At 67.3% G+C, this 55464-nt stretch carries 55 protein-coding genes, 1 tRNA gene and 1 pseudogene (1 of these 57 only partly in view); 41 read left to right on the top strand and 16 right to left on the bottom strand.

The features are described 5' to 3' along the window. Positions 1-76: the end of an aconitate hydratase AcnA gene (gene acnA / locus O7R11_RS10875; protein WP_337997543.1), read on the top strand. It extends 2618 nt beyond the left edge of the window; the window shows 76 of its 2694 coding nt (coding positions 2619-2694); its start codon lies off the left edge, out of view; the stop codon is at positions 74-76. A gap of 30 nt (positions 77-106) precedes the next feature. Here the strand turns inward: acnA and pdxA are convergent, their stop codons facing one another. The 4 genes from pdxA to O7R11_RS10855 form a co-directional block, all read right to left on the bottom strand. Continuing rightward, positions 107-1117, bottom strand: a complete 1011-nt coding sequence (gene pdxA / locus O7R11_RS10870; RefSeq protein ID WP_337997542.1) for a 4-hydroxythreonine-4-phosphate dehydrogenase PdxA — start codon at positions 1115-1117, stop codon at positions 107-109. Further along, positions 1114-2430: a four-carbon acid sugar kinase family protein gene (locus tag O7R11_RS10865; RefSeq protein WP_337997541.1), complete on the bottom strand. Its 1317-nt coding sequence runs from the start codon at positions 2428-2430 to the stop codon at positions 1114-1116. The genes pdxA and O7R11_RS10865 overlap by 4 nt, the downstream gene beginning before the upstream one ends. A 100-nt stretch (positions 2431-2530) precedes the next feature. After that, positions 2531-3502, bottom strand: a complete 972-nt coding sequence (locus tag O7R11_RS10860) for a 2-keto-3-deoxygluconate permease (protein WP_337997540.1) — start codon at positions 3500-3502, stop codon at positions 2531-2533. Positions 3503-3646: 144 nt separating this feature from the next. After that, the gene (locus O7R11_RS10855; protein ID WP_337997539.1) at positions 3647-5395 is read right to left on the bottom strand and encodes a PrpR N-terminal domain-containing protein; all 1749 of its coding nucleotides are present in this window, start codon (positions 5393-5395) and stop codon (positions 3647-3649) included. 162 nt (positions 5396-5557) lie between these two features. On the opposite strand from O7R11_RS10855, the gene O7R11_RS10850 reads away from it, so the two are divergent. The 3 genes from O7R11_RS10850 (at position 5558) to O7R11_RS10840 (ending at position 9482) form a co-directional block, all read left to right on the top strand. Next, positions 5558-6790: an MFS transporter gene (locus O7R11_RS10850; protein WP_337997538.1), complete on the top strand. Its 1233-nt coding sequence runs from the start codon at positions 5558-5560 to the stop codon at positions 6788-6790. An 80-nt stretch (positions 6791-6870) separates the two neighbouring features. Beyond that, entirely contained in the window at positions 6871-9267 is a 2397-nt protein-coding gene (locus O7R11_RS10845) for a transketolase (RefSeq protein WP_337997537.1), read from the top strand. A gap of 14 nt (positions 9268-9281) precedes the next feature. After that, entirely contained in the window at positions 9282-9482 is a 201-nt protein-coding gene (locus O7R11_RS10840; protein WP_337997536.1) for a hypothetical protein, read from the top strand. Between the two features lie 162 nt (positions 9483-9644). On the opposite strand, the gene O7R11_RS10835 is transcribed toward O7R11_RS10840, so the two are convergent. Continuing rightward, a complete protein-coding gene (locus O7R11_RS10835) occupies positions 9645-10895 on the bottom strand; it encodes a Zn-dependent hydrolase (protein ID WP_337997535.1) in 1251 nt (416 codons plus the stop codon). 159 nt (positions 10896-11054) lie between these two features. On the opposite strand from O7R11_RS10835, the gene O7R11_RS10830 reads away from it, so the two are divergent. The 15 genes from O7R11_RS10830 (at position 11055) to O7R11_RS10760 (ending at position 24314) form a co-directional block, all read left to right on the top strand. After that, positions 11055-12278, top strand: a complete 1224-nt coding sequence (locus tag O7R11_RS10830; RefSeq protein ID WP_337997534.1) for a diaminopropionate ammonia-lyase — start codon at positions 11055-11057, stop codon at positions 12276-12278. A gap of 26 nt (positions 12279-12304) precedes the next feature. Next, on the top strand, positions 12305-13348 hold the full coding sequence (locus tag O7R11_RS10825) for an Ldh family oxidoreductase (RefSeq protein WP_337997533.1): 1044 nt from the start codon (positions 12305-12307) through the stop codon (positions 13346-13348). 402 nt (positions 13349-13750) lie between these two features. Then, positions 13751-14734: a triphosphoribosyl-dephospho-CoA synthase MdcB gene (mdcB, locus tag O7R11_RS10820; RefSeq protein ID WP_337997532.1), complete on the top strand. Its 984-nt coding sequence runs from the start codon at positions 13751-13753 to the stop codon at positions 14732-14734. 1 nt (position 14735) lies between these two features. Then, the gene (locus tag O7R11_RS10815) at positions 14736-14861 is read left to right on the top strand and encodes a hypothetical protein (protein WP_337997531.1); all 126 of its coding nucleotides are present in this window, start codon (positions 14736-14738) and stop codon (positions 14859-14861) included. A gap of 15 nt (positions 14862-14876) precedes the next feature. Then, positions 14877-16085 (top strand): Na+-transporting malonate decarboxylase, carboxybiotin decarboxylase subunit, encoded by a 1209-nt coding sequence (gene madB, locus O7R11_RS10810; protein WP_337997530.1) that lies wholly within the window; start codon positions 14877-14879, stop codon positions 16083-16085. Positions 16086-16228: 143 nt separating this feature from the next. Then, positions 16229-17893, top strand: coding sequence for a malonate decarboxylase subunit alpha (gene mdcA / locus O7R11_RS10805; RefSeq protein ID WP_337997529.1), 1665 nt, complete (start codon positions 16229-16231; stop codon positions 17891-17893). Between the two features lie 16 nt (positions 17894-17909). Continuing rightward, entirely contained in the window at positions 17910-18224 is a 315-nt protein-coding gene (gene mdcC, locus O7R11_RS10800) for a malonate decarboxylase acyl carrier protein (RefSeq protein WP_337997528.1), read from the top strand. An 18-nt stretch (positions 18225-18242) separates the two neighbouring features. Next, a complete protein-coding gene (locus O7R11_RS10795) occupies positions 18243-19199 on the top strand; it encodes a biotin-independent malonate decarboxylase subunit beta (RefSeq protein WP_337997527.1) in 957 nt (318 codons plus the stop codon). A 28-nt stretch (positions 19200-19227) separates the two neighbouring features. Then, the gene (mdcE, locus tag O7R11_RS10790) at positions 19228-20133 is read left to right on the top strand and encodes a biotin-independent malonate decarboxylase subunit gamma (protein WP_337997526.1); all 906 of its coding nucleotides are present in this window, start codon (positions 19228-19230) and stop codon (positions 20131-20133) included. A gap of 17 nt (positions 20134-20150) precedes the next feature. Continuing rightward, complete coding sequence (locus O7R11_RS10785) at positions 20151-21254, top strand: acyl carrier protein (protein WP_337997525.1); 1104 nt, start codon at positions 20151-20153, stop codon at positions 21252-21254. A gap of 5 nt (positions 21255-21259) precedes the next feature. After that, on the top strand, positions 21260-21940 hold the full coding sequence (gene mdcG, locus O7R11_RS10780) for a malonate decarboxylase holo-[acyl-carrier-protein] synthase (protein ID WP_337997524.1): 681 nt from the start codon (positions 21260-21262) through the stop codon (positions 21938-21940). An 81-nt stretch (positions 21941-22021) separates the two neighbouring features. Beyond that, complete coding sequence (locus O7R11_RS10775; RefSeq protein ID WP_337997523.1) at positions 22022-22231, top strand: biotin/lipoyl-containing protein; 210 nt, start codon at positions 22022-22024, stop codon at positions 22229-22231. A 76-nt stretch (positions 22232-22307) separates the two neighbouring features. Beyond that, on the top strand, positions 22308-22700 hold the full coding sequence (gene madL, locus O7R11_RS10770; protein WP_337997522.1) for a malonate transporter subunit MadL: 393 nt from the start codon (positions 22308-22310) through the stop codon (positions 22698-22700). Between the two features lie 26 nt (positions 22701-22726). Then, the gene (gene madM, locus O7R11_RS10765) at positions 22727-23500 is read left to right on the top strand and encodes a malonate transporter subunit MadM (protein WP_337997521.1); all 774 of its coding nucleotides are present in this window, start codon (positions 22727-22729) and stop codon (positions 23498-23500) included. Between the two features lie 400 nt (positions 23501-23900). After that, positions 23901-24314, top strand: coding sequence for a HutP family protein (locus O7R11_RS10760; protein WP_337997520.1), 414 nt, complete (start codon positions 23901-23903; stop codon positions 24312-24314). A 9-nt stretch (positions 24315-24323) separates the two neighbouring features. On the opposite strand, the gene O7R11_RS10755 is transcribed toward O7R11_RS10760, so the two are convergent. After that, positions 24324-25250 (bottom strand): LysR family transcriptional regulator, encoded by a 927-nt coding sequence (locus tag O7R11_RS10755; protein ID WP_337997519.1) that lies wholly within the window; start codon positions 25248-25250, stop codon positions 24324-24326. Between the two features lie 214 nt (positions 25251-25464). Between O7R11_RS10755 and O7R11_RS10750 the strand changes: the two genes are divergently transcribed. From O7R11_RS10750 to O7R11_RS10715, 8 genes are all read left to right on the top strand, one after another. Then, positions 25465-26988: an ABC transporter substrate-binding protein gene (locus tag O7R11_RS10750; RefSeq protein WP_337997518.1), complete on the top strand. Its 1524-nt coding sequence runs from the start codon at positions 25465-25467 to the stop codon at positions 26986-26988. Positions 26989-27050: 62 nt separating this feature from the next. After that, positions 27051-27968, top strand: coding sequence for an ABC transporter permease (locus tag O7R11_RS10745; protein WP_337997517.1), 918 nt, complete (start codon positions 27051-27053; stop codon positions 27966-27968). 10 nt (positions 27969-27978) lie between these two features. Further along, positions 27979-28890 carry an ABC transporter permease gene (locus O7R11_RS10740; protein ID WP_337997516.1) on the top strand — a complete coding sequence of 304 codons (912 nt, stop codon included), beginning with the start codon at positions 27979-27981 and terminating at the stop codon, positions 28888-28890. Further along, positions 28887-29867 carry an ABC transporter ATP-binding protein gene (locus O7R11_RS10735; RefSeq protein ID WP_337997515.1) on the top strand — a complete coding sequence of 327 codons (981 nt, stop codon included), beginning with the start codon at positions 28887-28889 and terminating at the stop codon, positions 29865-29867. The genes O7R11_RS10740 and O7R11_RS10735 overlap by 4 nt, the downstream gene beginning before the upstream one ends. Continuing rightward, the gene (locus tag O7R11_RS10730; RefSeq protein ID WP_337997514.1) at positions 29864-30835 is read left to right on the top strand and encodes an ABC transporter ATP-binding protein; all 972 of its coding nucleotides are present in this window, start codon (positions 29864-29866) and stop codon (positions 30833-30835) included. The genes O7R11_RS10735 and O7R11_RS10730 overlap by 4 nt, the downstream gene beginning before the upstream one ends. Continuing rightward, positions 30835-32238, top strand: coding sequence for a M20 family metallopeptidase (locus O7R11_RS10725; RefSeq protein WP_337997513.1), 1404 nt, complete (start codon positions 30835-30837; stop codon positions 32236-32238). Before O7R11_RS10730 ends, O7R11_RS10725 begins: the two co-directional genes overlap by 1 nt. Before the next feature lie 2 nt (positions 32239-32240). Beyond that, positions 32241-33380 (top strand): M20 family metallopeptidase, encoded by a 1140-nt coding sequence (locus tag O7R11_RS10720; protein ID WP_337997512.1) that lies wholly within the window; start codon positions 32241-32243, stop codon positions 33378-33380. 158 nt (positions 33381-33538) lie between these two features. Further along, positions 33539-34051, top strand: coding sequence for an invasion associated locus B family protein (locus O7R11_RS10715; protein WP_337997511.1), 513 nt, complete (start codon positions 33539-33541; stop codon positions 34049-34051). Between the two features lie 38 nt (positions 34052-34089). Here O7R11_RS10715 and O7R11_RS10710 read toward each other — a convergent pair whose 3' ends face one another. Continuing rightward, complete coding sequence (locus tag O7R11_RS10710; protein WP_337997510.1) at positions 34090-34788, bottom strand: pirin family protein; 699 nt, start codon at positions 34786-34788, stop codon at positions 34090-34092. Between the two features lie 104 nt (positions 34789-34892). Between O7R11_RS10710 and O7R11_RS10705 the strand changes: the two genes are divergently transcribed. Continuing rightward, entirely contained in the window at positions 34893-35807 is a 915-nt protein-coding gene (locus O7R11_RS10705; RefSeq protein WP_337997509.1) for a LysR family transcriptional regulator, read from the top strand. Positions 35808-35945: 138 nt separating this feature from the next. On the opposite strand, the gene O7R11_RS10700 is transcribed toward O7R11_RS10705, so the two are convergent. Continuing rightward, entirely contained in the window at positions 35946-36938 is a 993-nt protein-coding gene (locus tag O7R11_RS10700) for a LysR family transcriptional regulator (protein ID WP_337997508.1), read from the bottom strand. A 153-nt stretch (positions 36939-37091) separates the two neighbouring features. On the opposite strand from O7R11_RS10700, the gene O7R11_RS10695 reads away from it, so the two are divergent. The 4 genes from O7R11_RS10695 to O7R11_RS10680 all read left to right on the top strand — a co-directional run bounded on the left by O7R11_RS10695 (position 37092) and on the right by O7R11_RS10680 (position 41137). After that, positions 37092-37766, top strand: a complete 675-nt coding sequence (locus O7R11_RS10695) for an RraA family protein (RefSeq protein ID WP_337997507.1) — start codon at positions 37092-37094, stop codon at positions 37764-37766. 213 nt (positions 37767-37979) lie between these two features. Continuing rightward, positions 37980-39170 (top strand): sodium/glutamate symporter, encoded by a 1191-nt coding sequence (gene gltS / locus O7R11_RS10690; RefSeq protein WP_337997506.1) that lies wholly within the window; start codon positions 37980-37982, stop codon positions 39168-39170. 341 nt (positions 39171-39511) lie between these two features. Continuing rightward, on the top strand, positions 39512-40111 hold the full coding sequence (gene wrbA / locus O7R11_RS10685; protein ID WP_337997628.1) for an NAD(P)H:quinone oxidoreductase: 600 nt from the start codon (positions 39512-39514) through the stop codon (positions 40109-40111). 84 nt (positions 40112-40195) lie between these two features. After that, positions 40196-41137, top strand: coding sequence for a dihydrodipicolinate synthase family protein (locus tag O7R11_RS10680; protein ID WP_337997505.1), 942 nt, complete (start codon positions 40196-40198; stop codon positions 41135-41137). A gap of 71 nt (positions 41138-41208) precedes the next feature. Here the strand turns inward: O7R11_RS10680 and O7R11_RS10675 are convergent, their stop codons facing one another. From O7R11_RS10675 to O7R11_RS10665, 3 genes are read right to left on the bottom strand one after another with little or no spacing between them, the layout of a single operon-like run. Continuing rightward, positions 41209-42021: a response regulator gene (locus tag O7R11_RS10675; protein WP_337997504.1), complete on the bottom strand. Its 813-nt coding sequence runs from the start codon at positions 42019-42021 to the stop codon at positions 41209-41211. 34 nt (positions 42022-42055) lie between these two features. Next, the gene (locus O7R11_RS10670; RefSeq protein WP_337997503.1) at positions 42056-43279 is read right to left on the bottom strand and encodes an EAL domain-containing response regulator; all 1224 of its coding nucleotides are present in this window, start codon (positions 43277-43279) and stop codon (positions 42056-42058) included. Between the two features lie 32 nt (positions 43280-43311). Then, on the bottom strand, positions 43312-45993 hold the full coding sequence (locus O7R11_RS10665) for an ATP-binding protein (RefSeq protein WP_337997502.1): 2682 nt from the start codon (positions 45991-45993) through the stop codon (positions 43312-43314). Positions 45994-46356: 363 nt separating this feature from the next. Between O7R11_RS10665 and O7R11_RS10660 the strand changes: the two are divergent. Both O7R11_RS10660 and O7R11_RS10655 read left to right on the top strand, forming a co-directional pair. Then, positions 46357-46551 (top strand): annotated as a pseudogene (locus O7R11_RS10660) (transposase); the annotation flags it as partial. 98 nt (positions 46552-46649) lie between these two features. Then, the gene (locus O7R11_RS10655) at positions 46650-46781 is read left to right on the top strand and encodes a hypothetical protein (protein ID WP_337997501.1); all 132 of its coding nucleotides are present in this window, start codon (positions 46650-46652) and stop codon (positions 46779-46781) included. 3 nt (positions 46782-46784) lie between these two features. Here the strand turns inward: O7R11_RS10655 and O7R11_RS10650 are convergent, their stop codons facing one another. Continuing rightward, positions 46785-47246 carry a hypothetical protein gene (locus O7R11_RS10650; RefSeq protein WP_337997500.1) on the bottom strand — a complete coding sequence of 154 codons (462 nt, stop codon included), beginning with the start codon at positions 47244-47246 and terminating at the stop codon, positions 46785-46787. Positions 47247-47266: 20 nt separating this feature from the next. Then, positions 47267-47351 (bottom strand) — tRNA-Leu (locus O7R11_RS10645). 280 nt (positions 47352-47631) lie between these two features. Here O7R11_RS10645 and O7R11_RS10640 point away from each other — a divergent pair. The 4 genes from O7R11_RS10640 to O7R11_RS10625 all read left to right on the top strand — a co-directional run bounded on the left by O7R11_RS10640 (position 47632) and on the right by O7R11_RS10625 (position 50235). Further along, positions 47632-48276 carry a carboxymuconolactone decarboxylase family protein gene (locus O7R11_RS10640; RefSeq protein WP_337997499.1) on the top strand — a complete coding sequence of 215 codons (645 nt, stop codon included), beginning with the start codon at positions 47632-47634 and terminating at the stop codon, positions 48274-48276. Positions 48277-48391: 115 nt separating this feature from the next. Continuing rightward, the gene (locus tag O7R11_RS10635) at positions 48392-49084 is read left to right on the top strand and encodes an energy-coupling factor ABC transporter ATP-binding protein (protein ID WP_337997498.1); all 693 of its coding nucleotides are present in this window, start codon (positions 48392-48394) and stop codon (positions 49082-49084) included. Further along, the gene (locus tag O7R11_RS10630; protein WP_337997497.1) at positions 49077-49676 is read left to right on the top strand and encodes an energy-coupling factor transporter transmembrane component T family protein; all 600 of its coding nucleotides are present in this window, start codon (positions 49077-49079) and stop codon (positions 49674-49676) included. The genes O7R11_RS10635 and O7R11_RS10630 overlap by 8 nt, the downstream gene beginning before the upstream one ends. Before the next feature lie 16 nt (positions 49677-49692). Next, positions 49693-50235, top strand: a complete 543-nt coding sequence (locus tag O7R11_RS10625; protein WP_337997496.1) for a biotin transporter BioY — start codon at positions 49693-49695, stop codon at positions 50233-50235. Between the two features lie 217 nt (positions 50236-50452). Here O7R11_RS10625 and fmt read toward each other — a convergent pair whose 3' ends face one another. Both fmt and def read right to left on the bottom strand, forming a co-directional pair. Further along, positions 50453-51379, bottom strand: coding sequence for a methionyl-tRNA formyltransferase (gene fmt / locus O7R11_RS10620; RefSeq protein WP_337997495.1), 927 nt, complete (start codon positions 51377-51379; stop codon positions 50453-50455). Between the two features lie 23 nt (positions 51380-51402). Further along, positions 51403-51912 (bottom strand): peptide deformylase, encoded by a 510-nt coding sequence (def, locus tag O7R11_RS10615; RefSeq protein ID WP_337997494.1) that lies wholly within the window; start codon positions 51910-51912, stop codon positions 51403-51405. Between the two features lie 115 nt (positions 51913-52027). Here def and O7R11_RS10610 point away from each other — a divergent pair, with 115 nt between their 5' ends. Then, positions 52028-53131, top strand: coding sequence for a DNA recombination protein RmuC (locus O7R11_RS10610; RefSeq protein ID WP_337997493.1), 1104 nt, complete (start codon positions 52028-52030; stop codon positions 53129-53131). Next, positions 53128-53559: an NfeD family protein gene (locus tag O7R11_RS10605; RefSeq protein ID WP_337997492.1), complete on the top strand. Its 432-nt coding sequence runs from the start codon at positions 53128-53130 to the stop codon at positions 53557-53559. The genes O7R11_RS10610 and O7R11_RS10605 overlap by 4 nt, the downstream gene beginning before the upstream one ends. 8 nt (positions 53560-53567) lie before the next feature. Here O7R11_RS10605 and O7R11_RS10600 read toward each other — a convergent pair whose 3' ends face one another. Continuing rightward, positions 53568-54461 (bottom strand): helix-turn-helix domain-containing protein, encoded by an 894-nt coding sequence (locus O7R11_RS10600; protein ID WP_337997491.1) that lies wholly within the window; start codon positions 54459-54461, stop codon positions 53568-53570. Positions 54462-55074: 613 nt separating this feature from the next. On the opposite strand from O7R11_RS10600, the gene O7R11_RS10595 reads away from it, so the two are divergent. After that, on the top strand, positions 55075-55464 hold a 390-nt coding region (locus O7R11_RS10595; RefSeq protein WP_337997490.1), incomplete at its 3' end, for an MCP four helix bundle domain-containing protein.

Below are 55464 nucleotides of genomic sequence, written 5' to 3'. Positions count from 1 at the left end.
TACCGCCTACGAGGTGGACTACTGGCGCAACGGCGGCATCCTCGACTACGTGCTGCGCGGCCTGTTCGCCTCCTGAGGCCGGACGATCGGAGAAACGCGCCGCCGTTCAGGTGGCGCGTTTCGGTGCCAGCTCCACGGCGAAGCGCGCCGCCGCGATCAGGCTTTCGTGGCGGGCGATGCCCTTGCCCGCGATGTCGAAGGCGGTGCCGTGGTCCACCGAGGTGCGGATGATGCCTCCGTTGAGCCCGAGGGTGATGTTCACCCCCTCGTCGATGGAGAGCAGCTTCACCGGGATGTGCCCCTGGTCGTGATAGCAGGCCACGACCACCTCGAAGTCGCCGCGCATGGCGCGGAAGAACACCGTGTCCCCCGGCCACGGACCGCTCGCCGCGATGCCCTCGGCGATGGCGCGGCGGATGCCGGGTTCCAGCTTCTCCTCTTCCTCGCCGCGGCCGAACAGGCCGTGCTCCCCGGCGTGCGGGTTGATGCCGCAGACCGCGATGCGCGGCGCGGCCACGCCTGCGCGGGCGAGGGTGTCGTGGGCGAGGCGGATCACCTGATAGGTGCGCTCCGGGGTGATGCGCGCCACCGCATCGACCAGGCCGACGTGGGTGGTGAGGTGGATGACCTTGAGCTTCGGCGTGGCGAGCATCATCGAGTAGCTTTCGGTGCCGGTAAGTTCGGCGAGAATCTCGGTGTGTCCGGGATAGAGGTGGCCGCCCTTGTGCAGCGCCTCCTTGTTGAGGGGGGCGGTGGCGATGGCGGCGATGCGATGCTCCTGGGCGAGGTCCACGGCGACGCGCACGAATTCGAAGGCGGCGTGCCCCGCTTCGGCCCGCACCTCGCCGTAGGGCAGGTCTCCGACGGAAAGCCCCGGATCGACGCAGAGGGCGGCGGCGGGGGAGGGGGCGATCTCCTCCGGCAGGGCGGCGGGGTCGAGCCGGGCGATGGAGAACCCGGCGCCGACGACGTCGCGGGCGCGGGCGAGCGCCGCAGCGTCGCCGATCACCAGGGGGCGGCAAAGGGCGTACAGTTCCGGCGCGGCGAGGCTTTTTGCGACGATTTCCGGCCCTATGCCGCAGACGTCGCCCATGGTGATGCCGATGATGGGCTTCATCGCGCGATTTCCCCCTCGATCAGGAATGCGATGGCGCGGAGCAGGGCGTCGGGCGCGCCGAAGCCTCCGGCCTTGGTGATGATATGGCGCTCCGGAGTGCCGTGCGCCCGCATCAGCGGGATGCCCGGCTCGATGCTGCCCGCCACGGACATCGCGGCGATTCCCGTGGCGTCCATGATGGCGCGGGCGGTGTCGCCGCCGGTGGTGACCAGGCGGTCGGTGAGCCCGTCGTCGAGCAGGCGGCGGGCCACCGCGGCGAGTCCCTCGGCGATGCGCCGTCCGGCCTCGCCGCGCGAGAGCCCCAGGCGCCCGGCGAGGGCGACGGTGCGCTCCACGTCGGCGCGGCCGTGCGCGGTGGTGAGGATGAGGATTTCGGCGCCGCCCCTGGCGAGGTCGCGCAGGAGGAGGATGCCGCGCGCGATCTCGGCGTCGCGGCCGCCTTCTTCAAGCAGCGCTTCGGGCGAGAGGATCGCCGGGGTCGCGCCGGTCGTCTCGATGGCGTGGTCGGTCTGCGCCACCGACACCGGGTTGACGCTGCCCACGGCGAGCAGCGGCGGCCGCGCCGCGCGCGGCAGCGCGGGCGGCGCGGGCGGCCGTGCCGGGATGCCCCAGGCGGCGGGCAGTTGAGCGGCGAGTCCGGCGGACCCGGCCCACAGGATCGCCGCGCCGTCTTCCTCCGCCATGGCGGCGCCGAAGGCGGCCACCGCCGCGAGGTCGGCGTCGGTGCGCGCGTCGAAGGCGGCGCACACCCGGCCGTGCGCGCGGGCGGCGGCGAGGCGGGCGCGCAGCGCCTCGGGATTCGCGGCCTCGGCGGTGGAGACGGTGAGGCAGGCGGCGCCCGGCATGTGCGGCGCCACCAGGCGGGCGATCTCCGCGCTGGTCACCGGCGAGCCGGGGTCGCGGGCGATGTCGGTACGGTCCACCGGCACGCCATCGACGAGGAGCAGGCCGTCCTCGACGGTGCGCTTCATCGCCGGGAAGGCGGGGGCGAGGAACACGTAGTCGGCATCGAGCACGCGCGCCGCGGCGTCGAGCTCCAGGCCGACGTGGCCGCGCAGGGTGGAGTCGATCTTCTTGTAGACGCGGGCGATTCCCGCCGCGCGCACCCGGCGGGCCACCGCCTCCACCAGCGGCGGCACCCGCCCGGCGGCGAGGCCGCGGGTCTCGGTGTCGATCACCGCGACGCCGCCCTCCTCGGCGAGGCCGCCGACGGGGTCGCCGAGGTGCACCGTGGTGGGCAGGCCGTGGGCCGCGAACTGCATGCCGCTGTCGTTGGCGCCGGTGAGATCGTCGGCGATGATGGCGATGCGCATGGAACTCTCCGTGAAGGCGGCCCGCCCCGCGCGAGGCGAGAACGGGCCGCCGGAAACAGACTGAGGGAAACGAACCCGAATCGTGCGTTGCCCGCCCGGGTCAGTCCTCGGCGCCGGTATCCTTCGGTGCGCCGAAGGTCTTGACCAGGAAGCTGATGAACAGCGGCAGGAGGATCGCGGTGGTCACCGTGCTCGCCGCGACCTGCACGGTGGCGAGCTTGGCGACCGGGGCGAAGACCTGATTGGCGGCGGCGATCGCCATCGGCGTGGCGACCGCGTTACCGGCCGTCGATCCCTCGGCGGCGCCGACGATCGGGTTCCAGCCCAGCGCCTTGAACAGCAGATAGCCGCAGCCGCCGGTCAGCAGAACGGTGAGGATGCCGAGCAGGACGCCCGCCGCGCCGCCGGAGATGATGGCGGTGAAGTTGATCCCCATGCCGAGCGAAAAGGCGAAGAACGGGATCAGCATGTCGCTGCCCTTGGCAAGGAAGGCCCGCATGTCCTCGTCGGCGTTGCCGAGGATCATGCCGACGACGATCGGCAGCAGCACGCTGATGAACGAGACGATGGAGAAGAAGCCCTCGACGAAGCCCATGGCGCCGAAGATCGCCAATGCCACCATGGTGAGGAACGGACCGTCGTTGAGCGCGAGCAGCGAATAGGCGGCCTTGTCGTCGGCCTTGCCGTACTGGCCGACGATGGCGACGTAAAGCCCGCCGTTGCTGTTGGTCATCGCGGCGATGATGGCGAGCGGCGTCAGGCCGATGAACAGCCCGTCGCTGCCGGCGACGATATAGGCGATCAGGCCGACGGCGGCGCCGATCGCCCATTTCAGGATGAGCAGGGAGGCGCCCTTGGCAAAGGCGGTGCCGACGTTGCGGACGTTGATTTGCGATCCCGCGCACAGCAGGAACAAGGCGATCAAGGCGCTGGCGCTTTTGACGAACAGGGCCTCGGTAAAGTTGCCTATACGCAGGAGGTCCGGAGCAAGGGTGTTGATGGTCGCCGCCAGCAGCAACGGCACAACCATCATGCCGCCGGGGATGCGATCGAGGGTTGCCTTGATCTTCATGGTGTTCTCCCTGTCGGGGTGCCGGTGGGGCGCGTAATCGCCGTCCGGGGCCCAAGTTCTCTTGAGGCTTCGCTCGACTCTCCGGGATGGGGCGGGAGGGGGGCAATAGCTAAATTGTTACAAAAATAGCGTCTCGTATTGAGACTAACGGCGGCGGCGCAATTTTCGCCACAGCGTGCTGCGTCCGATACCCAGGCGTGCCGCGGCGGCGCTCTTGTTTCCGTTTTCCTCTGCCAGGACCGCGGCGATGATTCGGGCCTCGATGTCATCCAGGCTGCCGGAAAAATCGAAGTCCGGGACAGATATGTTCCATTTTGGAACTCGAGAGGAAGGCGGCGCCTCGGAGATCAGGGTCGCGCCATCCGGCGCGTCGTGCACCAGGCGGTCGATAAAATGCGATAACTCCTCATAGTTGTTCGGCCAGGGACGGGCGCGCAGGGCTTCCATGGCGGCCGGGGAGAAGCCGCGCAGGTGCCGCCCGTGGGCGGCGTTGGCTTCCATAAGGTTATAGACGGCCGTCGCCTCGAACAACGTCGGGTCGTCGGCGACATTGGGGAGAACGATCTGCCGCTCCTCCGCCAGAGCGGCGATGCCGGGCAGCAGTTCGCCGCGCTCCGCCAGTTCGCCCGCGGGCGTGTCGAACAGCAGCACGATGCCGTGGCCGTAGTTGGCGAGTTCGCGCAGGAGCTGTTCCTGGTCCACCCGCTTGAGTCGCTCCACCCCGGAGAGCGTCGCCAGCATGCCGGTGGCGGCGGCGAGCAGGTCGAGGGTCTGGCGCAGCGCGGCGCGCGTCGGCTGGCACACCTCGGCGCACAGCAGCAGCGGCGCTCCGGCACCGTAGAGGGCGGTCTGGATGGCGCGCAGCATGCGGGTGCGGCCGGTGCCCGGCCCGCCGGAAAGCGCGACCGGGCCGAAGCTCTGCAGCAGGGCGTGGGCGCGCTCCGCCGCGCGGCTGAGGTGGTGGCGGTCGGCGACGAGTTGGGAGAGGCTCGCCGGGGCGGCCTGCACCAGACGCAGGCGCAGCGGCCGGTCGCCGATCACGTCGGCGGCGTGGAAGAGCAGGAAGCGGCGTCCGGAGACCAGGGGGGCCAGGGCCGCGAGGCGTTCCGGGGAACTGGAGAGCACGCCCGTGCGCAGCAGGTAGGGGCCCTCCGGCATGGCGCGGTGTGCCGCGAAGAAATCGCTCAGGTGGTCGCGCCACTCCACGCGTGCGGGGTCGAGCGGAGCCGAGTCCGCGAACGGCAATTGCGCGCCGTCGGCATCGCACAGCGCCACCTCGCGACCGAGGGCGGCGAGACCGCGTTCCAGAACGCCCTGGCGGTTGCGTATCTGCTGCATGCCGCGCAGCAGGTTGGCCGCCATGTCGAAGGCGAGGCTCACCGATTCCGGCCCGGAGGTGACCAGCAGGCCCTTCATTCCCGCCTCCTCGGCGAGGCGTACCGTCACCGTGTCGCCGATGATCATGCGGCCCTGGTGGCGGGCCTGACGGATCGCCGCCGGGACTTCCTCGGTGCTGTGGATCACGGTGTAGGGGATGTCTACGTCGAGGTAGGAGGAGAAGGTCGCCACCCCGGCGCAGACGTTGGGAAAGCCGATCAGTCCGACGCGCCCGGGATAGTCCTTGATGAAGCTGGTGAGGCGGAACAGGTCGTAGCCGGATACCGGGATCTCCACCACCGGCAGGGTGCCCTTGCGCTCCAGCAGGGAGGCGGTGCCGCCGCGGCTGACGATCAGGTCGAAGCCCTTGCCGCGTGCCCAGTCGAGCAGCGGCAGCGCCTGTTCCAGGTCGGCGGTGCGCACCGTCACGTCGAGGTCCTGGCGCCGCCGCGCCAGCCGCCCGCCGAGCGCGGCGAGACCCTTGTAGGGGGCGATGAACAGAACCTTGCCGAGCATGGAGGCCTCCCTTCCGTTTCATTCTAGAACGCCGGGAAGGGGCTCGCCGCAAGAAAAAACCGGTTGTGCCGCATGCGGACGGTGCGCGATTCGGCGCTTCCCAGACGCGGCGATTTCCCGTACGTGTTGGGGCGTGCGTTTCCTCCTCAGAGTGCGTTTCCGATGTGGCGTACGTTCAAGAACGACTGGGCCCTCTTCGCCGGCATTCTGATGCTGGTGGCGGCGGGCAGCCTGCTCACCACCCTTCTCTCCGTGCGCGGCGCGGCGATCGCCTTCACCAGCACCGAGATCGGCCTGATCCAGGCGGCCTATCCGCTCGGCGCGCTCGCCGGGTCGTCGTACGCCCCCAAACTGGTGGAGCGGGTCGGCCACATCCGCTCCTTCGGCGCGCTCGCCTCGCTCTGCTCCACCGCCGCGGTGGTGCATCTGCTCAGCAACGACCCGTGGGTCTGGGGAGGCATGCGCTTCCTCGCCGGGCTGTGCTTCCCCGGCCTCTTCGTCGTCGCCGAAAGCTGGCTCAACGCCAAGGCGGAAAACCGCTCCCGCGCCGCGCTGCTCTCCATCTACTTCGCAACCCAGACGGTCGGCACGGTGATCGGCCAGGGCCTCGCCGGGTTGCACGACAGCACCGGCACCAAGCTCTTCGGCCTCACCTCCATCCTCATCTCGCTGTGCCTGATTCCGCTTCTGGTGTCGCGCAGTCCGGCGCCGGAGTTCACCGCCTCGGAGCGGATGACGCTGCGCAAGTTCCTCAAGATTTCCCCCATGGCGATTCTCGGCGCGCTGCTCTCCGGCGCGTCGCAGACCGCGTTCTACGTGGCGCTGCCGCTCTACGGCCTGCGCCTCGGCATGGACGCGGCGGAGACCACGACGCTTCTGATGGCGGGCGCGGCGGCGGGCGCGGCGGCGCAGTTTCCGGTGGGCTGGGCCTCCGACCACACCGACCGCCGCATCGTCGTCATGGCGGCCTCGGCGCTCGCCGTGGCGGTCTGCCTCGGCGGGCTGTTCGGCGGGCCGCGCGGCGTGGTCTATGCGGAGATCGCCCTGATCGCCGCGGTCACCCTGCCGATGTATTCGATCTGCGTCGCCCACGCCAACGACCAGATGACCGCGGCGCAGCGGGTGCCGGGCAGCGGAACGTTGGTGTTCTGCTACTACCTCGGCGGCCTGTTCGGCGCGTTCGCCGGGCCGGCGGCGATCGGCCAGTTGGGCGCGCGGGGATTCCTGATGCTGCTCGCCCTGTTCGCCGCGGTGCTGGCCGGGGTGGCGGCGGTGCGCCAGCGCCAGACCCCGCCGCCCGCCGACACCGGCAAGGCGCACCCGGTGGCGGCGCACACCCAGGCCGTCGGCGTGACCGGCCTCGACGTGCCCGGCGAAGCGGAGACCTCGGCCTGAGGCGCGCGACTCGGGTTCCCCCGGCGGCGGAATGGGCGTAGCATCCGAGTCTGCCCGCACCGGATGCAAGGGGGAACGCCATGCGATCGGAAGACCTGCGCTGCCTGAAGGCGATCGAACGCCAGAGCCTGTGGCTCGCCTGCTGGATGATCCACGCCGCCAATCACCTGCGCGAGAAGGGCGACGTCAAGGTCGGCGGACACCAGGCCTCCTGCGCCTCGATGGTGTCGATCATGACCGCGCTCTACTTCCACGCGCTGCGCCCGGAAGACCGCGTGGCGGTGAAGCCCCACGCCGCGCCGGTGTTCCACGCCATGCAGTACCTGATGGGCAACCAGAACCGCGAAAAGCTGGAAAACTATCGCGGCTTCGGCGGCGCGCAGTCCTATCCCAGCCGCACCAAGGACATCGACGACGTGGACTTCTCCACCGGCTCGGTCGGCCTCGGCGTGGCGGTCACGCCGTTCGCCGCGATGATCCAGGACTACCTGATGGCCAAGCCGTGGGGCAACCTTGCCGCGCCGGGGCGCATGGTGGCGCTGGCGGGCGATGCGGAGCTGGACGAGGGCAGCATCTACGAATGCCTGCAGGAAGGCTGGAAGCACGACCTGCGCAACACCTGGTGGATCATCGACTACAACCGCCAGAGCCTCGACGGCGTGGTGCGCGAGGGCCTGTGGCACCGCATCGAGACGGTGTTCCGCGGCTTCGGCTGGGACGTGGTGACGCTGAAGTACGGCGCGCTGCAACAGGCCGCCTTCGCCGAGCCGGGCGGCGAGAAGCTGCGGGCGTGGATCGATTCCTGCCCCAACACGCTCTATTCGGCGCTCACCTTCCAGGGCGGCGCGGCCTGGCGCAAGCGCCTCTCCGCCGATCTCGGCGATGACGCCGGGGCCGCCGCGCTGCTGGAGCGCCGCTCCGACGCCGAACTCGCGGAACTGATGGCCAACCTCGGCGGCCACTGCCTGGAAACCCTGGTCGAGGCCTTCGACGCCGCCACCGGCGAGACCCCCACGGTGTTCCTCGCCTACACGGTGAAGGGCTGGGGCACGCCTCTGGCCGGGCACAAGGACAACCACGCCAGCCTGATGACGCCGGACCAGATGGCCGCTTTGCAGGCCGAACTCGGCGTCGCGCCGGGCGGGGAGTGGGAGCCGCACGCGGCGATGGGCGGCGTGCCGGGGCTGCGCGACTTCCTCGCCGCCGCGCCCTTCTTCGCGCGGGGCACGCGGCGGCTGCGCGCCGCCAAGGTGGAGGCCCCCGGCCCGGTGTTCCTCGACGACCGGGCGCTCTCGACGCAGGCGGGCTTCGGCAAGGTGCTCGATGCGCTCGCCGCCGCCCGCGCGCCGATCGCGGAACGCATCGTCACCACCTCGCCGGACGTCACGGTGTCCACCAACCTCGGCCCCTGGGTCAACCGGCGCGGCCTGTTCGCGCGGCTGCCGGTGGCCGACACCTTCCACGACGAGCGCGTGCCCTCGATGCAGAAGTGGGCGTTCTCCCCCGCCGGGCAGCACATCGAACTCGGGATTTCCGAGAACAACCTCTTCCTCCTCCTCGGCGCGGCGGGGCTGGCGCACTCGCTGTTCGGCACGCGGCTGTTGCCGGTGGGCACGGTCTACGACCCGTTCATCGCCCGCGGGCTCGATGCGCTCACCTACGCCTGCTATCAGGATGCGCGCTTCCTCCTCGTCGGCACGCCCTCGGGGGTCACCCTGGCGCCGGAAGGGGGCGCGCACCAGTCGATCGCCGAACCGCTGATCGGCATCAGCCAGGACGGCCTGGCGAGCTTCGAGCCCGCCTTCCTCGACGAGCTTTCGGTGATCATGGATTGGGCCTTCGACTACCTGCAACGCGACGGCGATGGCGACTCGGACGGCCGCACCTGGCTGCGCGACGAAACCGGCGGCTCGGTCTACCTGCGCCTTTCCACCCGGCCGCTGGAGCAGCCGACGCGGCGCACCGACGCGGCGTTTTGCCAGGGCGTGATCGACGGGGCCTACTGGCTGCGCGAGCCGGGGCCGAACCCCGAGGTGGTGCTGGTCTACCAGGGCTGCATCGCCCCCGAGGTGATCGCCGCGGCGGGCAAGCTGGCCGAGGCGCGGCGCGATATCGGCGTGCTCGCGGTCACCTCCGCCGACCGCCTCAACGCGGGCTGGCTCGCGGCGCAGCGGGCGCGGCGGCACGGCAACCGCGCGGCGCACGGCCATGTGGAAAGCCTGCTCGGCCGCCTGCCGCCGCACTGCACCCTGGTCACCGCCATCGACGGCCACCCGGCGACGCTCGCCTGGCTCGGCGCGGTGGCGGGGCACAAGACGGTGCCGCTGGGGGTGGAACACTTCGGCCAGACCGGGCGCATCGGCGACCTCTACCGCTACAACGGCCTCGACGCCAACAGCATCGTGCGCACCGTCTGCGGCCTCACCGACGGCTGCAAGGTCAACGACCTGCTGCTCGCGCCGCAGGGCATCGTCTGAGAAGGGAGTAGCGTATGGACGTGATCGACCGCGACGCCATGGGGCGGCTCGCCAAGGCGCTCGGCTTCATCTGCGGCGCCGACCACCCCACCACCGCAGCCCTGAAACGCGCGGCGGACAGCGGCAGCGAAGCCGATATCAAAAAGGCGCGCGCCCTCTTCATGAAGCTCAAACCCGGCCAACGCCAGGCCGCGTTCTCGATGATCCGGGACTGAACACCAAAACCTTGCGGGGGGACTCGGTCCCCCCGCGCCCCCCATGACTTTTGATTTTTGCGCACAGCGCCATAGAACCATCACGCGGCGTGACGGCTGCCTGCCGCTCCGCGGCGAAAAACCGGTTATGGGGTCTGGGGTCCCTGGCCGGGTTTTTCCCCTCTACCCGAGCCGTGCGTCGAGGTCGAGCAGCGCGGCGGCGAGCACCTGCGCGCCTGCGGCGATATCCGCCGCTTCCGCCCATTCCTCGGGACAGTGGCTGCGTCCGCCGCGGCAGGGGACGAAGACCATGCCGACGGGCGCGATCTCGGCGATCTGCATGGCGTCGTGGCCTGCGCCGCTCGGCAGTTCCAGCGCCGCGTGTCCCTGCGCCCGCGCCGCCGTGGCGAGGGCTTCGCGGATTTCGGGCGCGCAGGGGGCGGGGCGCGCCCGCGTGATCAGTTCGCAGGCGAAGGCGAGGTCCATCTCCGCCAGGCCGGGGGCGGTGGCCTCGCGCAACAGGCGGGGGAACCTGGCGAGCACGTCGTCGGAGGTGCTGCGCAGGTCGAGGATCATCTCGGCGCGGCCGGGGATGGCGTTGGCGGCGTTGGGGGAGACCGCAATCCGGCCCACCGTCGCCACCACGTAGCCGGGGTTGCCGGTCATTTCGCGGGCGAGGCGGTGCGCCGCGTCGATCACCCTGGCCGCGCCGACCAGGGCGTCGTGGCGGGCGTGCATCGGGGTCGATCCGGCGTGGTCGGTGCGGCCGGTCACGGTGAGGCGCAGGCGGTGGATGCCGACGATGGCGGAGACGATGCCCACCGCCTCGCCGCGGCTTTCCAGCACGGTGTTCTGTTCGATGTGGAGTTCGAGGAAGGCGGCGATCTCGCCCGGCCGCCGCAGCGGCTCGGCGAGCGCGCCGGGGATGCCGCCGACGCGTTCGATCGCGGCGATCAGGGGTTCGTCCTCGGCGTTGCGGGCGGCGAGCATCGCCGGGGTGAGGGTTCCCGCCATCGCCCGGCTGCCGATGCAGGAAGCGCCGTAGTCGCTGGGTTCCTCGGAGAGGAAGTCGATCACCTCCAGCGGATGGCGCAGCGCGATGCCCGCCTCGGCGAAGCTCTGGGCGATCTCCAGCGCCGCCGCCACCCCGGCGATGCCGTCGAAGCGCCCGCCCGCGGGCACGGTGTCGCAGTGCGAGCCGACGGCGAGGGGGGCGAGGCCGGGCACGCTGCCTTCGCGGCGGCCGATCAGGTTGGCCGCGGCGTCGGTTGCGGCCGCCAGACCGGCGGCGGCGAAGTTCTCGGCGAGCCAGGCGCGCGCCGCGGCGAATTCCGGGGTGAAGGCGCGCCGCGTCCACGGCAGGTCGGGCCGGGTGAAGCGGGCGAGCGCCTCGATGCGTGCCCACAGGCGGTCCGGATTGAGGGTATGCATCATCTGACGCCTCGATGCGGTAGGGGTCCGGGCATCCTGGGGGAGCGCCGTGCCGCTGGCAAGAGCGGGGAGATGTTTGCCCTTTTTCGGGGCGCATAAAGGCTATAGAAATAAGTGCATAAAGAATATGCACCCCCGTCTCCCGCCCCCGAGGAAGATCCGATGCCCCTGGTTCCCGTTTCCGGCCTGCGCCATCAGCACAATCCCAAGGCCGCGACCGGCGTTCCGGTGACGGCGCGCGTCCGCGCGGTGATGCCGTCTTCGGGACTCGCCGCGGCGAAGGCGGAGATCGGCTCCTGGCCGGGCTATGCGCCGACTCCGCTGCGCGACCTCGCGGGCATCGCCCGCGCCGCCGGTCTGGGGGCTCTCCTCTACAAGGATGAGGGCGCGCGTTTCGGCCTCGGCAGTTTCAAGGCCCTGGGCGGGGCCTATGCGGTCAACCGCCTGCTCAAGGCGGAACTGGCGAAACGGGGCATCGCCGCCGCCACCGCCGACCTGCTTTCCGGCAAGTATGCCGAGGCGGCGCGCGCCGTCACCGTGACTACGGCGACCGACGGCAACCACGGGCGTTCCGTCGCCTGGGGGGCGCACATCTTCGGCTGCGCCTGCGTCGTCTACATCCACGGCACGGTGAGTCCGGGGCGCGAGCGCGCCATCGCCGCCTACGGCGCGCAGGTGGTGCGGGTTGACGGCAACTACGATGCGGCGGTGCGCCGCGCCGCCGCGGATGCGGAGGCCTATGGGCGCTTCGTGGTGTCCGATACCTCGTATCCCGGCTACATGGAGGTGCCGCGCGACGTGATGCAGGGCTACACGGTGATGGCCGACGAGGCGTTCTCCGCGCTCGCCGCGCCGCCCACCCACATCTTCGTGCAAGGGGGCGTGGGGGCGATGGCCGCGGCGGTCGCGGCGCAGGCGTGGGAAGCCTATGGCGCGGCGCGGCCGCGCATCGCGGTGGTGGAGCCGGAAAACGCCGCCTGCCTGCTGGAGAGCGCCGCCGCCGGGCGTCCGGTGGCGGTGGGGGGAGACCTGGAAACCGTGATGGCGGGGCTCGCCTGCGGCGAGGTCTCGCTGCTCGCCTGGGAGGTGCTGGAGGATGGCGGCGACGACTATCTGGTGGTCTCCGACGCCGCGGCGGTGGCGGCGATGAAGCTGCTCGCCGACGGGGCCTGCGGCGACGCGCCGTTCGTCGCGGGCGAATCCGCGGTGGCGGGCCTCGCCGGGTGCCTCGCCGCCGCCGCCGTGCCCGCGGTGGCCGCCGCCCTCGGCCTGGGGGAGGGGTCCCGCGTGCTGGTGTTCGGCAGCGAGGGCGCCACCGACCCCGAAACCTACGCCCGCCTGGTCGGCCGAACGCCGCAAGAGGTGACCGCCGCCTGTTCCGCATAGCTGCCTCACAAGGAAAACCCCCGATCATGGTCGAAACCCTCACCGTCTCCGCCGCCGCCGCCACCGCCGCCGCGGTGGATATCCTCACCGCCCGCGACGTGCCGCCCGCCGATGCCGAAATCGTCGCGCGCAACCTGGTGGCCGCCGACATCCGCGGCATCGACACCCACGGCCTGTTCTGCCTGCCGGAATACGCGGGCAGCGTCGCCGACCGCCGCATCGACCCGATGCCCGAGATCATCGTCACCCGCCGCCTGCCCTGGGCGATCGCGGTGGACGGCGGCAACGGCCTCGGCCCCCTGGTGGCGGAAAAGGCGATGGACGCGGTGCTGGAAACCGTGGAAACCCAAGGCATCGCCATGGCGGCGGTGAAGGGCTCCAACCACTACGGCGCGGCCGGGGTCTACATCGAGCGCGCGGTGGAGAAGGGCTGCATCGCGCTCGCCTCCGCCAACGCCATCGCGATGACCGCGCCCTTCGGCGCGAAGGCGCGCTTTCTCGGCACCAACCCGCTCGCCGCGGTGGTGCCCGCGGGCAAATATCCGCCCTTCGCCCTCGACATGGCGACCTCCGACGGGGCGCTGCGCAAGGTGCGCAAGGCGCTGGCCGAGGGACGGGAGATTCCGCGGGGCTGGGCCACCGATGCGGACGGCGCGCCGACCACCGACCCCGCCGCGGCGATCGCCGGGATGCTGCTGCCCTTCGGCGGGGCGAAGGGCTCGGGGCTGGCCTTCCTCCTCGACATCCTCACCGGCTGCCTCTCCGGCGGACTGTTCTCCATCGACGTGCGCAACAATTTCACCAACCACGACCGCGCCTCCGGCAACGGCCACTTCTTCCTGGCGTTCCGCATCGACGCCTTCCTCGACCCGGCGGACTTCGCGCGCCGCATGGAAGAGGAGATCGACCGCCTGCACGCCCTGCCGCCCGCCGCGGGGTTCGATGCGGTGCGTTATCCCGGCGAGCGCATGGCGCGCACCGCGGCGGGACGGGCGGCGGGCGGCATTCCCTATGCCAGGCCGCTGGTGGACGAACTGGTGGCGCTCGGCGGCGGCGCGATGCTCGATTGAATACGATTCGTGCATACCGAGGCATGCCGACATGCCGTTCCGAAAGCTTTTTCCGTAGATTTTTTACGGTTTTGTCTTTTTGCGTTGACAGTCCTCGAACCCGCCTCATAGGGTGGGTGTGTACGCAGGTTCGGCCCTAGCGGTTCTGGGTCGGCCCCCCGTCGTGAAAAGGCGTGGAGGAACCGCGAGTGAGAGTCCGCTTCGAGGTTCCGGCATGTGGCCGGACAGTTGAACCCGAGCGTTCAAGCGGACATAAGCACCAAGTGAACGTGTGATTTCGTGTCGGTGGAATCCTGAGCTTCGGCCTATGCGCCGTCGCCGGATGCGTGCATCCGTGCGTTTGGCCAGGCCCGGAGTCCGTGCGCCCCGCTGTGGGGCGCCCGCGTCCGAAGGGGCACGGCTATGGATTTCTCGCCGGACTTGTTTTCGCGGCCGACCGCGATAAGCGAGGGAACGGAATCGACCATCCGGGAGATCGGCTCCGCCGTTCTCACCGGCCTGTTGCTCGAGGTTTCGGCCTGGCCGAAACCGGGTTTGGTCGCGCCGCGCGCCATGGGTGCGCACCGCGACATGGATCTCCAGACCTTCATCCTCTCCTCGGCGGCGATCGCGCCCGCGCTCTATGACTGCGCGCGGGCCGGGTTTGCGCACGCCGAGGCTCCCGAAACGCTGTTGCCGGCGATCCGCGCCATCGGGCGCGACTTCGACCGCCGCCTGCTGTTCGCCACCCATGGCGTCAACACCCAGCGCGGCGCTCTCTTCTGCGCGGGCCTTCTGGCGGCTGCGGCAGGCGCCGCGGCGCAGGAGGAAGGGGGGCTCACCGCCGATGCGGTGTTCGCGATGACGGCGCGCATCACCCACGGCCTCACCGACCGCGAACTGGTGAGCAGGGATCCGGCGTGCGCCAAAAGCAACGGCGAAATTCTCTATCGGGATTATGGAGTTCTCGGCATCCGCGGCGAGGTGGAGGCGGGTTTCCCGTCGGTCGCCTTCCACGGGCTGCCCACATTGCGCACCGCCCTGGCCGAGGGTCACGGCCTGAACGACGCCCTGGTGCACACCCTGATGGTTCTCATCGCGGAGACGGAGGACACCACCATCCTCTGGCGAGGCGGGCCGGACGGGCTGGCATTTCTACAGGGCGAGGCGGTGCGCATCCTCAATCTGGGCGGCGCGCTCGGCGAGGCGGGGCGCGCCGAAATCGAGGGGTTGAACGCCGTCTGCGTCGAAAGGCGGCTCAGCCCGGGGGGCGCTGCCGATCTGCTGGCGGTCACCGCCGCCGCGTACCTCTTGGAAAACCGGCGCTTCCCGGAAAGCGCGATGATCAAGTCACACCTCCCGGAGGGTCCGTTCTGCCCGCCGGGGCCAGGGCCGCACGGAGGATGAAGTGAACATAATCGTCTATTCCATCATGTGTTACGGCATCACAGCCGCGATTGCGTTTGCCGTGATCGGGGTCGTCGTCGTGCTGGCGCGTTCGTTCTCGCGCCGCGGCGACGCCGAAACCCAATAAAGCCGAGGGAAGATCATGCTCGAACAACTCACCTACATGTTCCCCGGCATCGGAACGATGTTCGTCCAGGACCCGGTCATCGCGCTGTCGCGCGTGGGGATGATCGCGCTCGGCTTCGTGCTCGCGCTGATGGGCTTCAAACGCAAACTCGAGCCCCTCATCATGGTGCCCATGGGCCTCGGCATGATGTGCGTCAACGGCGGCGTGATGTTCCTCGAGGCGCACAAGATCGGCACGCTGTTCCTCGACCCGCTGATCGAGGACCCCGCCGCGCTGGTCAACATCATGCAGATCGATTTCCTGCAGCCGGTCTACAACTTCACCTTCACCAACTCGTTCGTCGCCTGCATGCTGTTCTTCGGCATCGGCGCGATGTCCGACATCTCCTTCATCCTGGCGCGTCCGTGGGCGAGCATCATCGTCGCGCTGTTCGCCGAGCTGGGCACCTTCGTCACCCTGGTGATCGGCTACTACTGCGGGTTGACCCCCGGTCAGGCCGCCGCGGTGGCCTCGATCGGCGGCGCCGACGGGCCGATGGTGCTGTTCGCCTCGCTGGTGATGGCGAGGGAGCTGTTCGTTCCGATCTCGATCATCGCGTACCTTTATCTGTCGCTCACCTATGCCGGGTACCCCTACCTGATCAGGTGGCTCGTGCCGGAGAAGTACCGCGGCCTCGAGACCGAGTTCGACTTCCCCGACGTCTCTCAGGAAGCGAAGTTCATCTTCACCATCGTCATCGCCGGTCTGCTCTGCCTGCTCTTGCCGGTGGCCGCGCCCCTGATCCTGTCGTTCTTCCTCGGCGTGGCGATCAAGGAAGCCGAGATCGAGCCCTACCAGGAGCTCCTGGAAAAGACCGTGACCTACAGCTCCACCCTGTTCCTCGGGCTGGTGCTCGGCGTGCTGTGCGAGGCGGGCACGCTCTTGGACCCGCGCGTCGCCATCCTGCTGGTGCTCGGCATCACCGCGCTTGCGGTCTCGGGCCTGGGCGGCCTCTTGGGCGGCTGGACGATCTGGTTCTTCACCAAGGGCAAGTACAACCCGACGATCGGCATCGCCGGCGTCTCGTGCATGCCGTCCACCGCGAAGATCGCCCAGAAGGAGGCCTACGCGGTCAATCCCTACGCCATCATCATGCCGCTCGCCATGGGCGCGTCGGTATGCGGCGTGATCGTTTCGGCCATTGCGGTGGGCGTCTTCGCCTCGACCATCGGCCTGGTCCACTGAATTCTCTTCGCCCGCCGCGGAAGCGCGCGGCGGGCGTCGATCCAAGGCGGAACCTGCGGCTGCCGCCGGTTCCAGTTCCGGAGAAATGCGGCCGTGCGGGATGTGCGGGTCGCGTTTGAACCCAACCACATGAGGTCCGCTTCATGACAAAGCAAAGGAAATGGGACAACCTGGCCACGGATACCGCGGAGCGGATGGCTGCGGCCGACCGTTTCATCGGGAAGGGCAAGGAAGTCCAATCCGGCGATGTCGTCGCTCTTCTGGAGGCGGTGATCCGTCCCGGAGACCGCGTCAACATCGAGGGCAACAACCAGAAACAGGCCGACTTTCTGGCCGACTGCCTCAACCAGGTGGACAAGGGCAAGGTGCACGACCTGCACATGGTGCAGTCCTGCGTGCCGCTCGCTTCGCACCTCGACCTGTTCGAGAGCGGCATCGCCAAGAAGCTCGACTTCGCGTTCGGCGGTCCGCAGGCGGGCCGCGTCGCCAAGTTCATCCGCGAAGGCAAGATCGAACTCGGCGCGATCCACACCTACCTCGAACTGTTCGGCCGCTACTTCCTCGACCTGACGCCGAAGGTGTCCTTGATCTGCGCCTACGAGGCCGACCGCGAGGGCAACCTCTACACCGGCTTCAACACCGAGGACACCCCGGTGATCGTCGAGGCGACGAAGTTCCGCCAGGGCATCGTCATCGCCCAGGTCAACAAGATCGTCGATAAGATTCCGCGCATCGACATTCCGGCGGGCTGGATCGACGCGGTGGTGCAGTCGCCGAAGCCCTTCTTCATCGAGCCGCTGTTCACCCGCGACCCGGCGCTGATCACCGATCCCCAGATCCTGCTGGCGATGCTGGCGCTCAAGGGCGTCTATGCGGAATACAACGTCGCGAGCATGAACCACGGCATCGGCTTCCTCACCTCGGCGATCGAACTGATGCTGCCGACCTATGGCGCGGAACTGGGGCTGAAGGGCAAGTGCTGCACGCACATGATCCTCAACCCGCACCCGACGATGATCCCGGCGATCGAGGAAGGCTGGGTGGACACCATCCACTGCTTCGGCGGCGAACTCGGCATGGAGAAGTACGTGGCGGCGAGGCCGGACGTGTTCTTCATCGGCCCCGACGGCACGCTGCGTTCCAACCGCGCCTTCGCGCAGACCGCGGGCCACTATGCGGTGGACATGTTCATCGGCGGCACCCTTCAGATCGACCCCTACGGCAACTCCTCCACCGCGACCGCCAACCGCGTCGCGGGCTTCGGCGGCGCGCCGAACATGGGCTGCGATCCCAAGGGGCGGCGTCACTCCACCGAGGCGTGGCTGAAGTGCGGGCAGGAACTGCCCTGCATGAAGGACCAGATCGGCGCCATGCCGCGCGGCAAGCGTCTGGTGGTGCAGGGGATCGAAACCTTCGGCGAGGGGCGCGCTCCGGCCTTCGTCGAGGAGCTCGACGCCTGGAAGCTCGCCAAGAACGCCAACCTCGAACTGCCGCCGGTGATGATCTACGGCGACGACGTCACCCACATCATCACCGAGGAAGGCATCGCCTACCTCTGCCGGTGCGGCGACATGGAGACCCGCTCGGCGGCGATCCGTGCGGTGGCCGGCTACACCGACATCGGCCTTAAGGCCAAGCCGGAAGAAACCCGCCGCCTGCGCGATGCGAAGATCGTCCGGACGCCGGAAGACCTGGGGGTCGATCGCAACCGCGCCAGCCGCGACCTCCTGTCGGCGAAGAGCATGCAGGAACTCGTCACCTGGTCGGGCGGACTCTACGAGCCGCCGGCGCGGTTCCGGAACTGGTAAGCGAGGAGGAACGGCAATGGCTCTCAATACCATCGAATTCGAATGCAAGAGCGCCGCTCCGGCGGCTCTGGTCGGCAAGCCGCTGCACTTCGGCGTGGTCGGCTCCGGCGATCTGGAAGTGCTGATGGAGCCCAAGGCGCTGAAAGGCGCGGTCGCGGTCAAGGTGGTGACCCCGGTCTCGGGCTTCGACGAGTTGTGGCGGCGGGTGCTCGCCACCTTCGTCGAGAACAGCAAGCTCGGCGACGTCAGCATCGAGATCAACGACAACAACGCGACACCGGCGGTGGTGATGCTGCGTCTGCGGCAGGCCCTGTCCGAAGCGGCCGCCTGAGCGAAAGGAACCTAAGGCATGTCGAATTGGAGCGCTCTCCAAAATCGGAGCTTTCTGGAATCCAACGCGCGCGCCCGCGCGGTTGGCCTGGTCGATGAAGGCAGTTTCACCGAGTTCGTCGGTCCGTTCGACCGCCGCACCAGCCCGCACCTCGAGGTGCTGGGCGAGGCGGTGGAGTTCGACGACGGCATCGTCACCGGCATCGGCAAGATCGGCAAGACCCCGGTGTTCATGATCTCGCAGGAAGGCCGCTTCATCGGCGGCGCGGTGGGCGAGGTCGGCGGCGCCAAGATGGTCGGCGCGTTGAAGGCGGCCCGCGCCTTCGCCGAGAAGATCGCCAAGGACTTCCCCAAGGCCAAGGAGGAGGAGAAGCCGATCGTGGTGATCTCCTTCGAGACCGGCGGGGTGCGCCTGCACGAGGCGAACGCGGGCCTTCTCGCCCATGCGGAGGTGATGGACCAGTTCCAGCGCTGCCGCGGCATCGTGCCGGTGGTTTCGGTGATCGGCTCGAAGGTCGGCTGCTTCGGCGGCATGGGCTTCGTCGCCGCCGCCGCCGACGTGGTGGTGATGAGCGAGTTCGGCCGCCTCGGCCTCACCGGGCCGGAGGTGATCGAGCAGGAAATGGGCAAGGAGGAGTTCGACTCCGCCGATCGCGGGCTGGTGTTCCGCACCACCGGCGGCCGCCACAAGTACATCATGGGCGACTGCAACTTCCTGGTGGACGACACCATCGCGGCCTTCCGCAAGCAGTTGGCCGAACTCGGCAAGACGCCGCGCGCCAAGTTCGCGGAGTTCCGCCGCATCGGCTCGCCGGAGCTGGTGGAAAAGCAGCTCAAGCGCGTCGCGCTCGCCGCGGAGATGCAGCCCAAGGACGCCCGCGACGTGTGGGCGAAGGCGGGCAACGCCGACCCTGCGGCTCTCGGCAACGCGCCCCTGGACGATTTCCGCAAGGCGGTGAAGCGTCTGACGGTCTAGCCCCGGCACAAGGAAACAGGAGAGTCTGATGGAAACCATGGAAGACATGGAAACGTTGTTGGGTCAGGGGCGGCAGGCGATCGGTCTGATTTTCGATCCCGACAGCTTCACCGAGAACAAGGTGGGCGCGAAGACCTTCGACGATCCGGACTTCGGGCCGGGCGCGGTGGTCGGCACCGCCGAACTCGACGGCAAGCCGGTGACGGTGATCGCCAACGATGCCGACGCCTTCAACGAGAAGTTCCCGGTGGTCTATGCCGGGGTGATCGGCATGGAGGAAGCCTACAAGATGGCGCAGGCGGTCTACGCCACCGTCGCCGCCGATGCCGCCAAGCCGAAGGCGGAGAAGCAGGCGATCGTCCTCGTCGTCGATACCCCCGGCAACGGCCCGGGCAAGACCGAGGAAATCTTCGGCATGAACAAGGCGACCGGCGCCTATCAGCTGGCGCTGGCCGAGGCCCGCATCGCCGGGCACCCGATCGTCGCCATGGTGATCGGGCGCGCGATCTCGGGCGCGTTCCTTTGCCACGGCCTGCAGGCGGACCAGATCCTCTCGCTGGACGCCAAGTTCGGCACGATGATCCACGTCATGCCGCTCACCTCGATCTCGCGCATCGTCAAGAAGGACATCGAGGTGCTGGAGAAGCTTGCGGAAGGCAACCCGGTGTTCGCCGCCGGTCCGCAGTTCTTCTACCGCCTGGGCGGCGTCGAGGAGATCGTGCCGACGATCGAAGCGATGCGCGCCACGGTGATCGCGCACGTCGCCGAGGTGCGCGGCCGCAAGGCCAATGGCGAGGACGACACGCTGGGGCCGTGGGGCCGCGGCGCGCTGGGTGCGGAACGCGGCGGGCGCACGGTGCGGCCGGAGGTGATTGCGCTGCTTGAGAAAGAGCTCGACGCGGTCGCTTCCAAGTACCTGCCGGGCGCCGCATAAGCAGGAGGAACCCACCCATGTCCGACGATCTGGATCGTTTCGAGGAACTGGCGGAAACCTTGTCCACCGCGCCGTCGCTGGCCGAAATGCCGCGGCGCACGCTGGCCGACAAGGGGATCGCGGGAGCGACGGCGGCGCACGTCATCGAAGAGGTGCACACGCCGTTCAATCTCGCGTATCTCACCTTCACCACCGGTTCCTCGGCGTTCCAGAACATCGTCGGCGTGGCGCACAGCGAACTCGACGGTCGCTGTGAAGTCGCCCGGCGTCTGTTTCTGGCCTTGGGGATGGATGCCGGGCGGCGCATGCTCGTGACCTATGCGCCGCTGGTCAACGTGTTTGCCAGGGCGGCGCTCGAAGCCTGCGGCATCGAGTGGTTCTTCTTGAACCGCTCGAGCCGCGACGCCTTCCTCGCCAGGTTCTGCCGCGAGAAGCCCGACCTGCTGTTGGGCGAATCCTCGTTCATCCGCGCCTCCCTGGAGGCGGCGGGCAGTCTCGGCCTTGCCGCGGAGATGCCGAAGTCCTGCGTCATCCTGACCGCGGGCACGCCGCTGGATCTGGAACTGCTGCCGGTGGCGGAGCGCTTCGGCTATGCGGTGCACGACCTCTACGGCTGCCAGGAATTCGGCTGGCTGACCCTGGATGGCGTGCCGCTGCGCGACGACTTGAATTTCATCCCCTCGCCCGCGGGCAAGGACTACCACGAGCTCGTCGTCGGCGGCCTGCCGATGGCCGACAGCTTCCCGCTGTCGGAGAGCGGGCACGTGTGCAACCCGGCGGGCAAGGTCATCACCTACCGCCGCCGCCGCACCCACCCGGAATACGAAGTGGTGGTGCTGGCCACCGCGCTTTCCGCCGCGGAGAGCGTGGACAAGGCGGCGCGGACGATTCTGCGAATCAAGGGGCGAGTCGTGAAGGTTTCCCCCAGCCTCGCGACCGGCGCCCCGGCCACCGAACTGATGCTGGTGCCGGGTCTCGCGACCGGCGGCCTTGCCATGCCTTCGGACGCTCCGCGCTTCACCGGCCCGGTGGCCACCAAAATGTTCGACGACCTGCTCGCCGCGCAGGTCGAGCTGCAACAGACCGCCAAGACCGATCCGGTCTGGACCAAGCGGAGGTAGGCGCAATGCGGTTCGTCCGGCACCTGTTGGCCGAGTTCACCCCGTCCGCGCAGGCGCGCCTGCCCGAGCGCGCGGTGGCCGGGCTGTTGCCGCCGTTCCGCGCGCCGGAGCTGGAAGACCGGGTGGTCGAGGCGCTGCGCCGCGCCGCCCTGCCGGGGATCGTCTGCCGGCCGACCATGGCGCTTGCCGCGACGCAGGTGCAGCTCGGGCTCTCCTTCCCCTTCCGCGAGGACGGGGTGCGGGTGCGCGCCGCCATCGCCGCGGAGGCGGACGACATCGCCGCGCTCACCGATCCCTACCAGGTGGCGGCGCGGGCGGGGAACTTGAGCGGCGCCATCGGCGGCGCGGCGCGCGCCCTGATCGCCCGCGGCGCGGCCTGCGGCGTCACCGTGGGGTTGATCGGTTCCGCCGCGCTCGAAGCCGCCACCGGCCTTCCCTACACCGGCGGCGTCTCGGATATCGACCTGCTGGTCAAGGGTGGGGACATGGCGCGCTATGGCCGCTTCGCCGCCGACGCGGCGGAGATCGGCCGCGCCTTCGGCTTCGCCGTCGATACCGAGGTGGAGCTTGCCGACGGCAGCGGCATCAAGCTGATGGAATTGCTGTCCGCATCGCGGAGCCTTCTCGCGAAGGACCTCGCCGAGGTGCGGATGGTCGGCCGGGACGAGGTTCTGGCCGCTTTGTGACGGTCTGGTTTTGTGTACGAGGTTTACCCCGGCGCTGTCCAAGGCCTTTATGGCGGCGTCACTTTCGAAAGGAGAAAAGTAATGGATATCAAGGCCAAAATGCCGAGCTCCATCGACTCGATCAAGGTTTCGGTCGGGCAGGAGGTGAAGAAGGGCGAGGTGCTCTGCGTCCTCGAAGCGATGAAGATGAAGAACCCCATGCCCTCGCCGGCGGACGGCACCGTGAAGTCGATCGCGGTGAAGGTCGGCGACCGCCTGAAGCCGGGCGGCCTGATCATGGTTGTCGAATAAGACGTACGGGCCGGGGCGGCGGTTCGCGCCGCCCCGGCAACCCGTGCGATTTTTTACCTATTCAGGGAGTTCGAGAATGGTCATCTACGGACTTTTGATCATGGGCCTGTGCGCGATCGTGGGGAACGTGCTGGGTTATCTTCTCGGTGGAATCCTGGGGATTACCGCCAACGTCGGCGGCGTGGGTTTCGCCATGCTTTTCCTGGTTCTGGTGACCCGTCGCCTGATGGATCAGGGCAAGCTCTCCAAGCCCGCCGAAAGCGGCATCCAGTTTTGGAACGCGATGTACATCCCGGTGGTGGTCGCCATGGCCGCGCAGCAGAACGTCGTTGCGGCGCTCAAGGGCGGCTGGATCGCCTTCATCGGCGGTCTCGGCGCCGTCATCATTTGTTTCGCTCTGATTCGGCCTCTGACGGCCATGGCGGGACCCTCCGAATTGATGGAAGACGACGACGAGGCGTCTGCCTGAAACACGCTTACTAAGGGGTCAAAATCATGGACTTTTTTATTGCTACTGTGATGAAAGTGGCCACGAAGAACGGCCTGATCACGGCATTCGTGATCGTCGGCGTGGTTACCTGGCTTGCCTATTTCGTTTCCAAGCGTCTGACCAAGGGCCGCATCCACGGTTCCGCCATCGCCATCGTCGCGGGCCTGCTGCTCGCCTACATCGGCGGCGAATTCACCCACGGTAAGAAGGGCATCTCCGATGTCGCCTTCTTCTCCGGAATCGGCCTGATGGGCGGCGGCATGCTGCGGGACTTCTGCATCATCGCCACGGCGTTCGGCATCAAGCTGGAAGAATTGAAGAAGGCCGGCCTTGCCGGTACCCTGGCAATTGTGGTGTCCACCTTCCTGTCGTTCCTGATCGGGGCGGTGGTCGCCTGGGGCTTCGGCTACCGCGATGCGGTGTCGCTGACCACCATCGGCGGCGGCGTCGCCACCTTCATCGTCGGCCCGGTGACCGGAGCGGCGCTCGGCGCGACCTCCGAGGTGATCGCACTGTCCATCGCCGCGGGCGTGGTGAAGTCGATCTCGGTGATGATCCTCACCCCGATCCTGGCCAAGCCCTTCGGCCTCACCACTCCGGCTGCTGCCACGGTCTACGGCGGCCTGATGGGAACCACCAGCGGCACCGCCGCCGGTCTGGCCGCCACCAACCCGAAACTGGTGCCCTACGGCGCGATGACCGCCACCTTCTACACCGGTTTCGGCTGCCTGGTCGGCCCGTCGATCTGCTTCTTCATCATCAAAGCGATCGTCGGCTGACGTTATTGATCTGATGCGCTTGCGCGGGCGGGGTTTCTTTCCAGCCGTCCGCGCAGGCGCGACCGGCCGCGCCGGAGACGAAGGTCACGAGACAATCTCCAGCCCCGTCTCGTCAAGCCTCCTCCCCCACTCCGGCGTGGCCGGTTCATCCCACCCCCCAGGGGTGAACCGGAAAAGGAGGGTCTAAGCGCCGTCCGCCACTACTCGCCGCCCATGCCGGGTCTGGTGTTTCCAGGCCCGCTTCGCCGCATCCGGAAGAGGAGCGGCGTTTCCATTCGCGCAACCTGTCGGGCAGGACGAAAAAAAGCTCAATGCCTTTGCCGTAATCGGGCAATAATCAAAAAACCGTGCCGTTCATCCAAGCCGGACAACGGAAGGCATGAAGCATCGGAGGAATGACATGAACAAGCTTGGCAATCGAATCGGCAAGGTGGCGATGATGGTCGCCATGTCGAGCGATGAGGACGAGGCGGGCTTCCGCGAGAAGCTCGCGACCGGGCCGATCAAGATCGCGGTGACCTATGTCTCCGGCCCTCTCGGTTTCGTGCGCAAGAATTTCGTCAAGACCCTGGTCGGCTCCGCCCTGCACGGCGAGGTGATCTCCAAGACCGGCGGCCAGATTCATGCCGTGGTGCACGCCGGTCTCGAGGCGTTTCACGGCGTCACCCCCCTGATCTCGGGGGAGTGTTCGCTCAAGCTCAAGGTGGCGATCGTCCAGGACGGCTCGTGGCTGGCGGTGGCGGCCTACGGCGAATCCGCCTTCCACCCGGAGACCAATCACGAGCGTTTCGGATTCGGCATGATGCACGTTTAAGCGCCGCGGTCAGGCCGCGCCGCCGCCCTTCGTCACATCCGCAATCAAGCCCTCGATCATCGCAGTGAGATGATCGAGGAACGCCTGCGCCGCGGGCGGCAGGGTGCGTTCCGCCATGGTTTGCAGTTCCATGCGGCGCACGTGCATGCCGGGGTCGGCGATCGGCACCAGGACCATTCCCTCCATCTCATAGCGCAGCGACACCGAGAGGAAGCTGGTGAGCGAAATGCCGCCGCCCGAGCGGCTGAAGTTGCGCAGCGCGCCCATGTAGTTGCTGACCAGGGCGGGTTCGATCGGCAGTGCCTCGGCGGCCAGCGTGATGTCGAGAAGCTGGCGGATCGTGGTGTCGCGTTCGGGAATCGCCAGCGGATAGGCGCAGATCTCGGAAGCCTTGAGCGACGCGCGCCCGGCGAGCGGATGGTCGGCGCGCATCAGGGCGAGGATCGGCGCGGGCCAGGAGCGCACGATGCGGGTGCCGCGAATCGGCGCCAGAGAAAACGTCATGCCGATGTCCGCCTCGCCGTCGGCGATGCGGCGGCTCACCGCGGCGGGCGGGATCGCCCTCAGGTTGAAGCGGATGCCGGCATAGGTCCGGCGGAAGGCGGCGATCGCCTCGGGCAGGATGTCGATGGCGAACCCCTCGGAGGTGACCACGGTGACCAGGCCGGAACGCAGGTGCGACTGGCCGCGGATTTCCGAGAGCGCGCGGTCGAGGTCGAGGCGGCTGCGCCGCGCGTGCGCCGCCAGCACCTCGCCCGCCGGGGTCAGCGCCATGCCCCGCGCCCGCCGCTCGAACAGCAGCGCGCCCGCCTCGTCCTCGAGCTTGGCGATCTGGCGGCTGATCGCCGAGGCGGCGACATGCATGCGTTGCGAGGCCTCGGCGATGGAGCCGGTGCGGGCGACCTCCAGGAAGTATCTCAGCGCGGTGCTCTGCATCGCCGCCCTCTGCATTGCCGTTTCGGCAACGATGTCTTCGCAACATTATACTTGCGCGCACCATACGCTTCCCGCACCATCTGCACAAGAAAAAGACAGTTTGTGGCGTTGATTAAAATCTGGGCGTAATAACCCAGCGATCCGCTCTGGAAATGCCGCGTCCACGCGGCCATGTCCGGAAGCTACGCACAACTTACGGCAGGCAGGCATCACAATGGCGAAAACACCCATCATCGGAGGCGTCCTGGCGGCGGCGATTCTGTTCGGCCCGGCGGCGGCTCTTGCGAACAAGGCCAACGACACCCTGGTCTACGTATCCGACAGCGACCTGGAGAACGTGGGTCCCTACCACAACAACATGCGCGAAGGCGTCATCCTGATGCACCACGTCTGGGACGGACTGGTGCTGCGCTCGGTGACCGACGGCAAGTACGTGCCGCTGCTCGCCACCTCGTGGAAGTGGATCGATCCGACCACCCTGGAGTTCGAGCTGCGCAAGGACGTGACCTTCCACAACGGCGACCCCTTCACCGCCGACGACGTGGTGTTCACCGTCAACTACGTGCTCTCGCCGGACGCCAAGGTGGTGACCAAGCAGAACGTCGGCTGGATGGCGGGCGCCGAGAAGGTCGGCCCCTACACCGTGCGCATCAAGCTGAAGCAGCCCTTCCCCGCGGCGATGGAATACCTCGCCGCCGCGGTGCCGATGTATCCGGAGGCCTATTTCAAGAAGGTGGGCCTCGCCGGCTTCGCCAAGGCGCCGGTCGGCACCGGCCCCTACAAGGTGGTCTCCGTCGCCTCCGGCCAGGGGGTGAAGATGGTGCGCAACGACGCCTACATGAAGGGCAGCCCGAAGGGCTGGCCGAAGATCGGCAAGCTCGAGTTCAAGGTGATTCCCGACGGCGAATCGCGCATCGCCGAGTTGATGACCGGCGGCGTCGATTGGATCTGGCGCGTGCCGTCGGACCAGGCGGACAGCCTGCGCGCGGTGCCCGAGGTTTCGGTGCTGAGCTCCGAGACGATGCGCGTCGCCTTCCTGATCTTCGAGATGCACAGCGACGACCCGGCGATGAAGCCTTTTGCGGACGAGCGGGTGCGCAAGGCGATCTCGATGTCGATCGACCGCCCGGCGATGGTGGACAATCTGGTGCGCGGCGGCAGCCGTGTGATGAACGCCGCCTGCTTCATCGAGCAGGCGATGTGCGTGCAGGACACCGTCGCCAAGTACGCCTACGACCCGAAGAAGGCGAAGGAGCTGCTCGCCGCGGCGGGCTATCCCAACGGCTTCGACACCGAGATGTACGCCTACCGCGAGCGCGACTACGCCGAGGCGATGATCGGCTACCTGCAGGCGGTGGGGATCAAGGCGAAGCTCAACTTCCTCAAGTACCCGGCGATGCGCGGCGAGTTGCACGCCGGAAAGTCGCCGATCACGATGAACACCTGGGGCTCGTACTCGGTCAACGACGCCTCGGCGTTCACCGGCAACTACTTCAAGGGCAGCCCGGACGACCGCTCCAAGGACCCGGAGGTGATCGCCTGGCTGAAGGACGCCGACTCCACGGTGGACGAGGCGAAGCGGCGCAGCCTCTACGGCAAGGCGCTGGCGCGGATTTCCGAGAAGGCCTACGTCTTCCCGCTGTTCTCCTACTCCGCCAACTACGCCTTTACCAAGGACTTGAATTTCCAGGCCTATCCCGACGAGCTGCCGCGCTTCTATGCGGCGTCGTGGAAGTAGCGTGACCAACCCGCCGCGCCCCGGTTGTCGCCGGGGCGCGGCCCCCGCGTGAGGAACTAGGCATGCTGAGATTTGCTTTGCGGCGGATCGGCGTGGCGGTGTGCGTGGCCTTCACCGTCGCGGTGTTCAGCTTCTTCCTGCTGCACCTGTCGGGCGACCTCGCCACCGCGATCGCGGGGCCGGAGTCGAGCGCCGAACAGATCGCGCAGATTCGCGTCGAGTACGGCCTCGACCGGCCGATCATGGCGCAGTTCATCGACTGGCTGGTGCGCGCCCTGCACTTCGATTTCGGCCGCTCGTTCTATTTCCAGGACCAGGTGACCACCCTGATCGCCGGACGCTTGGGCGTCACCATGGCGCTCGGCGGCATGGCCCTCGGCTTCGCCCTCCTCGTGGCGATTCCGCTCGGCGTCGTCGCGGCGATCAGGCGCGACACCTGGATCGACCGCTCCGCCCTGATGATCTCGGTGTTCGGCCAGGCGATGCCGAGCTTCTGGTTCGCCCTCACCCTGGTGCTGATCTTCTCGGTGAAGCTGCGCTGGCTGCCCGCCTCCGGCGGCGCGACCTGGAAGCACATGATCCTGCCGGTGGTGGCGCTCGGCACCTACGCCATGCCCGCGATCATGCGCCTGACCCGCAACGGCATGCTCGACGTGCTGGCGGCGGACTACATCCGCACCGCCCGCGCCAAGGGGCTGTCCACCGCGGTGGTGCTGTTCAAGCACGCGCTGCGCAACGCGGTGATCCCGGTGGTCGGCCTCGCCGCGGTGCAGTTGGGCTTCATGCTCGGCGGCTCCATCGTCATCGAGACGGTGTTCTCGCTGCACGGGCTCGGCCACCTCGCCTGGGAGGCGATCTCCCGCAACGATTATCCGGTGGTGCAGGCGGTGGTGCTGTTGCTCTCCGTCGTCTACATCCTCGTCACCCTGGCCGCGGACCTGTTGAACGCCGCGCTCGATCCGCGCATGCGGACCGGTTGAGGAGGCTGCGATGAGCGAAGCATCCGTTGCCGCCGCCGACCCGCTTGCCGAGGTCCTGCCCCGCATCTCGCCGTTCGCCCGCTTCCTGCGCCGCGCGCTCGGCCACAACGGGCTCCTGATCGGCGGCGGCGTGCTCGCGGCCATCGTGCTGATGGCGCTCGCCGCGCCGCTGATCGCGCCGCACGACCCCTACGCGCAGGATGTCGCCCGCCGCCTGATCCCGCCGGTGTGGGACGCCAAGGGCGGCTGGGACCACGTCTTCGGCACCGACAAGCTCGGCCGCGACTACCTCTCGCGGCTGATCTACGGCGCGCGCATCTCGCTTATGATCGGCTGCCTCGCCGCGGCGATCTCGGGGGTGATCGGCACCACGCTCGGCGTCGCCGCGGGCTATTTCGGCGGCCGGGTGGACGCGGCGATCAGCTACCTGATCACCACGCGGCTGTCGATGCCGGTGGTGCTGGTGGCGCTCGCCGTCGCCTCGCTGGTCGGCGGCTCGCTGAACATCGTCATCCTGGTGCTCGGCTTTCTGCTGTGGGACCGCTTCGCCGTGGTTACCCGGGTGGCGACGCAGCAGATCTGCCATGCCGAATACATCGCCGCGGCGCGCTGTATCGGCTGTTCCACCTGGCGCATCGTGTTTTCGGAAATCCTCCCCAACATCCTCAACGCGCTGATCGTCGTCGCCACCCTGGAAATGGCGCACGCCATCCTGCTGGAAGCGACGCTCTCCTTCCTCGGCCTCGGCGTGCCGCCGCCCGAGCCCTCGTGGGGGCTGATGATCGCCGAGGGCAAGTCGTACATGTTCTTCAAGCCCTGGGTGATCGTCATTCCCGGCGTGGCGCTGCTGGTGCTGGTGCTGGCGATCAACCTTCTCGGCGACGGCGTGCGCGACGTCACCGCGCCGGAGAACCGCAATTGACCGCCGCGCCGCTGCTCTCGGTTTCCGACCTGACCATCGACATCCCGCTCGGCGGGCGCACCCTGCACGCGGTGCGCGGCGTCTCCTTCGAGGTGTCGCGCGGCGAGACCCTGTGCATCGTCGGCGAGTCCGGCTCCGGCAAGTCGCTGACCTCGCTCGCCCTGATGAACCTGCTGCCCGGGCGGCTGAAGCGCGCGGCGGCGGCGATGAGCTTCGACGGCATCGACCTGCTTTCCATCCCCGAGCGCCGGATGAGCGATCTGCGCGGCGACCGCATGGCGATGATCTTCCAGGAGCCGATGACCAGCCTCAACCCCGCCTACACCATCGGCAACCAGCTGACCGAGGCGTTCCTGCGCCACCGCAAGACGACGCGCAAGGAAGCGTTCGGCCGCGCCGTCTACCTTCTGGAAAAGGTCGGCATCACCGCCGCCGACCGGCGGATGAAGCAGTACCCGCACCAGCTCTCCGGCGGCCTGCGCCAGCGGGTGATGATCGCCATGGCGCTGATGTGCGAACCCGACCTCCTGATCGCCGACGAGCCGACGACGGCGCTCGACGTCACCATCCAGGCGCAGATCCTGCTGCTGCTGAAAGACCTGCAGAAGGAACTCGGCATCGCGATCATCCTGATCACCCACGACCTCGGGGTGGTGGCGCGCATCGCCGACCGCGTGGCGGTGATGTACGCGGGCGAACTGGTGGAGAGCGGCCCCGCCGCGCCGCTCTTCCAGTCTCCGGCCCACCCCTACACCCGCGGCCTGCTGGAGTGCATCCCGCAGCCCGGCAAGACCAGGCCCGGCGAGCCGCTGGGCTCGATCCCCGGCCTGGTGCCCAGCCTCACCGGGCGGGTTTCCGGCTGCGTCTTCCGCAACCGCTGCCCGCGGGCGGAGGAAGCCTGTTCCGGCGAGGTGCCGGTCGTTGCCTTCGGCGATGCGCGGCGGGTGCGCTGCCTGTTTGCGGAGGGGGTGCGATGACGGTGCCGCCGATTCTCGAACTCAAGGACCTCGCCAAGACCTACCAGGTGCGCCAGGGGATGTTTTCGCCGAAGCTGCCGTTGAAGGCGGTGGACGGCGTGTCGCTTTCGATTCCGCGCGGCGAGACGCTCGGCCTGGTGGGCGAATCCGGCTGCGGCAAGTCCACCCTCGCCAAGCTCCTCCTCGGCCTGGAAAAGCCGACCGCGGGGGAGATTCTGGTGGACGGGGTGGCGGTTTCCGGCGCGAGCTGGCGCAAGGAGCTGTCGCGCCGCATCCAGCCGATATTCCAGGACCCGTATTCCTCGCTCAACCCGCGCAAGACGGTGCGCCGGATCGTCGCCATGCCCTTGGAGGTGCACGGCATCGCCACGGCGCACGAGCGCGCCCGCATGGTCGAGGAGATTCTCGACGTGGTCGGCCTGCCGCGCCGCGCCGCCGACAGCACCCCCAACCAGATGTCGGGCGGCCAGCGCCAGCGAGTCGCCATCGCCCGCGCCCTGGTGATGCGGCCGGAGATCGTGATCTGCGACGAACCGACGAGCGCGCTCGACGTTTCGGTGCAGGCGCAGATCCTCAATCTCCTCCTGGAGTTGCGCCGCGACTTCGGCCTCACCTATGTGTTCATCAGCCACAACCTCGCGGTGGTGGAGCATCTGGCCGACCGCGTGGCGGTGATGTACCTTGGACGCATCGTCGAGGACCGCCCCGCCGCGGAGGTGTTCGCCGGGCCGCGCCACCCCTACACCCGCGCGCTGCTCGAGTCCGTGCTCACCCCCGACCCGGCGCTGGGCGTGCCGGACACCCGCCTGGGGGCGGTGTTTCCCAACCCCATCGACCCGCCGTCCGGCTGCGCCTTCCACCCGCGCTGCCCGCATGCGGCGGAGCGCTGCCGCGGCGACGCCCCGGCGCCCAAGGCCGATGGCGGCGGGCGCGTCGCCTGTCACTATCCGATCGAAAGGACCGCATGATGAGTCGAGCCCAAGCCATCGCCAATGCCGAAGCCTATTTCGACGGCGGCGGCTTCTTCGCCGACCTGGCGCGCCGCGTGGCGATCCCGACCGAAAGCCAGGTGGCGGCGCGCAAGGAGGTTCTCGTCACCTACTTCACCGGGGCGATGATCCCCGCGCTGGCCGAACTCGGCTTCGAAAGCCGCATCGTCGCGGGGCCGGAAGGCAGCGGCCCGTTCCTCATCGCCGCGCGCATCGAGGGCGAAACCCTGCCCACGGTCCTTACCTACGGCCACGGCGACGTGGTGCGCGGCTACGAAGGCCAGTGGCGTACCGGCCAGTCGCCGTGGGACATCGTGGTCCAGGGCGACCGCTGGTACGGCCGCGGCACCGCCGACAACAAGGGCCAGCACAGCATCAACCTCGGCGGCCTCGCCGCGGCGCTGGCGGCGCGCGGCGGCAGGCTCGGGGTCAACGTCAAGATCATCCTGGAAATGGGGGAGGAGGTCGGCTCCCCCGGCCTGCGCGAGGTGTGCGCACAGCATGCGCAGGAACTCGCCGCCGACGTGCTCATCGCCTCCGACGGACCGCGCATGTCCGCCGACCGGCCGACGATGTTTCTCGGCTCGCGCGGCAGCTTCGGCTTCGACCTGCGGCTGAATTTGCGCGACGGCGGCCACCACTCCGGCAACTGGGGCGGCGCGCTCAGGAACCCGGCGACGGTGCTCGCCGCGGCGATCGCCTCGATGGTGGACAAGGACGGCAGGATCCTGGTGGAGGCGCTGCGGCCGCCGCCGATTCCGCCCGCGGTGAAGGCGGCGATCGCCGACCTCACGCTGGGCGGCAACCCCGGCGACCCGGAGGTGGACCCCGCCTGGGGCGAGCCCGGCCTGACCACGCCGGAGCGGGTGTGGGGGTGGAACGCGCTGGAGGTGCTGTCCCTCCACGCGGGCAACGCCGACATCCCGGTCAACGCCATCCCGCCCGAGGCGTGGGCGCACCTGCAACTGCGCTATGTGGTCGGCAGCCGCCATGCGGATTTCGTCTCCGGCATCCGCGCGCATCTCGATGCGCACGGCTTCGCGGACATCGAGGTGGCGCCCGCGGGCTCGGCCTTCGCCGCCACCCGCGTCGATCCGGAAAGTCCGTGGGTCGCCTGGGCGCTCGCCTCGATCGCCGCGACCTCGGGCAAGACCCCCGCGCTGCTGCCCAACCTCGGCGGCTCGCTGCCCAACGACGCCTTCACCGACGCGCTGGGCCTGCCCACCCTGTGGGTGCCGCATTCGTACCCCGCCTGCTCGCAGCATGCCCCCAACGAGCACCTGCTTGCGCCGGTGGCGCGCGAGGCCCTGAAGATCATGGCGGGGCTGTTCTGGGACCTCGGCGAAGACGGGGCGAAACTGGTGCGGCAGGCGAAAGGATGAACATGGCGAAGCACGAGGCGATCGACTGGCTGGCGCCGCGCCGCGCCGGGATGGAGGGTCTGCTCGAGACCCTGGTGAACATCGAGTCCTTCAGCTACGACAAGCCGGGGGTGGACCGCGTGCTCGATGCGCTCGCCGCCTTCCTCTCCGGCCCCGGGGTGAGCCTGGCGCGCATCCCGGTCGCGGGCTTCGGCGATGCGCTCAAGGTCACGGTGGCGGGCAAGGGCGGCGGCGCGCCGGTGCTGATGATGGGCCACTGCGACACGGTGTTCCCCACCGGCACGGTGGCAAAGCGCCCCTACCGCGCCGCGGGCGACCTCGCCTTCGGTCCCGGCGTGGCGGACATGAAAAGCGGCGACGTGCTCATCGCCTTCGTGCTCAAGGCGCTGGCGGAGACCGGCGGCGCGCCGTTCCCGGTGATCGGCCTGTTCACCGGCGACGAGGAGATCGGCTCCGACGCCGGCCGCCCGATCATCGAGGCAACCGCGAAGGGCGCGCGCGCGGTGCTGAACATGGAGCCGGGGCGCGCCTCGGGCAACGTCGTCTCGGCGCGCAAGGGCGGTTTCTGGATGAAAATCTCGGTCGCCGGGCGCGCCGCCCACGCCGGGGTCAACCACGCCGCGGGGCGCAACGCCATGGAGGCGCTGGCGCGCAAGATCGTCCGCCTGCACGCGCTCACCGACTACGAAAGCGGCATCACCACCAACGTCGGCGTGGTGAAAAGCGGCATCGGCCACAACACCGTGCCGCCGCTCGCCGAGGCGGAGTTCGACGTGCGCATCGTCTCCGAGGCGCAGCGCGCGCCGATCGTCGCGGCGATCGAGGAGATATTGAAGGCGGAAGACGTGCCGGGCACCGCCACGACCTGGCAGATGATGTCTCGCCGCGTGCCGATGGCGGAGGAAACCAGCCGCGACCTGCTCGCCCGCTACCGCGCCGCGGCGGCGGAGCTGGGCTTTGCCGTGGACGGCGAATTCACCGGCGGCTGCGCGGACTCCGGCTTCACCTCGGTGATGGGCATTCCCACCCTCTGCGGCCTCGGCCCGGTGGGGGAGAAGGCGCACACCGAGGAGGAGGTCTGCCGCCTCGACACCCTGGTGCCGCGCGCCCAGGCCACTGCGGCGGTGATCCTCGGGCTGTGACGGTTCTGCGGAGGATTTGACCGGCGCGGCTTCTGCCGTTACCATCCGGGCCAGGTTCGCCTCCCCGGGTGGGGGAGGCTCCGGCTGCGGCGGGAGACCGCGCCGGTGCGCCGCCGCGCCGTGCGCGGCGATGCCGGTTTTCTCAAAGGACGTCATTCATGCCCGTTTATCGGAAGTTTCGTGCCCTCGCGGCGGCGGCGGTCCTGGTGTCCGCGGCCGGTGCCGCGCTTGCCGCCCCGGCGGCCGCCAAGGACGGCGACGCCTTCGGCGCCTGGTCCGTGCACTGCCCCAAGGAGCCGGGCGCGACGGCGAAAGACTGCCGCCTGATGCAGATCGACGACATCAAGGACAAGGACGGCAAGCCGGTCAAGGCGCTGCGCGCCTCGATCTTCCACCTGGGGGAGAAGGACTTCGTGCTCGGCGCGCTGCTGCCGCTCGGCTATTCCATCCCGCCGGGCGTGCGCATCTCGGTGGACGACGGGCAGGAACACGAGCTGTTCGCGCAGCGCTGCGTGCCGCAGGGCTGCGAGGTGGCGGCGAAGATCGAACCCGCGCTGATGGCCCAGTTGAAGAAGGGCAAGGAAGCGAAGATCAAGTTCCACCTCGGCAGCCGCACCGGCATCATCCCGGTGTCGCTGAAGGGCCTCAGCGAAGGCCTTTCCAAGTTCTAGCGGGGGGGGGGGCCGGGGAAACCCCGGCCCTTTCCGTTTCAGGCGAGGTCGAACAGCAGGAACTCGGCCCCGCCCACGGCGGCGATGGAAATTTCCGCCGCATCCTCGACCGCCAGGCCGTCGCCTTCGGCAAGCGCGACATCGCCGATGCGCAACGCGCCGCTCACCAGTTGAATCCACACGCCGCGCCCCGGCGCGATGGCGTGGCGCACCGTCTCGCCGTCCGCCAGGATGGCGGCATAGACCCGCGCGTCCTGGTGCAACGGCAGCACGCCGTCGCCGCCCGGCGCGGCGATCAGGGTCAGGCGTCCGCGCTTCGCTTCGTCGGAAACCTGGGCCTCGGTGTGGCCGGGGGTCAGGCCGTCGCGCTGCGGCAGAATCCAGATCTGCAACAGGCGCAAGGGCTCGCTGTCCGAGGCGTTGTATTCGCTGTGGCGGATGCCGCTGCCCGCGGTCATCTGCTGCACCCCGCCGCGCGGGAGCACCGCGTGGTTGCCCGCGCTGTCCCTGTGCTCCAGGCTGCCCGAAACCACGTAGGTGACGATCTCCATGTCGCGGTGGCCGTGGGTGGGAAAGCCCGCGCCCGGCGCGACGGTGTCGTCGTTGATCACGCGCAGGCTGCGGAACCCCATGTGCGCGGGGTCGAAATAGTGCGCGAAGGAAAAGCTGTGGCGCGAGGACAGCCAGCCGTGCTCGGCATGGCCGCGGTCGCGGGCGGGGCGGACGGTCAAGGTCATGGTCGTGCCTCCGGGTTGATGAAGCTCCTGCCCGAAAGATGCATTGCCTTCCCTGAAACAACAATCCATGATGATTGCATAATACTGTTGCCGATAGAGGAACGATGATGGATAGGCTGGCGGCGATGCAGGCGTTCGCGCGGGTGGCGGAAACCCGCTCCTTCTCCGAGGCGGCGCGCCGCCTCAACCTCTCCAAGTCGGTGGTCAGCCGCCAGGTCGCGGCGCTCGAATGCGACCTCGGGGTGCGCCTGTTCAACCGCACCACCCGGGCGCTGGCGCTCACCGAAATCGGCGGCGCCTACTACGAACGGGTGAGCCGCATCCTCGCCGACATCGCGGAAACCGAACGCTCGGTCGGTCACCTCCAGGCCGCGCCGCGCGGGCGGCTGCGCGTCAACGCGCCGATGAGCTTCGGCATTCTCCACCTCGCCCCGGCGATCCCCGATTTCCTCGCCGCCTATCCGGAGGTGGACGTGGAGATGGCGATGAACGACCGCACCATCGACCTCCTGGAGGAAGGCTTCGACCTCGCCGTCCGCATCGGGCGGCTGAGCGATTCCTCCCTCGTCGCCCGCCGCCTCGCGCCGGTGCGCCTGGTCGTCTGCGCCGCCCCCGCCTACCTCGCCGCACGCGGCACGCCGCACACCCCCGCCGACCTCAAGGCCCACGACTGCCTGCTCTACACCAACGCGGACTCCCCCCGCGACTGGCGCTTCGCCACCCCCGAAGGCGCGCCCTGGACGGTGGAGGTGAAAGGCCGCCTCGCCGCCAACAACGGCGATACCCTGCGCGTCGCCGCACTGGCGGGGCAGGGCATCGCCCGCCTCCCCAGCTTCCTCGTCGGCCGGGATCTCCAGGCCGGAAGCCTCGTCTCCCTCATCCCCGACTACACGCAGGAAGACCTCGCGGTCCACGCGGTCTACCCCCAGTCCAGGCTGCTCTCCCCCAAAGTCCGCGCCTTCATCGACTTCCTCGCCGCCCGCTTCGGCCCGCGCCCCTATTGGGACCTGGTGGAGTAGGGAACCCCCCAAAACTTTGCGGAGGGACTCGGTCCCTCCGCGCCTCCCCTAACTTTTGGTTTTTGCGCGCAGCGCCATAGAACCATCACGCGGCGTGACGGTTGATGGCCGCTGCGCGGCGAAAAACCAGTTATGGGGTCAAGGGGCCCTCCGGCCCCTTGCGGGTCCGGGCAGCGCCCGGCCTGGTTTTTCCCCGCCCCCCGTCTGCGTCCCGGCGGACATCAGGGGGGAGGTGAAGTCGCAGCGTTGGGCGGCGAAGGCGGCGACATCGGCGCAGAGGGTGGAGGCGTGTTCGGCGCGGTAGAGCGCGGCGTAGGGGATATCCGGCAGGGGCGGGTCGGTTTCGACGATCTGCAGCAGGTTGCGCCGCAGCAGCGGGCGGAGGGTATGGACCGGCAGGTAGGTGATGCCGAGTCCGGAGAGGGTGAGGCCGAGCTGGGCGACGAGGTTGTTGCTGCTGAGGCTGTGCACGGTGGGCATGCCGTTCTGGCGGAACCAGCGCCCGTAGACCACGCCGGTTCCCGAGAGGTTGCCCTGGGTGAGCACGGTGAAGGCGGAAAGCCCGGCGAGCGGCAGGCGGCGCGGCGGGTGCGGGCCGAGGGTGGCCGTGGCGAGGGCGGGGGTGCACATCCAGGCGTTTTCCACGCGCTTGAGCGGCGTGACGATGCAGCGCGCGTCGTGGAACACGTCGGGGGTGACGATCAGGTCGATGCTGTCCTCGGCGAGGCGTTCGAACAGCACGGAGCTGAGCTCCACCTCCGGCTCGACGATCAGGCGGGGGTAGTGGGCGCGGATTTCGTCGATCAGCGCGGGCAGCCAGGTGAGCGCGGTGAGTTCGGTGACGCCGAGGCGGAAGCGCCGGGCGAGCACCTCCTTGGCGCTGACCCGTTCGACCACGCGGTCGCGGCGCTCCAGCAGGTCGCGGGCGAGGAGGAGGAGTTCCTCGCCTTTTTCGGTGAGGCGGGCGGTGCGGCGGCTGCGGTCGAAGATGGCGATGCCGAAGCCGGTTTCCAGTTCCTGGATGCGCTTGGAAACCGCGGACTGGGTGGTGTTGAGCTTGTTGGCCGCGGCGGCGAAGCTGCCGAGTTCGGCGATCCAGAAAAGCGCTTCCATCTGCTTGAAGGTGATCATTTTGACCTCCCGCCGCGCTTCAGCATCGCAAATAGCGATGAAAATAGATAACTAAATATCGCTAATTTTCAGCATTGATTCGTTCTACCTTTTTCGGGACATGCGGTCCAGGGGTTTTCCCGCCGGGCCGCCCGTTGCGAAGGAGGACCCCCTGTGATTCGGCTCGGCCATCGCCTGAACCCCTGCGCACCGGCGGCGGACCCCGCCGTTCTCGATGCGCTGCGCGGCATCGTCACGCCGCACTTGAGCGACAACCTCAACCGCAGCGTCGGCACCATCGGCCTTACCCGCTACAACAAGACGGGCAAGCTCGCGGGCGCGGCGCTGACGGTGAAGACCCGCCCCGGCGACAACCTCTACGTCTACAAGGCGCTGACCATGGTGCGCCCCGGCGACGTGCTGGTGATCGATGCGGGCGGCGACCTCAACAACGCGATCATCGGCGATTTGATGACCAGCTACGCGGTGATGCGCGGCTGCGCGGGCGTGGTGGTGGACGGCGCGGTGCGCGACGTCGAAAGCTTCGCCGACATCCCCTGCTATGCGCGCGGCGTCACCCACCGCGGCCCCTACAAGACCGGCCCGGGCGAGATCAACGTGCCGGTGGCGATCGGCGGGCAGGTGGTGAATCCCGGCGACATCCTGGTGGGCGACGAGGACGGCCTGGTGTGCTTCCCCGCCGCCGACGCGGCGGAGCTGATCGTCCTGGCGCGCCGCCATGCCGCCGCCGAGGAGGCGGTGAAGGCGGAGATCGCCACCGGCGCGGCTTCGCAATCGTGGATCGACAAGGTGTTGGAGGCCGCGGGCCTCGACGGCGCGGTGGCCTAGGCGCCATCGCCCGGTCCGCGGCGCGCCGCAGGCCGGAAGAAAGACGGACGGAGTGCGGCAGGCTTTGCGTGGGCGCGGCGATAAAATACGGAGAAGGCGCGCCCGGGAGAGTTTCTCGATACCGGATCACCAAGTTAAGACACCACCGGATTGCCGCGTTCGCACATTCCCTCCGACGGATCTGATCGCTCTTGCATTTAGGGAGGACCCGACATGGTGATTTCTCTGGATCTGCTGCAGACCGTAGGGCTTGCGGTGATCGTGTTTTACTTCGGCAGATGGGTGAAGCAGCAGGTCCGCTTCCTCCAGACGTATTTCATTCCCGCGCCGGTGGTCGGCGGCCTGATCTTCAGCGTGCTGGTGCTGGTGGCGATGAAGGGCTTCGGCGTCAACGTGAAGATGGACGCGACGCTGCAAAACTTCTTCATGAACCTGTTCTTCACCTGCATCGGCTTCACCGTCAGCCTCAAGGTGATCAAGCAGAGCGGCAAGCAGGGCGCGATCCTCAGCGTCGTCGCCGTGGCGCTCTTGTTCATCCAGAACGGCGTCGGCGTCGCCCTGTGCGACGTGTTCGGCATCAACAAGCTCCTGGGCATCGCCATGGGTTCGATCTCGATGTCGGGCGGGGTCGGCTCGGGGGCGGCCTTCGGTCCGACGCTGGAAAAGCTGGGGGCCGACGGCGCCACCACCATCGGCGTCGCCGCCGCCACCTTCGGCCTGTTGATGGGCAGCCTGGTGGGCGGCCCGGTGGCGAAGCGGCTGATCGACAAATACGGCCTCGCCTCGGACTACGCGCACGACGACGAATCGCTGAAGGAGAAGAAGGCGTCGGCGCCGTTCGTCGAGCTGACCCTGCTCAACGCGGTGCTCATCGTGCTGCTGGCCGCGGCGGGCGGCACGCTGATCTCCGCGCTCCTCAAGATGACGCACCTCACCTTCCCCTACTACGTGGGCTGCCTGTTCGGCGGCGCGGTGGTGCGCAACATCGCGGATGCGCGCGGCGTGGACCTGCACATGCCCGAGATCAATGCGGTGGGCAACATCACCCTCAACCTCTTCCTCTCCATCACCCTGATGCGCCTCAACCTCGCCAAGCTCGCCAGCCTCGCGGGCCCGATGCTGGTGATCCTGATGGTGCAGTCGGCGGTGATGATGATCTACGCCTACTTCGTCACCTTCCGCTCCATGGGCAAAAGCTACGATGCGGCGGTGATGGCGGCGGGCCACTGCGGCGTCGGCCTGGGGCAGACCCCCAACGCCATCGCCAACATGGCCTCGGTGATCGAACGCAACGGCCCCGCGCCGAATGCCTGGTTCGTCCTGCCGGTGATCACCGTGGTGTTCATCAACCTGCTCAATCCGGTGGTGATTACGCTCTTCATCAACCTGTTCAGCGGCGGCTGAGCAAAACCAAAACGTTGCGAGGGGACATTTCCGCCTTGGGAACGCCCACCGGGCGTTCCCACCGCCTCCGGCGGTCGGCTTCAATCCCCTCGCGCACCCCATAACTTTTGGTTTTTGCGCGTAGCGCGATAGGCCCGTCACGCCGCGCGATGGTGGATAGCCGCTAACGCGGCGAAAAAAGTTATGGGATCAAAGGGCCCAAGGCCCTTTGCGGGTCCGGGCAGCGCCCGGCCTGTTTTTTGTTGCTGCTAGTGCAACGATCTTTTTCAAACAAGCTGCATTGTTGCCGCGCACGTTTGGGCGCATCTCTGGGGCAGGAAATTCCAACCCGGAGCGACATGATGACCAAGATTCTGATCCTCTATTACAGCAGCTACGGCCACGTCGAGGCGATGGCGCAGGCGGCTGCCGAGGGCGTGCGCGCCGCCGGAGCCGAGGCGGTGGTCAAGCGGGTGCCGGAGCTGGTGCCCGAGGACGCGGCGCGCAAGGCGGGCATCAAGCTCGACCAGGCCGCGCCGGTGGCCGACCCGCAGGAACTGGCGGAGTACGACGGCTTCCTCTTCGGCACGCCGACGCGTTTCGGCAACATGGCCGCGGAGATGAAGAACTTCCTCGACCAGACCGGCGGCCTGTGGTTCGCGGGCAAGCTGATCGGCAAGCCCGCCGGGGCGTTCGTCTCCACCGCGACGCAGCACGGCGGCCAGGAATCGACCCTGCTCACCTTCCACACCGTTCTGCTGCACCACGGCATGGTGGTGGTGGGGCTGCCCTATTCGGCGCAGGGGCAGATGACGATGAGCGAGATTTCCGGCGGCACCCCCTACGGCGCCAGCACCCTGGCGGCGGGCGACGGCTCCCGCCAGCCTTCGGAGAACGAGCTCGCGTTGATGCGTTTCCAGGCCGAGCACCTCGCCAAGATCGCGGCGAAGCTCAAGGCCTGACCATCGGGACCGCGCGCGCCCGGGACAAGCGGGCGCGCGCGGCGTATCATCGGGTCTCCCCGTTCCCCCACCGAGGAGGCTTCCGTGTCCGACCTGATCTCCCGCACCACCCGCGGCGTCTACATCATCTGCGCCACGCCGTTCTTCCCCGACGGCCGCATCGATTTCGCCAGCCTCGACCGCCTGATCGACTTCTACCTGGAAAAGGGGGTCAACGGCCTCACCGTGCTCGGCATGATGGGCGAGGCGGACAAGCTGACGCCGGAGGAACGCCGCGCGGTGTTCGACCGGGTGATGAAGCGCATCGGCGGCCGCGTTCCGGTGGTGGCCGGGGTGTCGGATGCCGGGCTTGCCAACCTCGCAAGCCTCACCGCCTACGTGATGGATGCGGGCGCCGCCGGGGTGATGGTGGCCCCCTCGCGCGGCCCGGCGCGCGAGGACCGGGTGACCGCCTATTACCATCAGGTGTGCGCCGCGATCGGCCCGCAGGTGCCGGTGGTGTTTCAGGATTTCCCGCAGGCCACGGGGGTGCCGGTGTCGCCGCGCGCGATCCTGGAGCTGACCCGCGAGTTGCCGCAGATCGTCATGCTGAAGCACGAGGAAAGCCCGGGCCTGGCGAAGATCGGCGCGGTGCGCGCGGCGGAGGCGGCGGGCACCGCGCCGCGCATGTCCATTCTCTGCGGCAACGGCGGCATCTTCCTGCCGCAGGAACTGGGCCGCGGCGCGGACGGCGCGATGACCGGCTTCGCCTTCCCCGAGGCGCTGGTGGAGACCGTGCGCCTGTTTGCTGCGGGCAAGGCGGACGAAGCGGAAGACCTCTACGACTGCTACCTGCCGATCCTCCGCCATGAGCAGCAGCTCGGCCTCGGCCTCGCCCTGCGCAAGCACATCCTGATGCGCCGCGGCGCGATCGCCGACGCCGGCTTACGCGCCCCCGGCCCCAGGCTTTCGCCCGCCGACATCGCCGAAATGGACCGCCTGATCGCCCGCACCGAGGCGAAGGTGAAGGAGCTCAAGGGAGCGTGAGGGCTCCAGTCTCCGCTGGATGAAACCCGGGGGCACAGCAACCCTGCCAAAGCCGACGGGACCGGGGTGGGTCATCCTTTCTTCGGCGATTTTGTGATCGGAATTTTTCCACTGAACCCGCGTGTGCGTTTGATGTCCATGAGCTTATGGAGAATGTCTTCCGAAATCACCATTCCTTGGCGGAAAAGCAGATCTCCTCGCCCGTTGCGCAGGCTTCCAGCCAACACGGTGCCGGACTTGACCTTGTCCAGAGGAATCCAACTGTAGGCCAGAGTCTGATCGTCGACCACAATCTCCAAGTTGGCGAGATCCGATTTATCCTCAATGACTTTCCCAGATTCGTCGGGAATTTCGACTGTCGCGTATGCGGAAACCTCTTTAACGGGAACTTCTGTTGTAAGAACGCATTCCACTTTCTCCCATAAGACGTCGTGGGAAACGGGCTTCGGAACGAAGGCATTCACATCCAGAGACAACGCCGTGGAAACGATGTATTCATCTGAATATCCCGTAAGAAGTATAATCGGAGTATCGCGCGGTATTCCCGTCTCGCCACAACGGATCGCTTTCACCAACTGCAATCCGTTTAAATTTGGCATACTGAAGTCGGTGATAACGCAGTATGTATGTGATGTTTTATAGTTAAAATATTTGGATGAGGAGTCATCGACGTCGTCAGGCGGTAAGCCGGACGCGCCCGTGAGTGGCGGCGCGGTGAGGACGGGAGATGAAAATTTCAATAAATCGAGGGCTTCCTGACCGTCGCAGACCAAATCGATGAGGTCTATGCCACGGGATTCAAGATGTTGCCTCACGATTCTGCGAATCAACGAACGATCATCTACAACAATGAATTTGACGGACGGAATACATATATCGTTCATTTCTTTTTCACCGTTGCCCCTATATACACCAGTATTACTTGGAAAATATTATTCTTCTCTCATGCGGAAACGCGCTCATCCATGCCGGGACAAGCTCCGCCGCCATCGGCCTGGCGATAAAGAACCCCTGCACAACATCCGCGCCCGCCATGCATACGGTGTCCCAGTCTTCCTGCGTTTCGACACCTTCCGTAACCACGCACATCTGCAGACTCCGTCCAAGGGCGGCGCTCGATTCCAGAATCGTCCTTGCACGCGAATTTCCCGCCGCACCCATGACGAAAACTCGATCGATTTTCATTTCGGAGAACGGAACGCTGCGCAACTGCTCCATGCAGGAATACCCTGTGCCAAAATCGTCGATGGATAAGGGAAACCCTTTCATGTGCAACCGGGCGAGGATGTCGAGCGTATTGGCCTTGTTCTGAAATAATCCCGATTCCGTGACCTCCAGAATCAATTGCCGTGGATCGACCCCGGAACGCTCCGCCTCGCCGGCCATGCGATCCGGCAGATCCAGGTCCACCAACATATGGGCCGACAGGTTGACGCTTACCTTGGGATAGAGGCCGATTGAGGCCCATGCGGCACATTGCTTCAGAGCGAGCTTCGTGGTGACCTCCGTGAGAGGGCCAATCCGGCCGCTTCGTTCCGCCATGGAGATGAAGGCGTCGGGAAGGATCAAGCCGAGCTCGGGATGTTGCCAGCGCACCAAGGATTCGAAACCTACGATGCTGCCATCGGTCAACGAGACCTTTGGCTGAAAGTAAAGCAGGAACTGATTTTTTGCCAAGGCCGCGTCCATCTCCTGAGGGGTAAGATCGACCGGCTTTTGATCGGCCTCGGGTGGCGGCGGCAGGTCGTCACGTCGGACAAGCACACGGCGGACGGCCTTGGGCGTCAGAGGCTTCTCGATGGCGCCCAAGACACGCAAGCCCCGGGCGCGCGCAGTATTTTCGGCAGCGGCCAGCACCGTCGCGTCGGCGCCGCTCAAGAATACGAATGACGGCGGATTGGCCAGAGTCGCGGCAATCCGGACAAGCTGGATACCGTCCATATCCGGCATCATCAGGTCGCAGAAGACGACATCGATCGTCTGTCCTGCACGGCCGAGCAAGTCGAAGGCCTCCTGCCCACTCGCTGCGTCCAGAATCGAATTGACGCCGGCAGCCGCCAATGCCCGTCTGCCGACGCTGCGGGCAAAAGCGTTGTCGTCAACGATCAGTACCCTAGTTCCCTCATGCACCCTGTTATACATCGTTTTCCCTACGGGGGCTCCGCCCCCTCCGGTTATGGCTGGGAGGCTTCCAGGCGCCCACGAACAAATTCCTCGATGCGGTGTATCTCCACGGCGGCACGGGCCAGCAAATCCCGCAAGCTGCCGGAATCGTCATTAGCCTGGCGCTCCACCTCCGCATACAACCCGGCGAGTCCTGAGGCCGCCGCATAGCGCGCCTCTCCTTTGGCACCATGCGCGGCACTCTTGATGCTGTCCGCTCCGCCGGAGAGCACCGCAGTTTCAACCTCCGCAAGCGAGGTCCCGGCGACGGTCAGGAACTCGCTCAGCATCTGGTTCAGCATATCCGGCTCGTTCGTGCCCAGTATTTCCGCCAGGGCCTCCATATCGATCATCTGTATCGTGTCCGCTTGATCGCTCCGCGGTTGGTTGGAGGCGACGGAAACGGGCTTCGCGGGAGGCAGCCACTTGACCAGCATTGCGATGAGCCGATCCATGGTCACCGGCTTGCTGATGAAGTCGTCCATTCCGGCTTCAAGACACTTGTCTGCGTCCTCGCGAAAGGCGTTCGCCGTAAGTGCGATAACCGGCACGTGAAGACCATCCGCTTGATCGGCCTCGCGCTTGCGCAGGACTCGTGTGAACTCGTAGCCGTCCATCCTCGGCATGAAGCAGTCGCACAAAATCAGATCGAAATCCTGATGATCCAGTACTTCGAGGCCTTTGATGCCATTGATCGCCAACATGCAGTCGATACCGAGCTTCTTAAGTTGCTTCTGGATGACCGTCTGGTTGACCACCCGGTCCTCGAGGACAAGCACCTGCATTCCCGTGAGACCGGGGCCGAACGCCGAAACGATGGCCGACTGCTGGGCGACAAGCCGGTCGCGGGCCTGGGCATGCCCCACCAGAAGACGGTTGTTGTGGTCGAAATAATTGGCACCGGCGGCAGATTCGATCACAGCCGCGAATCCTTGGCGCAGCCGGGCACGCAGGGGTTGTCCGGAGCCGAACAAAAGCGGGACGATATGCCGCTCTTCCAGCCACTGCGCAACGTCCGAGGCATCGTCATCACGGCCTTCGGGAACGTACACGGCGACATCCACAAGAGAAGATTCGGTGCGGCTAAGTTCCGTTGCGAGAGCAGAGAAAGTCCGATGAACTTCCGAGATCACGGTAGCGCCGCATCTCTTGAAATACGCCTCAAGAGACTGCCCTACCTCGATATCGCCGCCGATCACCATGGCCCTGACCTTCGACAAGTCGGGGTGATCCACCGGCTGCGCCCGCCTGACGACATCGACCGGAAGCGTAAACCAGAAAGTTGCGCCCTCGTCGGGCACGCCTTCGCAGCCTATGGTCCCATCGAAGGCTTCCACCAGACTTTTGCAAATGGACAGGCCAAGCCCCGTGCCTTCCCCCCCCTCGGCGTCCGGTTGTTCCTGGGTGAAAGGCTCGAACAGCCGTGCTGCCAGGGTTTGGTTGAAGCCTCGCCCGGAATCGTGCACATCGAAGCGCAGGAGGCATGTTTCCTGGCTCCAGGAAACCACCGTGAGATTCACCTGCACGCCGCCCTGCTCGGTGCATTTCACCGAGTTGCCGATCAGATTGAGCAGAATCTGGCGAACGCGCATGGCATCGCCACGGACCAGACACGGCACATCGGGACCGAATGTGGCCGCGACCGAAATGTTCTTCTGCCGCCCAAGGCTTTGCACGACGTCGACGGCCTCATCCACCAAGGCGGCGGGGCTGATGTCGCCCATTTCGATGGTCAATTTACCGGCCTCGATTTTCGTAAAATCGAGAATATTGCCGATCAGCCCCAGAAGCGCCTTGGCCGCCTTGTCGGCATCGTCAATCAACTCGAACTGCGCGTTATCGAGAGAGGTCAGGGCGAGCAGTTCAAGGTTGCCGATTACGCCATTCAGCGGCGTCCGAATCTCGTGGCTCATGCTTGAAAAGAATTGTGATTTGGCGATGGCCGCCTGGCGGGCCGCCTCGGCAAGCCGAACATCGGACAGATCCATGATGACGATGGGAACGCGGCGCGCCTCTTCCTCCGTCCTTGGAACCCGCAGCGAATAGACGACGGGGATGGGCATGCCGTCGGCGACTAGATATTCCGAACGGCGGATACGCGTATCGTTCTGAAAGATCGCCTCGGCGATATCGATGATATTGGTCGATTGCCTGACGAGTTCCTGCAACGAGGAAACACGGAGCATCCGCAGGGCGGCCGCATTGGCGTAGTTGATACGCACGACGCCAACGAATTTATCCATCCGCTCGTCCGATTCTCCGACATATCCCCGCAAGTCGCGCACACCATCCCGTTTCAGATCCTGTACGACCCGAAACAGGACGGAAAAGTCATAGTCGATGATCGCGGCGTCGGAGTTTTCCAGAAGATCTTCGAATATCCGCCGACTCTCGACATTCTCGCGCTGCGCTTTGATCCGCTCTCTCACGTCTCTGGCGGCTACAGTCCCGCCGTCATCCGCAAGGCCCAAGTCCCGGTCTCTAGCGGTGAGACGTGTCTCCGCCTCGGAACTGGCCGACGCGCGCCGTGCCATGTGCCGTTGAATTTCCGAAATTGAATCGTTATCGCATTCTATGGTGATGGCGGTTCCATCGTCGGCGACGACGAGCAGGTTCGAACGGCTCTCATCCGAACACGCGATCAGTTCCATGGAAACTGCGCGAAACCGCGCCTGCGACAACGGAACCGACATCCGAACCCTCCCAACCATGAGCGGCCTTGCGCCAACGGCACGCCGGGGACGCATTCGAAACGATAGAATGGCGCGACCGAAAAATATGATGGATTTCTTGTATGGTAAGGTATAGCAGCCGGCGGAACAGGCGAGAAAGGATCGGAAACTACTCACCCCCGTCCGGATGGCCCCTTCGACCCGTAGCCCGACAGCAAATCCAATCCCCCACGCCGCAATCGTGCCGGAACCGCATGTTGCGGATTGAATAGCCCCGAGTTTTCTGGACGCTTCCGTTCCTTTAGCAGGGTGTTGAAAATCCCGGTGGCATGGCCGGCATCGGCATGATTCAATCTCGGCAGTGGATTGTTGCCGAGGGGGATGATGCGCGGGACAGACAAGCGGTCTGGAGACTTGTTCTCCCATGTTGACCTGGAGAAGCGGGTGCGCATGGACCACCCTCTGCGGACGATCCGGGAGATGACCAATACGGCGCTGGCGGCGTTGTTGGGCAACTTTGCAGCGCTCTACTTGGAAATGGGTAGGCCGTCGATCCCACCGGAGAAGCTGCTGCGGGCGAGGAGGACGCGGCGGAAGACCTCTACGGCTGCTACCTGCCGCTTCTCCGCCACGAACAGCAGCTCGGCCTCGGCCTCGCCCTGCGCAAGCACATCCTGATGCGCCGCGGCGCGATCGCCGACGCCGGCTTACGCGCCCCCGGCCCCAGGCTTTCGCCCGCCGACATCGCCGAAATGGACCGCCTGATCGCCCGCACCGAGGCGAAGGTGAAGGAGCTCAAGGGAAGGTAAGGGCTACATCTGCAATTCGTTTCTTTGCTGGATCACTTCGCGTAGGAGCCTCTCAAAGAGTCCCATCACAGCAGCAGCGCCGAAGACGTGGTACATCGTGCCGCAACTGAGCCTGCAGGCGCGGTTCTCGTTGTACAGACGCCAATGGAAGCGTGCCGTGGTTTTGGCCAGGGTGCCGAGATCGGCCTCGATCTGCGCCCTGGGGTAGCTTGCTTCGCTGATCAGAGCGGTGGTGTGCACGACGACCCGCCGATTCAGGCATTCGGCGTAATCGTTCCCTGCATTGCGCATGCGGGCGGTGACGCCGCTGTCGAATTCCGGCTTCAACGGGACATAGCAGCGCTCGATTTCCGCATCCGCATCGATCGGTTCCCAGGGAGGCCCGCCTCCCGCCCGCGTCTCTGGCGCAGCGGCAAGCAGGCAGATGGCGGCGGCAACGGCATATGCGGCGAAGCGCTTCGGCATTTTCCCCTCCCCCCAGTGCGTGGTGCCCGCTGGGGGACTCGAACCCCCACGCCATAAGGCCACGGATTTTAAGTCCGTTATGTCTACCGATTCCATCAAGCGGGCAGCGTCCAAACCCTAAACGCGGCGGTGTCCCCTGGCAAGGGGCGGCACCTTCGGTGCGCATCATGCCGCTGGCAGGGCTATGGTTTTTGCCGTCCGTTCGATGCGGCGGACGATTTATTCCGCCTGTTCCATTAACTTCGGGGTTTTTTGCTCGGGCTTCTTTCTTGGACTATTCCACGGTAGAAAACCGGAGTAGCCTTTCTGTGCGAACTAACGTTCTTTATGCGAACAAAAAGGGGCGGGTTTCGGCCTGTTCCCATGCACAGGGAGGATTTCCATCATGAAGTTTCGTCTGCTCGCCACCGCCTTGACGGTCGTCCTGGTCGCCGGAACCGCCTTCGCCGCCGAAGACCGGATGAAGCCCATCCCCACGGAAAAACTCACCGCCGCGCAGAAGGAGGCGGTCGAGAAGCTGTCCGAGGGAGCCCCGGCAGGCGCGCCGAAGCGCAGCGTCGGGCGCGGCCCGTGGGTGCCCTTGCTGCGCAGCCCGGAATTCCTCAACCGCATCCAGCGCGCGGGCGCCTACCTGCGCTACGAAAGCGCCTATAAGCCCAACCTCAGCGAACTCGTCATCCTCATCACCGCCCGCGAGTGGAGCAACCAGTACGAATGGTTCGCCCACCAGAAGCTGGCGCTCAAGGCCGGGATCAAGCCCGAGGTGATCGCCGCCATCGCCGAAGGCCGCCGCCCCGCCGGGATGACCGCCGACGAGGAGATGGTCTACGATTTCCTCGACGAGCTGATCCGCAACAAGAGCGTCAGCGACGCCGCCTACAACCGCATCGAAGGCAAGTTCGGCGAGCGCGGGGTGATCGACCTGGTCGGCATCCACGGGTACTACTCCCTGCTCGCGGCGGAGATGAACGTCGCCCAGACGCCGCTCCCCGCCGGTGCTCCGCAGCAGATTCCCTCGCTGCCGCGCTGAACGCCGGTCCGGGCGCCGCAAGGCGCCCGGCTGCCTCCGGGCCGTCAGTAGGCTTGCGCCGCGCCGCCGGGCGCGGTACCTAAAGGGCCGGTTTTGAAACGGCGGCCTCCCGGCGATGATCGAATTCGACAACGTGAGCATGCGCTTCGGCGACCTGACCGTGCTCGAACCCTTCTCCCTGAGCCTTGCCGAACGCCGCGTCGCGGTGATCGGCGCCAACGGCTCGGGCAAGAGCACCTTCGCCCGCCTGATCAACGGCCTGCTCGCGCCCTCCACCGGCACGGTGCGGGTGGATGGCCTCTGCACCGCGAAGGATGCGCGCGCGGTGCGCCGCAAGGTCGGCTTCGTCTTCCAGAACCCGGACAACCAGATCGTCTATCCCCTGGTGGAGGAGGACGTCGCCTTCGGCCTCAAAAACCTCAAGCTGCCGAAGGCGGAGATCGCCGCCCGCGTCGATGCGGTGCTCGCCCGCTACGGCATGGAGAGCCTGCGCCTGCGCCCGGCGCACCTGCTCTCCGGCGGGCAGAAGCAGATGCTCGCGATCTCCGCGGTGCTGGTGATGGAACCCGCCTACGTGGTGTTCGACGAGCCGACGACGCTCCTCGACCTGCGCAACAAGCGCCGCGTCGCCGCCGCCATCGCCGAAATGCCGCAGACCGCGGTGGTGGTCTCCCACGACCTGGAGTTCCTCACCGATTTCGAGCGCGTCCTCGTCTTCGAGGCCGGGCGCATCGTCTGCGACGCGCCGCCCGCCGAGGCCGTTCCCTTCTACCGCGAGCTGATGGCGGCGGAGGCGGGCGGTGTTTGAGATCTGCCTCACCCGCATCACCTGGCTGCACCGCATCCCCGCGGGGGTGAAGCTTTTCGCACTCGCGGCGGCGGGGGCCGCGGTGTTCCTCACCGACGATGTGCGCATCCTGGGCGGGCTCGTCGCCTTTGCCGCCCTGCTGCCGCTCTCCGCCTGGCTGCCCGCGAGGCCGCTGTTCAGGCAGATCGCCCCCGCCCTGGTGCTGATTGCCGCGCTCGCCGCCTTCCACCTGGTCACGGGAGATCCGCGCGACGCCTTCCTGGTGTCGGCTCGGCTCGGCACCGTCATCCTGCTCGCCGCGGCGCTCACCTTCACCACCCGCGTCTCCGCCATGGTCGATGCGCTTGAACGCGTCCTCACGCCGCTTAAATGCATCGGAGTCGATCCCGCCAAGGCGGGCTTCACCCTGGCGCTCGCCATCCGCTTCATTCCGGTGCTGTTCACCATGATCGCGGAAATCCGCGAGGCGCAGCGGGCGCGCGGCCTGGAAGGCAGCGTCTTCGCGGTGGTGATGCCGCTGCTGGTGCGCACCCTGCGCATGGCCGACGACCTCGCCGAGGCGATCGCCGCGCGCGGCTACGACGGCAACTGAAGAAAAGGGAACCCGCATGTCGGTCAAGGATATGGTCTATGCCGCCCTGTTCGCGGCGGTCACCGCGGCGCTCGGCCTGCTGCCGATGATCCCGGTGCTGCCGGGGGTGCCGATCACCGCGCAAAGCCTCGGCGTGATGCTCGCGGGCTCCATCCTCGGGGCGAAGCGCGGCGCGCTCGCCCTGCTGGTGTTCACCGCGCTGGCCGCCGCCGGGCTGCCGCTCTATGCGGGCGGACGCGGCGGTATCGGCCTGTTCCTCGGCCCCACCGGCGGCTACGCCCTCGGCTATATCCTCGGCGCGTTCGTCACCGGCTGGCTGGTCGAACGCATGTGGAGCGGCCTCAATACCTTCAAGGCCTTCGTCGCCTGCATCGTCGGCGGCATCGGCATGGTCTACCTGCTCGGCATCCCGTGGCTCGCCGCGGTGGCGAAAATCAGCCTCGCCAAGGCCTTCATCGGCTCCATGGCCTTCGTCCCCGGCGACCTGATCAAGGCCATCCTTGCCGCCTTCGTCGCCGTTGCGATCAAAAAGGCCTACCCGATCATCAAGAAAAACTAAAACGTTATGGGGGGACTCGGTCCCCCCACACCCCCCATAACTTTTGGTTTTTGCGCGTAGCGCGATAGAGCCGTCACGCGGCGTGACGGTTGATAGCCGCTGCGCGGCGAAAAAAGTTATGGGGTGCGCGAGGGGATTGAAGCCGACCGCCGGAGGCGGTGGGAACGCCCGGTGGGCGTTCCCAAGGCGGAAATGTCCCCTCGCAAAGTTTTGGTTTTCAGCCCAGGCGCGTGCCCTTCGGCACCGGGCGGCCGTTGAGGAAGCCTGCGGCGTCGGCGGGTTTGGCTCCGGCGCGTTGCAGGCGGGTGGGGCGGATCGCCCCTGAGCCGCAGGCGATGGCGAGGCGGTCGTCGAGCGCGGTTCCGGGTTCGCCGTCGCCCTCCGCCACCACGGCGTTGAGCAGCTTGAGGCGTTCACCCGCGAGTTCGCACCATGCGCCGGGGAAGGGGGAGAGGCCGCGGATATGGGCGGAGACCTGGGCGGCGGGTTTGCTCCAGTCGATGCGGGCCTCGGCCTTGTCGATTTTGGCGGCGTAGGTGGCGCCTTCCGCCGGTTGCGGGGTGGCGGCGATGCGCCCGGCGGCAAGGTCCGCGAGCAGCGGGCCGATCATCCGCGCGCCGAGGGCGGCCAGGGCGTCGTGCAGGGTTTCCGCGGTGTCCGTGGGGTCGATCGGCAGGGTTTCGCGCGTCAGCATCGGGCCGGTATCCAGGCCCGCGTCCATCCGCATCAGGGTGATGCCGGTTTGCGCGTCGCCCGCGATGATGGCGCGGGCGATGGGGGCGGCGCCGCGCCAGCGCGGCAGCAGCGAGGCGTGGATGTTGACGCACCCCAGGCGCGGCGCATCGAGGATCGGCGGCGGCAGGATCAGGCCGTAGGCGGCGACCACCGCGATATCGGCTTCAAGCGCGGCGAAGGCTTGCTGTTCCGCGGCGGATTTCAGCGAGACCGGGGTGCGCACGGCAATGCCCAGGCGTTCCGCCAGGGCGTGCACCGGCGAGGGGGCGAGCCTGTAGCCGCGGCCCGCCGGGCGCGGCGGCTGGGAATAGGCGCAGACGATGTCGTGCGCGGGCGCAAGCGCGGCGAGCGCCGCGGCGGCGAACTCCGGCGTGCCCATGAACGCGACGCGCAGGCGGGTTTCCCCCATGGCATTCCCCCGCAGCGCGGCCCTCAGGCGGTGCGCTGTTCCTTCCTGAGTTTGCGCAGGATCATGTTGCGCTTGAGGTTCGACAGATAGTCGATGAAGAGGATGCCGTCGAGGTGGTCGATCTCGTGCTGCACGCAGGTGGCGAGCAGGCCGTCGGCCTCGATCTCGTGCTTTTTGCCGTCGCGGCCGAGAAAGCGCACCTTGACCACGGCGGGGCGTTCCACCTCGGCGTACTGCTTGGGCACCGAGAGGCAGCCCTCCTCGTAGCAGGCGAGTTCCTCCGAGGCCCAGATCACCTGCGGATTGGCGAGGCACAGCGGCGCGGGCGGTTCGTCCTTGTGCGCCACGTCGAGCACGATCACCCGCTTGGAAACCCCCACCTGCGGTGCGGCGAGGCCGATGCCGGGCGCGGCGTACATGGTTTCCAGCATGTCGTCCATGAGCTGGCGGATTTCGTCGTCCACTGCCGCGACGGGCTTGGCCTTGGCCTTCAGGACCGGGTCGGGGGCGACGACGATGGGCAAGATCGCCATGGGGTCGGGTGTCCTCAATTGCAAACGAGTGTCAATGGGGAGATAGAGTGTTTTGCCCCTTCGCGTCAAGCGGCGGCTGGCCTATCCTGCTCGCAACTGCAAGGGGATGATGCGGATGATGCCGGGTTTCGAGGGATTGCTCGCGGTTCTGCTGTTCGCCGCGGTCGCGGCGGCGGCGGCGGTTTGGGCGCTTTCGCGGCGGCGCGGGGCGGACCCGGCGCTGGCGGAACTGACCGGGCGGCTGGCGCAGATGGCGGAAGCCCAGGCGGCGCAGCAGGCGCAGCTGGCGGAGCGGATGCAGGCGCAGGAGCGGGCGCTGGCCAAGGCGCTGGACGAGCGCCTGGGCGAGGTGACGCGCCGCGTCGGCGAGAACCTGATGGCCTCGGGGGAGAAGACCGCGGCCACCCTGCACGACCTGCGCGAGCGCCTGGCGGTGATCGACGCGGCGCAGAAGAACCTCACCGAGCTCTCCACCCAGGTGGTGGGGCTACAGGACATCCTCTCCAACAAGCAGGCGCGCGGGGCCTTCGGCGAGGTGCAGATGCACGACATCGTCACCGCCGCGCTGCCCGCCGAGGCGTTCTCGTTCCAGGCGGTTCTGTCCAACGGGCGGCGCGCCGACTGCCTGCTGGTGCTGCCCAACCCGCCTGGCCCGATCGTCATCGACGCGAAGTTCCCGCTCGACGGCTACCAGGCCTTCCGCGACGCGCCCGAGGCGGAGCGCAAGGCCGCGGCGCGGCGTTTCTCCGACGACGTGCTGAAGCACATCCACGACATCGCGGCGAAGTACATCATTGCCGGGGAAACGGCGGAAAGCGCCCTGATGTTCCTGCCTTCCGAGGCGGTCTATGCGGAACTGCACGCAAGCTTCCGCAACGTGGTGGAGGAATCCTACCGCAGCCGGGTGTGGATCGTCTCCCCCACCACCCTGATGGCGACGCTGAACACCGTGCGCGCGGTGCTGAAGGACGTGCAGATGCGCAAGCAGGCGGGCCGCATCCAGAAAGAGGTGGGCACCCTGCTGGAGGACGTGGGCCGCCTCGACGACCGCCTGAAGAAGCTGTTCACCCACATCAACCAGGCGCAGGCCGACATCAACCCGGTGGAAACCTCGATGGACAAGATTTCCCGGCGGGCCGAACGCATCGAGGCGGTGCAGCTGGGCGCGGCGGAAGCCCCGGCGATCGCCCACAAACCGCCGGAGGCGCCGCCGGGATGACGCCGCTTCCGCCCTGGATGTGGGCGGCCGGGGGCGCCGCCTTCCTCGCCTTCGGCGTTTGGCGCGACGGCCGCGCGGCGCGCGCCATCGGCGCGGGCGCGCTGCTCACCGGGGCGGTGGAATGGGGCCTCGGGGTTTCCTCCGCCGCGGCGCAGGCGGGGCTCTTCGTCATTCTTTCCGCCGTCGCGCTGATCGGCGGCAGGCTCACCCAGCGCCTTTCCGACGCCCTGCCCGACCGTCACCGCGCGGGCCTCGGCCTGGTCGGCCGCACCGCGGTCGCCGCCCGCGACTTCCGCAACGGCCACGGCACGGTGATCCTGGGCGGCGAAACCTATGCCGCCACCGGCCCCTCCGACATCGCGGCGGGCGCGGAGGTGCGCATCACCGGCCTAGACGACGAAACGCTGAAGGTGGCGCGCAAGGGGTAGGGCCGGGCTCAGAGACCGGCGTTCTTCCGGTATTTCATCGGCGAGGCGCCGAAGGCCTTGCCGAAGGATGTGACGAAATGGCTGGCGTGGGCGTAACCGCACAGCCCGGCGATCTCCGCGATGGTCTTGCGGCCGAACTTCGGGTCTTCGAGGTAGGCGCGCGCCATGTTCAGGCGGATTCCCCGCAATTCGCGGCAGAAGCTGGTGCCCTGGCTGGCGAAGGTCATGTGCAGGGTGCGCAATGAAATGCCGCAGATCTCCGCGCACGCGGCGGGGCCGAAGGTGAGGTCCGCCGCGTGCTGCCGCAGGATTTGCCGCAGCCGGTGGAGAAGGGACTCCCGGTAGGTTCCGCCGAAGGACGGGGCGGGGCTGGCGGCCAGCGTCAGCAGGCAGTTGATCTGTTCGATCACCATGTCCTCCGGCATCGGCAGGTTCGCCGCGGTGTCGAGGGAGAGGGCCGCCATCGCCGCGGAGAGGGTTCTTCCCCAAGGCGTGTTCTGGGGCAGGGTGATGCCGCATATCGCGGTCGCATCCGGCAGCCAGCGGGCGGCGACCTCCTTGTCGTAGATCAGGGCGGCGACCCGGATTTCATGGTTCATGCCGGAGAGCGGCGCGCCGGCATGGATCAGGCAGCAGTCGCCCGGCCCCAGGGTGACTCTCCGGCCGTATTGCTCCAGCGCGCCGGTCCCTTTCAGCACCAGCATCAGCGCGAAGGATTTGCTCAGGTCGCCGAGGCAGTGCTTGTCCCTTCTCTCATACGCGCAGGGCGTGCGTTCGAACACCAGGATGCTGCCGTGACCGAAGGCGCGGCCCCTGGTCTGTGCGTGGAAGGCGTGGCCCTGGTGCGGGGTGATCTCTCCGCCGAACCCCAGGGAAGCCAGATGCTCTTCCCAAAAGCCCACTCTTTGCGGGGCGGGAACATCGTTCGTGGAGAGATAAAACCGGGGTTGTGGGTTCTGGTGCTTCGGCATGATGAAAATTTTATCGGACCGCCTGTGAAACTGGCGTGCCCGCATGAGATTGAGAGTCAACTCACCCTTGTTCTGTAGTTATCGTGCGGAAAATGGGAGGGTTTTTTGATTTCCCAGCGGAATTATTTCTGAGCGCAGGAAACGTTTCATCTCAGTGCAAGCGCATTGGAACTCTGTTCTCGATTTTATGTTTTTACTTCATGCTGCAAGGCCTGCGCGAGTTAAACCCTTTGCGGGTCTGCATAAGGGGTTATGCACGATAGCGGGTGCGCTCGTCAAGATTGGTAGGGGAAAAGCTCTGAGTTGATGTCGGCAAGGGGAAGATGCCGGTAAGACTAAGGAGATTAATGACGGGTCGATTGCGCATATTCGGCGCAGAACTATTGCGTGTAGTCGATATCTATTTCTGATCGTTTAGGGCGGCATATCTGCACGGGGAGAGCGGAGAACCTGTCTTTGCGCAACGGTGGAACGCTGCGCTTGCGGCGTTCCGGAATACGACCGGAGCGTGTTCTCTGGATGGCTCTAGTGGAAGGAGAAAGCCGTGCAATGGTTCAATAACCTGAGGATGGGACGCAAATTGCTGCTGGTGTTCGCCTTGCTGACGGCGCTCGTGGCGGCGATGGGCGGCAGCGCCTTGCAGCAGATGTCCCGCATGGGCGCCGCGACGAACGAGATTTCCTCCGTCCGCATGCCCGGGATTCAGGTCAACGGAGAAATCCGCTACCTCCTGGTGGCCCGCCGGACCCTGGAATACATGCATGTCCTCTCCACCGACGATGCGGAGATGAAAACCTTCGAGGGCCAGCATGCCGGTTATGTGAAGCTGCTGGAGGCGGCGCACGAACGCTACGCCGCGCTTCTCACCTCGGAGCGCGGCAAGGCGCTGCTCGCGCAGTTCGAGGCGCGCTACGCCGCCTACGACAAGGACGTC

This window comes from Oleispirillum naphthae, assembly GCA_027864655.1.
GTDB lineage: Bacteria > Pseudomonadota > Alphaproteobacteria > Rhodospirillales > Rhodospirillaceae > Oleispirillum > Oleispirillum naphthae.
This window is presented reverse-complemented; position numbering and strand designations above follow the sequence as displayed.

Bases quoted from the DNA above. Each gene is read 5' to 3' on its own strand.
- pdxA (WP_337997542.1), bottom strand. From the start codon at position 1,117: ATGAAGCCCATCATCGGCATCACCATGGGCGACGTCTGCGGCATAGGG.
- O7R11_RS10865 (WP_337997541.1), bottom strand. From the start codon at position 2,430: ATGCGCATCGCCATCATCGCCGACGATCTCACCGGCGCCAACGACAGC.
- O7R11_RS10860 (WP_337997540.1), bottom strand. From the start codon at position 3,502: ATGAAGATCAAGGCAACCCTCGATCGCATCCCCGGCGGCATGATGGTT.
- O7R11_RS10855 (WP_337997539.1), bottom strand. From the start codon at position 5,395: ATGCTCGGCAAGGTTCTGTTCATCGCCCCCTACAAGGGTCTCGCCGCG.
- O7R11_RS10850 (WP_337997538.1), top strand. From the start codon at position 5,558: ATGTGGCGTACGTTCAAGAACGACTGGGCCCTCTTCGCCGGCATTCTG.
- O7R11_RS10845 (WP_337997537.1), top strand. From the start codon at position 6,871: ATGCGATCGGAAGACCTGCGCTGCCTGAAGGCGATCGAACGCCAGAGC.
- O7R11_RS10840 (WP_337997536.1), top strand. From the start codon at position 9,282: ATGGACGTGATCGACCGCGACGCCATGGGGCGGCTCGCCAAGGCGCTC.
- O7R11_RS10835 (WP_337997535.1), bottom strand. From the start codon at position 10,895: ATGATGCATACCCTCAATCCGGACCGCCTGTGGGCACGCATCGAGGCG.
- O7R11_RS10830 (WP_337997534.1), top strand. From the start codon at position 11,055: ATGCCCCTGGTTCCCGTTTCCGGCCTGCGCCATCAGCACAATCCCAAG.
- O7R11_RS10825 (WP_337997533.1), top strand. From the start codon at position 12,305: ATGGTCGAAACCCTCACCGTCTCCGCCGCCGCCGCCACCGCCGCCGCG.
- mdcB (WP_337997532.1), top strand. From the start codon at position 13,751: ATGGATTTCTCGCCGGACTTGTTTTCGCGGCCGACCGCGATAAGCGAG.
- madB (WP_337997530.1), top strand. From the start codon at position 14,877: ATGCTCGAACAACTCACCTACATGTTCCCCGGCATCGGAACGATGTTC.
- mdcA (WP_337997529.1), top strand. From the start codon at position 16,229: ATGACAAAGCAAAGGAAATGGGACAACCTGGCCACGGATACCGCGGAG.
- mdcC (WP_337997528.1), top strand. From the start codon at position 17,910: ATGGCTCTCAATACCATCGAATTCGAATGCAAGAGCGCCGCTCCGGCG.
- O7R11_RS10795 (WP_337997527.1), top strand. From the start codon at position 18,243: ATGTCGAATTGGAGCGCTCTCCAAAATCGGAGCTTTCTGGAATCCAAC.
- mdcE (WP_337997526.1), top strand. From the start codon at position 19,228: ATGGAAACCATGGAAGACATGGAAACGTTGTTGGGTCAGGGGCGGCAG.
- O7R11_RS10785 (WP_337997525.1), top strand. From the start codon at position 20,151: ATGTCCGACGATCTGGATCGTTTCGAGGAACTGGCGGAAACCTTGTCC.
- mdcG (WP_337997524.1), top strand. From the start codon at position 21,260: ATGCGGTTCGTCCGGCACCTGTTGGCCGAGTTCACCCCGTCCGCGCAG.
- O7R11_RS10775 (WP_337997523.1), top strand. From the start codon at position 22,022: ATGGATATCAAGGCCAAAATGCCGAGCTCCATCGACTCGATCAAGGTT.
- madL (WP_337997522.1), top strand. From the start codon at position 22,308: ATGGTCATCTACGGACTTTTGATCATGGGCCTGTGCGCGATCGTGGGG.
- madM (WP_337997521.1), top strand. From the start codon at position 22,727: ATGGACTTTTTTATTGCTACTGTGATGAAAGTGGCCACGAAGAACGGC.
- O7R11_RS10760 (WP_337997520.1), top strand. From the start codon at position 23,901: ATGAACAAGCTTGGCAATCGAATCGGCAAGGTGGCGATGATGGTCGCC.
- O7R11_RS10755 (WP_337997519.1), bottom strand. From the start codon at position 25,250: ATGCAGAGCACCGCGCTGAGATACTTCCTGGAGGTCGCCCGCACCGGC.
- O7R11_RS10750 (WP_337997518.1), top strand. From the start codon at position 25,465: ATGGCGAAAACACCCATCATCGGAGGCGTCCTGGCGGCGGCGATTCTG.
- O7R11_RS10745 (WP_337997517.1), top strand. From the start codon at position 27,051: ATGCTGAGATTTGCTTTGCGGCGGATCGGCGTGGCGGTGTGCGTGGCC.
- O7R11_RS10740 (WP_337997516.1), top strand. From the start codon at position 27,979: ATGAGCGAAGCATCCGTTGCCGCCGCCGACCCGCTTGCCGAGGTCCTG.
- O7R11_RS10730 (WP_337997514.1), top strand. From the start codon at position 29,864: ATGACGGTGCCGCCGATTCTCGAACTCAAGGACCTCGCCAAGACCTAC.
- O7R11_RS10725 (WP_337997513.1), top strand. From the start codon at position 30,835: ATGAGTCGAGCCCAAGCCATCGCCAATGCCGAAGCCTATTTCGACGGC.
- O7R11_RS10720 (WP_337997512.1), top strand. From the start codon at position 32,241: ATGGCGAAGCACGAGGCGATCGACTGGCTGGCGCCGCGCCGCGCCGGG.
- O7R11_RS10715 (WP_337997511.1), top strand. From the start codon at position 33,539: ATGCCCGTTTATCGGAAGTTTCGTGCCCTCGCGGCGGCGGCGGTCCTG.
- O7R11_RS10710 (WP_337997510.1), bottom strand. From the start codon at position 34,788: ATGACCTTGACCGTCCGCCCCGCCCGCGACCGCGGCCATGCCGAGCAC.
- O7R11_RS10705 (WP_337997509.1), top strand. From the start codon at position 34,893: ATGATGGATAGGCTGGCGGCGATGCAGGCGTTCGCGCGGGTGGCGGAA.
- O7R11_RS10700 (WP_337997508.1), bottom strand. From the start codon at position 36,938: ATGATCACCTTCAAGCAGATGGAAGCGCTTTTCTGGATCGCCGAACTC.
- gltS (WP_337997506.1), top strand. From the start codon at position 37,980: ATGGTGATTTCTCTGGATCTGCTGCAGACCGTAGGGCTTGCGGTGATC.
- wrbA (WP_337997628.1), top strand. From the start codon at position 39,512: ATGACCAAGATTCTGATCCTCTATTACAGCAGCTACGGCCACGTCGAG.
- O7R11_RS10675 (WP_337997504.1), bottom strand. From the start codon at position 42,021: ATGAACGATATATGTATTCCGTCCGTCAAATTCATTGTTGTAGATGAT.
- O7R11_RS10670 (WP_337997503.1), bottom strand. From the start codon at position 43,279: ATGTATAACAGGGTGCATGAGGGAACTAGGGTACTGATCGTTGACGAC.
- O7R11_RS10665 (WP_337997502.1), bottom strand. From the start codon at position 45,993: ATGTCGGTTCCGTTGTCGCAGGCGCGGTTTCGCGCAGTTTCCATGGAA.
- O7R11_RS10655 (WP_337997501.1), top strand. From the start codon at position 46,650: ATGCGCCGCGGCGCGATCGCCGACGCCGGCTTACGCGCCCCCGGCCCC.
- O7R11_RS10650 (WP_337997500.1), bottom strand. From the start codon at position 47,246: ATGCCGAAGCGCTTCGCCGCATATGCCGTTGCCGCCGCCATCTGCCTG.
- O7R11_RS10640 (WP_337997499.1), top strand. From the start codon at position 47,632: ATGAAGTTTCGTCTGCTCGCCACCGCCTTGACGGTCGTCCTGGTCGCC.
- O7R11_RS10635 (WP_337997498.1), top strand. From the start codon at position 48,392: ATGATCGAATTCGACAACGTGAGCATGCGCTTCGGCGACCTGACCGTG.
- O7R11_RS10625 (WP_337997496.1), top strand. From the start codon at position 49,693: ATGTCGGTCAAGGATATGGTCTATGCCGCCCTGTTCGCGGCGGTCACC.
- fmt (WP_337997495.1), bottom strand. From the start codon at position 51,379: ATGGGGGAAACCCGCCTGCGCGTCGCGTTCATGGGCACGCCGGAGTTC.
- def (WP_337997494.1), bottom strand. From the start codon at position 51,912: ATGGCGATCTTGCCCATCGTCGTCGCCCCCGACCCGGTCCTGAAGGCC.
- O7R11_RS10610 (WP_337997493.1), top strand. From the start codon at position 52,028: ATGATGCCGGGTTTCGAGGGATTGCTCGCGGTTCTGCTGTTCGCCGCG.
- O7R11_RS10605 (WP_337997492.1), top strand. From the start codon at position 53,128: ATGACGCCGCTTCCGCCCTGGATGTGGGCGGCCGGGGGCGCCGCCTTC.